The 55,290-nt window shown below is 60.8% G+C and carries 57 protein-coding genes, 1 tRNA gene and 2 pseudogenes (2 of these 60 cut by a window edge); 32 read left to right on the top strand and 28 right to left on the bottom strand.

All coding sequences use genetic code 11. The features are described 5' to 3' along the window. Together ACM530_RS02490 and ACM530_RS02485 are read left to right on the top strand one after the other, a co-directional pair. Positions 1-111, top strand: partial view of a MucB/RseB C-terminal domain-containing protein gene (locus ACM530_RS02490; protein ID WP_416364197.1) — the end only. Its footprint begins 852 nt before the window's first position; the window shows 111 of its 963 coding nt (coding positions 853-963); its start codon lies beyond the left edge, outside the window; the stop codon is at positions 109-111. A 234-nt stretch (positions 112-345) separates the two neighbouring features. Beyond that, positions 346-1,785, top strand: coding sequence for a DegQ family serine endoprotease (locus ACM530_RS02485; protein ID WP_145162895.1), 1,440 nt, complete (start codon positions 346-348; stop codon positions 1,783-1,785). A gap of 55 nt (positions 1,786-1,840) precedes the next feature. Here the strand turns inward: ACM530_RS02485 and ACM530_RS02480 are convergent, their stop codons facing one another. After that, positions 1,841-3,274, bottom strand: coding sequence for a M48 family metalloprotease (locus tag ACM530_RS02480; protein WP_200623290.1), 1,434 nt, complete (start codon positions 3,272-3,274; stop codon positions 1,841-1,843). 95 nt (positions 3,275-3,369) lie between these two features. Between ACM530_RS02480 and ACM530_RS02475 the strand changes: the two genes are divergently transcribed. Beyond that, complete coding sequence (locus ACM530_RS02475) at positions 3,370-3,609, top strand: sulfurtransferase TusA family protein (protein ID WP_010212198.1); 240 nt, start codon at positions 3,370-3,372, stop codon at positions 3,607-3,609. 31 nt (positions 3,610-3,640) lie between these two features. Continuing rightward, positions 3,641-4,711 carry an AI-2E family transporter gene (locus tag ACM530_RS02470; protein ID WP_242194081.1) on the top strand — a complete coding sequence of 357 codons (1,071 nt, stop codon included), beginning with the start codon at positions 3,641-3,643 and terminating at the stop codon, positions 4,709-4,711. Positions 4,712-4,747: 36 nt separating this feature from the next. Here ACM530_RS02470 and ACM530_RS02465 read toward each other — a convergent pair whose 3' ends face one another. Both ACM530_RS02465 and ACM530_RS02460 read right to left on the bottom strand, forming a co-directional pair. Continuing rightward, the gene (locus ACM530_RS02465; protein ID WP_145162901.1) at positions 4,748-5,221 is read right to left on the bottom strand and encodes a peroxiredoxin; all 474 of its coding nucleotides are present in this window, start codon (positions 5,219-5,221) and stop codon (positions 4,748-4,750) included. Between the two features lie 14 nt (positions 5,222-5,235). Beyond that, positions 5,236-5,796, bottom strand: a complete 561-nt coding sequence (locus ACM530_RS02460) for a glycine cleavage system protein R (RefSeq protein ID WP_003172487.1) — start codon at positions 5,794-5,796, stop codon at positions 5,236-5,238. Positions 5,797-6,069: 273 nt separating this feature from the next. Here ACM530_RS02460 and dapA point away from each other — a divergent pair, with 273 nt between their 5' ends. From dapA to ACM530_RS02435, 5 genes are all read left to right on the top strand, one after another. Then, the gene (gene dapA / locus ACM530_RS02455) at positions 6,070-6,948 is read left to right on the top strand and encodes a 4-hydroxy-tetrahydrodipicolinate synthase (RefSeq protein ID WP_106577012.1); all 879 of its coding nucleotides are present in this window, start codon (positions 6,070-6,072) and stop codon (positions 6,946-6,948) included. 17 nt (positions 6,949-6,965) lie between these two features. Beyond that, positions 6,966-8,081 (top strand): outer membrane protein assembly factor BamC, encoded by a 1,116-nt coding sequence (gene bamC, locus ACM530_RS02450; RefSeq protein WP_106577011.1) that lies wholly within the window; start codon positions 6,966-6,968, stop codon positions 8,079-8,081. A gap of 4 nt (positions 8,082-8,085) precedes the next feature. Next, positions 8,086-8,844: an MBL fold metallo-hydrolase gene (locus ACM530_RS02445; RefSeq protein ID WP_119738968.1), complete on the top strand. Its 759-nt coding sequence runs from the start codon at positions 8,086-8,088 to the stop codon at positions 8,842-8,844. 27 nt (positions 8,845-8,871) lie between these two features. Next, the gene (purC, locus tag ACM530_RS02440; protein ID WP_016971341.1) at positions 8,872-9,585 is read left to right on the top strand and encodes a phosphoribosylaminoimidazolesuccinocarboxamide synthase; all 714 of its coding nucleotides are present in this window, start codon (positions 8,872-8,874) and stop codon (positions 9,583-9,585) included. A gap of 83 nt (positions 9,586-9,668) precedes the next feature. After that, positions 9,669-9,758: transfer RNA gene (locus ACM530_RS02435), tRNA-Ser, on the top strand. Positions 9,759-9,832: 74 nt separating this feature from the next. On the opposite strand, the pseudogene ACM530_RS02430 reads toward ACM530_RS02435, so the two are convergent. Next, positions 9,833-10,073, bottom strand: a pseudogene (locus tag ACM530_RS02430) (type II toxin-antitoxin system RelE family toxin); the annotation flags it as partial. 266 nt (positions 10,074-10,339) lie between these two features. On the opposite strand from ACM530_RS02430, the gene ACM530_RS02425 reads away from it, so the two are divergent. Genes ACM530_RS02425 through ACM530_RS02415 form a run of 3 tightly spaced genes read left to right on the top strand, consistent with a single transcriptional unit; the run spans position 10,340 to position 11,851 of the window. Beyond that, positions 10,340-10,825 carry an Hcp family type VI secretion system effector gene (locus ACM530_RS02425; protein ID WP_416364196.1) on the top strand — a complete coding sequence of 162 codons (486 nt, stop codon included), beginning with the start codon at positions 10,340-10,342 and terminating at the stop codon, positions 10,823-10,825. Then, complete coding sequence (locus ACM530_RS02420; RefSeq protein WP_416364195.1) at positions 10,822-11,553, top strand: DUF4225 domain-containing protein; 732 nt, start codon at positions 10,822-10,824, stop codon at positions 11,551-11,553. The genes ACM530_RS02425 and ACM530_RS02420 overlap by 4 nt, the downstream gene beginning before the upstream one ends. After that, a complete protein-coding gene (locus tag ACM530_RS02415) occupies positions 11,543-11,851 on the top strand; it encodes a hypothetical protein (protein WP_369300688.1) in 309 nt (102 codons plus the stop codon). Before ACM530_RS02420 ends, ACM530_RS02415 begins: the two co-directional genes overlap by 11 nt. A 287-nt stretch (positions 11,852-12,138) precedes the next feature. Here ACM530_RS02415 and ACM530_RS02410 read toward each other — a convergent pair whose 3' ends face one another. Beyond that, positions 12,139-13,365 (bottom strand): MFS transporter, encoded by a 1,227-nt coding sequence (locus tag ACM530_RS02410; protein ID WP_416364194.1) that lies wholly within the window; start codon positions 13,363-13,365, stop codon positions 12,139-12,141. 274 nt (positions 13,366-13,639) lie between these two features. Here ACM530_RS02410 and ACM530_RS02405 point away from each other — a divergent pair, with 274 nt between their 5' ends. Further along, entirely contained in the window at positions 13,640-13,894 is a 255-nt protein-coding gene (locus ACM530_RS02405; protein ID WP_242194070.1) for a hypothetical protein, read from the top strand. 93 nt (positions 13,895-13,987) lie between these two features. Here ACM530_RS02405 and ACM530_RS02400 read toward each other — a convergent pair whose 3' ends face one another. The 4 genes and pseudogenes from ACM530_RS02400 to ACM530_RS02385 form a co-directional block, all read right to left on the bottom strand. Further along, the gene (locus ACM530_RS02400; protein ID WP_410017206.1) at positions 13,988-14,851 is read right to left on the bottom strand and encodes a methyl-accepting chemotaxis protein; all 864 of its coding nucleotides are present in this window, start codon (positions 14,849-14,851) and stop codon (positions 13,988-13,990) included. Then, positions 14,843-15,598: pseudogene (locus ACM530_RS02395) on the bottom strand (MCP four helix bundle domain-containing protein); the annotation flags it as partial. The gene ACM530_RS02400 and the pseudogene ACM530_RS02395, both read right to left, overlap by 9 nt. A gap of 159 nt (positions 15,599-15,757) precedes the next feature. Further along, positions 15,758-16,963: an EAL domain-containing protein gene (locus tag ACM530_RS02390; protein WP_416364193.1), complete on the bottom strand. Its 1,206-nt coding sequence runs from the start codon at positions 16,961-16,963 to the stop codon at positions 15,758-15,760. A 108-nt stretch (positions 16,964-17,071) separates the two neighbouring features. After that, on the bottom strand, positions 17,072-20,683 hold the full coding sequence (locus tag ACM530_RS02385; RefSeq protein ID WP_416364192.1) for a transporter substrate-binding domain-containing protein: 3,612 nt from the start codon (positions 20,681-20,683) through the stop codon (positions 17,072-17,074). A 176-nt stretch (positions 20,684-20,859) separates the two neighbouring features. On the opposite strand from ACM530_RS02385, the gene ACM530_RS02380 reads away from it, so the two are divergent. From ACM530_RS02380 to ACM530_RS02360, 5 genes are all read left to right on the top strand, one after another. After that, positions 20,860-21,486 (top strand): response regulator transcription factor, encoded by a 627-nt coding sequence (locus ACM530_RS02380; protein WP_145162913.1) that lies wholly within the window; start codon positions 20,860-20,862, stop codon positions 21,484-21,486. A 173-nt stretch (positions 21,487-21,659) separates the two neighbouring features. Beyond that, the gene (locus ACM530_RS02375) at positions 21,660-22,217 is read left to right on the top strand and encodes a cytochrome b (protein ID WP_404487333.1); all 558 of its coding nucleotides are present in this window, start codon (positions 21,660-21,662) and stop codon (positions 22,215-22,217) included. A gap of 34 nt (positions 22,218-22,251) precedes the next feature. Further along, on the top strand, positions 22,252-22,803 hold the full coding sequence (locus ACM530_RS02370; protein WP_416364191.1) for a tetratricopeptide repeat protein: 552 nt from the start codon (positions 22,252-22,254) through the stop codon (positions 22,801-22,803). Positions 22,804-22,875: 72 nt separating this feature from the next. Beyond that, positions 22,876-23,361, top strand: coding sequence for an RNA polymerase sigma factor (locus ACM530_RS02365; RefSeq protein ID WP_242195037.1), 486 nt, complete (start codon positions 22,876-22,878; stop codon positions 23,359-23,361). Continuing rightward, complete coding sequence (locus tag ACM530_RS02360; protein WP_416364190.1) at positions 23,358-24,125, top strand: anti-sigma factor family protein; 768 nt, start codon at positions 23,358-23,360, stop codon at positions 24,123-24,125. Before ACM530_RS02365 ends, ACM530_RS02360 begins: the two co-directional genes overlap by 4 nt. A 2-nt stretch (positions 24,126-24,127) precedes the next feature. Here ACM530_RS02360 and ACM530_RS02355 read toward each other — a convergent pair whose 3' ends face one another. After that, on the bottom strand, positions 24,128-25,087 hold the full coding sequence (locus ACM530_RS02355; protein WP_416364189.1) for a LysR family transcriptional regulator: 960 nt from the start codon (positions 25,085-25,087) through the stop codon (positions 24,128-24,130). Between the two features lie 157 nt (positions 25,088-25,244). Here ACM530_RS02355 and ACM530_RS02350 point away from each other — a divergent pair, with 157 nt between their 5' ends. The 4 genes from ACM530_RS02350 (at position 25,245) to ACM530_RS02335 (ending at position 29,166) form a co-directional block, all read left to right on the top strand. Continuing rightward, positions 25,245-26,564 (top strand): MFS transporter, encoded by a 1,320-nt coding sequence (locus ACM530_RS02350; protein WP_262207419.1) that lies wholly within the window; start codon positions 25,245-25,247, stop codon positions 26,562-26,564. Positions 26,565-26,577: 13 nt separating this feature from the next. Beyond that, on the top strand, positions 26,578-27,807 hold the full coding sequence (locus ACM530_RS02345) for a Zn-dependent hydrolase (protein ID WP_416364188.1): 1,230 nt from the start codon (positions 26,578-26,580) through the stop codon (positions 27,805-27,807). A 130-nt stretch (positions 27,808-27,937) separates the two neighbouring features. Then, on the top strand, positions 27,938-28,960 hold the full coding sequence (locus tag ACM530_RS02340; protein ID WP_145162925.1) for a histone deacetylase family protein: 1,023 nt from the start codon (positions 27,938-27,940) through the stop codon (positions 28,958-28,960). 74 nt (positions 28,961-29,034) lie between these two features. Further along, positions 29,035-29,166, top strand: coding sequence for a hypothetical protein (locus ACM530_RS02335; RefSeq protein ID WP_256586935.1), 132 nt, complete (start codon positions 29,035-29,037; stop codon positions 29,164-29,166). 34 nt (positions 29,167-29,200) lie between these two features. Here the strand turns inward: ACM530_RS02335 and ACM530_RS02330 are convergent, their stop codons facing one another. The 7 genes from ACM530_RS02330 to ACM530_RS02300 form a co-directional block, all read right to left on the bottom strand. Further along, on the bottom strand, positions 29,201-30,088 hold the full coding sequence (locus ACM530_RS02330; RefSeq protein ID WP_416364187.1) for a hypothetical protein: 888 nt from the start codon (positions 30,086-30,088) through the stop codon (positions 29,201-29,203). A gap of 98 nt (positions 30,089-30,186) precedes the next feature. Next, on the bottom strand, positions 30,187-32,121 hold the full coding sequence (locus tag ACM530_RS02325) for a response regulator (protein ID WP_416364186.1): 1,935 nt from the start codon (positions 32,119-32,121) through the stop codon (positions 30,187-30,189). Beyond that, positions 32,111-32,974, bottom strand: a complete 864-nt coding sequence (locus ACM530_RS02320; protein WP_262207425.1) for a sensor histidine kinase — start codon at positions 32,972-32,974, stop codon at positions 32,111-32,113. Before ACM530_RS02320 ends, ACM530_RS02325 begins: the two co-directional genes overlap by 11 nt. After that, entirely contained in the window at positions 32,967-33,974 is a 1,008-nt protein-coding gene (locus ACM530_RS02315; protein ID WP_145162931.1) for an ATP-binding protein, read from the bottom strand. The genes ACM530_RS02320 and ACM530_RS02315 overlap by 8 nt, the downstream gene beginning before the upstream one ends. Continuing rightward, positions 33,965-34,369: an ATP-binding protein gene (locus ACM530_RS02310; RefSeq protein WP_145162933.1), complete on the bottom strand. Its 405-nt coding sequence runs from the start codon at positions 34,367-34,369 to the stop codon at positions 33,965-33,967. Before ACM530_RS02310 ends, ACM530_RS02315 begins: the two co-directional genes overlap by 10 nt. Next, the gene (locus ACM530_RS02305) at positions 34,366-34,728 is read right to left on the bottom strand and encodes an STAS domain-containing protein (RefSeq protein WP_106576990.1); all 363 of its coding nucleotides are present in this window, start codon (positions 34,726-34,728) and stop codon (positions 34,366-34,368) included. The genes ACM530_RS02310 and ACM530_RS02305 overlap by 4 nt, the downstream gene beginning before the upstream one ends. A 2-nt stretch (positions 34,729-34,730) precedes the next feature. Continuing rightward, entirely contained in the window at positions 34,731-35,582 is an 852-nt protein-coding gene (locus tag ACM530_RS02300; RefSeq protein WP_369300670.1) for an STAS domain-containing protein, read from the bottom strand. Between the two features lie 336 nt (positions 35,583-35,918). On the opposite strand from ACM530_RS02300, the gene ACM530_RS02295 reads away from it, so the two are divergent. After that, positions 35,919-36,821: a LysR family transcriptional regulator gene (locus tag ACM530_RS02295; RefSeq protein ID WP_106577295.1), complete on the top strand. Its 903-nt coding sequence runs from the start codon at positions 35,919-35,921 to the stop codon at positions 36,819-36,821. Here the strand turns inward: ACM530_RS02295 and ACM530_RS02290 are convergent. Next, complete coding sequence (locus tag ACM530_RS02290) at positions 36,813-37,571, bottom strand: substrate-binding domain-containing protein (RefSeq protein WP_145163244.1); 759 nt, start codon at positions 37,569-37,571, stop codon at positions 36,813-36,815. The two genes, ACM530_RS02295 and ACM530_RS02290, sit on opposite strands and share 9 nt — an antisense overlap. Further along, positions 37,571-38,875, bottom strand: coding sequence for an MFS transporter (locus ACM530_RS02285; RefSeq protein WP_242194038.1), 1,305 nt, complete (start codon positions 38,873-38,875; stop codon positions 37,571-37,573). Before ACM530_RS02285 ends, ACM530_RS02290 begins: the two co-directional genes overlap by 1 nt. A 198-nt stretch (positions 38,876-39,073) precedes the next feature. Between ACM530_RS02285 and ACM530_RS02280 the strand changes: the two genes are divergently transcribed. Continuing rightward, positions 39,074-39,220, top strand: a complete 147-nt coding sequence (locus ACM530_RS02280) for a hypothetical protein (protein ID WP_164487912.1) — start codon at positions 39,074-39,076, stop codon at positions 39,218-39,220. A 125-nt stretch (positions 39,221-39,345) separates the two neighbouring features. On the opposite strand, the gene ACM530_RS02275 is transcribed toward ACM530_RS02280, so the two are convergent. Both ACM530_RS02275 and ACM530_RS02270 read right to left on the bottom strand, forming a co-directional pair. After that, entirely contained in the window at positions 39,346-39,738 is a 393-nt protein-coding gene (locus tag ACM530_RS02275) for a VOC family protein (RefSeq protein ID WP_145162941.1), read from the bottom strand. Positions 39,739-39,778: 40 nt separating this feature from the next. Further along, positions 39,779-39,958: a hypothetical protein gene (locus ACM530_RS02270; RefSeq protein WP_106576985.1), complete on the bottom strand. Its 180-nt coding sequence runs from the start codon at positions 39,956-39,958 to the stop codon at positions 39,779-39,781. Positions 39,959-40,087: 129 nt separating this feature from the next. Here ACM530_RS02270 and ACM530_RS02265 point away from each other — a divergent pair, with 129 nt between their 5' ends. The 3 genes from ACM530_RS02265 (at position 40,088) to ACM530_RS02255 (ending at position 42,671) form a co-directional block, all read left to right on the top strand. Next, positions 40,088-41,023, top strand: a complete 936-nt coding sequence (locus ACM530_RS02265; protein ID WP_106576984.1) for a LysR substrate-binding domain-containing protein — start codon at positions 40,088-40,090, stop codon at positions 41,021-41,023. A 26-nt stretch (positions 41,024-41,049) separates the two neighbouring features. Further along, on the top strand, positions 41,050-42,237 hold the full coding sequence (locus ACM530_RS02260) for a low temperature requirement protein A (RefSeq protein WP_416364185.1): 1,188 nt from the start codon (positions 41,050-41,052) through the stop codon (positions 42,235-42,237). A gap of 71 nt (positions 42,238-42,308) precedes the next feature. After that, entirely contained in the window at positions 42,309-42,671 is a 363-nt protein-coding gene (locus tag ACM530_RS02255) for a 5-carboxymethyl-2-hydroxymuconate Delta-isomerase (RefSeq protein WP_145162947.1), read from the top strand. Positions 42,672-42,674: 3 nt separating this feature from the next. Here the strand turns inward: ACM530_RS02255 and ACM530_RS02250 are convergent, their stop codons facing one another. The 4 genes from ACM530_RS02250 to ACM530_RS02235 all read right to left on the bottom strand — a co-directional run bounded on the left by ACM530_RS02250 (position 42,675) and on the right by ACM530_RS02235 (position 48,219). Beyond that, positions 42,675-43,610, bottom strand: a complete 936-nt coding sequence (locus ACM530_RS02250) for a LysR family transcriptional regulator (protein ID WP_416364184.1) — start codon at positions 43,608-43,610, stop codon at positions 42,675-42,677. 137 nt (positions 43,611-43,747) lie between these two features. Continuing rightward, a complete protein-coding gene (locus ACM530_RS02245) occupies positions 43,748-44,935 on the bottom strand; it encodes a cyanate transporter (RefSeq protein ID WP_369300666.1) in 1,188 nt (395 codons plus the stop codon). A gap of 219 nt (positions 44,936-45,154) precedes the next feature. Then, entirely contained in the window at positions 45,155-46,597 is a 1,443-nt protein-coding gene (locus ACM530_RS02240; RefSeq protein WP_416364183.1) for an aldehyde dehydrogenase family protein, read from the bottom strand. Further along, the gene (locus ACM530_RS02235; RefSeq protein ID WP_416364182.1) at positions 46,594-48,219 is read right to left on the bottom strand and encodes a 5-guanidino-2-oxopentanoate decarboxylase; all 1,626 of its coding nucleotides are present in this window, start codon (positions 48,217-48,219) and stop codon (positions 46,594-46,596) included. The genes ACM530_RS02240 and ACM530_RS02235 overlap by 4 nt, the downstream gene beginning before the upstream one ends. 110 nt (positions 48,220-48,329) lie before the next feature. On the opposite strand from ACM530_RS02235, the gene ACM530_RS02230 reads away from it, so the two are divergent. Then, positions 48,330-49,202, top strand: coding sequence for a LysR substrate-binding domain-containing protein (locus tag ACM530_RS02230; protein ID WP_416364181.1), 873 nt, complete (start codon positions 48,330-48,332; stop codon positions 49,200-49,202). Between the two features lie 121 nt (positions 49,203-49,323). Here the strand turns inward: ACM530_RS02230 and ACM530_RS02225 are convergent, their stop codons facing one another. Both ACM530_RS02225 and ACM530_RS02220 read right to left on the bottom strand, forming a co-directional pair. Further along, entirely contained in the window at positions 49,324-49,938 is a 615-nt protein-coding gene (locus ACM530_RS02225) for an NAD(P)-dependent oxidoreductase (RefSeq protein ID WP_416364180.1), read from the bottom strand. Positions 49,939-49,971: 33 nt separating this feature from the next. Further along, positions 49,972-50,838, bottom strand: coding sequence for an MBL fold metallo-hydrolase (locus tag ACM530_RS02220; protein WP_416364179.1), 867 nt, complete (start codon positions 50,836-50,838; stop codon positions 49,972-49,974). Positions 50,839-50,942: 104 nt separating this feature from the next. Here ACM530_RS02220 and ACM530_RS02215 point away from each other — a divergent pair, with 104 nt between their 5' ends. Both ACM530_RS02215 and ACM530_RS02210 read left to right on the top strand, forming a co-directional pair. After that, positions 50,943-51,848, top strand: a complete 906-nt coding sequence (locus ACM530_RS02215) for a LysR family transcriptional regulator (protein WP_416364178.1) — start codon at positions 50,943-50,945, stop codon at positions 51,846-51,848. A 99-nt stretch (positions 51,849-51,947) separates the two neighbouring features. Then, positions 51,948-52,124, top strand: coding sequence for a hypothetical protein (locus ACM530_RS02210; RefSeq protein ID WP_164487913.1), 177 nt, complete (start codon positions 51,948-51,950; stop codon positions 52,122-52,124). On the opposite strand, the gene ACM530_RS02205 is transcribed toward ACM530_RS02210, so the two are convergent. Further along, positions 52,117-53,001, bottom strand: a complete 885-nt coding sequence (locus ACM530_RS02205; RefSeq protein ID WP_145162965.1) for a helix-turn-helix domain-containing protein — start codon at positions 52,999-53,001, stop codon at positions 52,117-52,119. The genes ACM530_RS02210 and ACM530_RS02205 overlap by 8 nt on opposite strands. Before the next feature lie 180 nt (positions 53,002-53,181). Between ACM530_RS02205 and pobA the strand changes: the two genes are divergently transcribed. Then, positions 53,182-54,375: a 4-hydroxybenzoate 3-monooxygenase gene (pobA, locus tag ACM530_RS02200; protein ID WP_416364177.1), complete on the top strand. Its 1,194-nt coding sequence runs from the start codon at positions 53,182-53,184 to the stop codon at positions 54,373-54,375. A gap of 66 nt (positions 54,376-54,441) precedes the next feature. Continuing rightward, positions 54,442-55,290: the 5' portion of an MDR family MFS transporter gene (locus ACM530_RS02195; RefSeq protein WP_416364176.1), read on the top strand. It continues 669 nt past the right edge of the window; the window shows 849 of its 1,518 coding nt (coding positions 1-849); its start codon is at positions 54,442-54,444; its stop codon lies beyond the right edge, outside the window.

Below are 55,290 nucleotides of genomic sequence, written 5' to 3'. Positions count from 1 at the left end.
ACGGTAGAGGGTGAAGTGATGGTGACCGTTGTGGGCGAAATCCCCATCGGCACTGCCGAACGCATCGCGCTGTCGGTGCGCGGTGAAAAAACCGCTGCCGCAAAGCCGTGAGTCGTTAATCCTATGTTCATCCTGACCTTTCAATGTGAGCCTGTGCTTGGTTGGAGGCTGGAAGCATGAAACTTCAGGATCAGTATTTTCACTTGCAAAAAATCCCCATGTTTTTTATAGGTCAGGGCTTGTCGGCCCTGGCCTTGTTTTGTTCGCGGAACAAAGATGTCGGTCGCACTTTTCGGCGTTTCTTGAACCCTGTCGCTCAACCCTGCTCGTCGTAACGGGAGCTGTATGTCGATACCACGTTTGAAGTCTTACCTATCCATAGTCGCCACGGTGCTGGTGCTGGGTCAGGCCGTGTCCGCGCAAGCGGCCGAATTGCCTGACTTCACCCAACTGGTGGAGCAGGCCTCGCCTGCCGTGGTGAACATCAGTACCACGCAAAAACTGCCGGATCGCAAAGTCTCGAACCAGCAGATGCCCGATCTGGAAGGCCTGCCGCCAATGCTGCGCGAGTTCTTCGAGCGTGGCATGCCGCAACAGCGTTCCCCGCGTGGCGGCGGCGGTGGCCAGCGTGAGGCACAGTCCTTGGGCTCGGGCTTCATCATCTCGCCTGACGGCTACATCCTCACCAACAACCACGTGATTGCCGACGCCGACGAGATTCTTGTGCGCCTGGCTGATCGCAGTGAGTTGAAAGCCAAGCTGATCGGCACCGACCCACGTTCCGACGTGGCCTTGCTGAAAATCGACGGCAAAGATTTGCCGGTACTGAAACTGGGTAAATCCCAGGACCTGAAAGCCGGCCAGTGGGTAGTAGCGATCGGTTCACCGTTCGGCTTTGACCATACCGTCACCCAGGGCATCGTCAGTGCCATTGGCCGCAGCTTGCCAAATGAAAACTACGTGCCATTCATCCAGACCGACGTGCCGATCAACCCGGGTAACTCCGGCGGTCCGCTGTTCAACCTGGCGGGCGAAGTGGTCGGGATCAACTCGCAGATTTATACCCGCTCCGGTGGCTTCATGGGGGTGTCCTTTGCTATTCCGATTGACGTGGCCATGGACGTTTCCAACCAGCTCAAGAGCGGTGGCAAGGTCAGCCGTGGCTGGTTGGGCGTAGTGATCCAGGAAGTGAACAAGGACCTGGCTGAGTCGTTCGGTCTCGATAAGCCGGCCGGTGCCCTGGTCGCCCAGATCCAGGACGACGGCCCGGCTGCCAAAGGTGGCCTGCAAGTCGGTGACGTGATCCTGAGCATGAATGGCCAACCGATCATCATGTCGGCAGACCTGCCGCACTTGGTCGGTGCACTCAAGGCCGGCAGCAAAGCCAAGCTGGAAGTGATTCGTGATGGCAAGCGCCAGACCGTTGAGCTGACCGTTGGTGCGATCCCGGAAGAGGGCGCCACCCTGGACGCTCTGGGCAACGCCAAACCGGGTGCCGAGCGCAGCAGCAATCGCCTGGGCATTGCCGTGGCTGAGCTGACTGATGAGCAGAAGAAAAGCTTCGACCTTAAAAGCGGCGTAGTGATCAAGGAAGTGCAGGACGGCCCTGCCTCTCTGATTGGCCTGCAGCCAGGTGATGTGATCACTCACCTGAACAATCAGGCCATCGACTCCACCAAGCAGTTCACCGACATCGCCAAGGCGCTGCCGAAGAACCGTTCGGTGTCGATGCGTGTCTTGCGTCAAGGGCGTGCGAGCTTCATTACCTTCAAGCTGGCCGAGTAACTTCCAGGCCAATAAAAAGCCCCGCGAAAGCGGGGCTTTTTATTGGGCGATGTATTTAGCTCATCATCCCTTTTACCAAGCGTTCCTGCTCGATCAGCTCACGCTGGCGCGCGTCGATACGAGAGGACAGCGGGAAGTTGTTGCCGGCCCGGCGCTTGGCAAAATCCAGTTGCTGAATGGCCTGCTGGAAGTCGCCTACCAATGCAAAGTACTCGGCTCGGGCTTGATGCAAGCCAATGATGTTGCCGGACAGTCCGCGTGTCTCGGCGACCTGGTACCAGACGTCGGGGTCATCGGGGCGGGATTTGAGCAACGCATCCAACGCTTTCTCCGCATCGGCGGTTCGGTTCTGCTTAAGCAACAAGTCCACGCGCACCTGGTTGAGCGGGTAGTTGCCGGGGTACTGGGTGAGCATCCGGTCAGTGCGTTGCTGGGCATCCGGCAAGCGGTTGTTGGTGATGTCCAGCTCGATTTGCGCCAGGTTGTACGTGATGTCATTGGGCGCCTTGGCCAGCAGCGGTGCCAGGGTTTCCCGCGCTTCCTTGAGTTGAGTGCCCTTGATCTGGGCGATGGCCAGGCCATAGCGAGCCACATCGTTTTTAGGGTTCTCGTCCAACTGCGCCTGGAAGCGTTTGGCCGCAAGACCGGGCGTATCCTCGTATTGCAACTGCACGCGCGCGCGAATCAGTTGATAGCGCAGGCTGTCTTCCTTGCCGCCGGGTTTGGCTTGCTCGGCGCGGTTACGGGTGTCGGCGATCCGTGATTCGGTAACCGGGTGAGTCAGCAGGAACTCCGGTGGCTTGGCGTCGAAGCGATATTGACGCATCAGTCGTTCGAACATGGTCGGCATGGAGCGCGGGTCGTAACCGGCTTTTTCCAGGTTAAGAATGCCGATACGATCAGCCTCCTGTTCGTTCTGACGGGAGAACCGGCGTTGCTCCTGGATGGCTGCCGCCTGGCTGCCGGCAATCGCGGCAATGCCGGCATCACCCGCACCCGCTGCCGCAGCGATGATGCCGCCGAGCAAAGCGGCCATCATCGGGATCTGCATGCGCGACTGCGCTTCCACACCGCGGGCGAAGTGGCGCTGGGACAAGTGAGCCAATTCGTGGGCGAGTACCGAAGCATATTCGCCTTCGGTTTGCGCGTTGAGGAACAAACCGCCGTTGACCCCGACAATCCCACCGGGGGCGGCAAAGGCGTTGAGTTGTGGGCTGTTGATCAGGATGAACTCCAGGCGCCGGTCATTGACCTGACTGGTCTCCACCAGCTTGTACACGCTGGTTTCCACGTAATCCTTGAGTTGTGGGTCATTGAGTTGCGAGACCTGGCCGCGCAGGTAGGCAAGCCAAGCACGGCCCAACTGGTATTCCTGTTGTGGCGAGACAATGGCAGAACTGGCGTCGCCAAGTGACGGCAGGTCGTCAGCGAAGCCCGGAGAGGCCAGCAGGCAGGCCAGCGTCAGCAGGGTAGGGCGCAAAAAAGTCATGCACAGAGCCTTTCGACAAAGAGCTTACTGTAGCCGGACACTGAGCTTCGGACCAGATATTCTAAGCACCCCAAACGCGTGCCCGGAGTAAAACCATGACCGACGCTGTAGCCTTTGATGCCGAACTCGATGCCAGCGGCCTCAATTGCCCGTTGCCGTTGCTTAAGGCCAAGCTGGAACTCAATCGATTGGCCAGCGGCGCAGTGCTCAAGGTGATCGCCACGGACGCAGGCTCCCAGCGTGATTTCCGCACGTTTGCCAAGTTGGCTGGCCACACCCTGTTGCATGAAGAAGATGCCGCCGGTGTATACCGCTATTGGTTGCGCAAGGCCTGAACCGTTTGCCCCTACCGCCCGAGGTTGATTGATGTTCAAAGTGTTACGAGACTGGATTCAGCGCTACTTCTCCGATGAAGAAGCCGTGGTGCTGGCGGTCCTGCTGTTCCTGGCCTTCACCGCCGTACTCACCTTGGGCGGCATGTTGGCACCGGTGCTGGCCGGGATGGTGTTGGCTTACCTGATGCAAGGCCTGGTCACCACGCTGGAGCGTATGCGTTTGCCGGGCGGGGTCGCGGTAGGGTTGGTGTTTGCGTTGTTCATGGGGCTGTTGGTGGTGTTCATCGTGGTGGTGCTGCCGTTGCTGTGGCATCAACTGATCACGTTATTCAACGAGTTGCCGGGCATGCTCGCCAAGTGGCAATCGCTGTTGCTGCTGTTGCCGGAACGCTATCCGCACCTGGTGTCGGACGAGCAGGTGCTGCAGGCCATCGAAGTGGCGCGCGGCGAGATCGGAAAGTTCGGGCAATGGGCGCTGACCTTTTCCCTGTCGAGCCTGCCGTTGCTGGTCAACATCATGATCTATCTGGTGCTGGTGCCGATCCTGGTGTTCTTCTTTCTCAAGGACCGCGCGATGATCGGCCGCTGGGTAAGCGGTTACCTGCCGCGTGAGCGAGCGTTGATTACCCGGGTGGCGGAGGAAATGAACCGGCAGATTGCCAATTACATCCGCGGCAAGGTCATTGAGATCGTCATCTGTGGGGGCGTCACCTACATCGCTTTCGTCGCACTCGGCCTGAACTACGCGGCATTGCTGGCGTTGCTGGTGGGTGTGTCGGTGGTGGTGCCCTACGTCGGCGCGGTGGTGGTAACGGTGCCGGTGATGTTGATTGCGCTGTTCCAGTGGGGCTGGAGTGATCAGTTCATCTACCTGATGGCGGTGTACGGCATTATCCAGACCCTGGACGGAAACGTACTGGTGCCGTTGCTGTTCTCGGAGGCTGTCAACCTGCACCCGGTGGCGATCATCTGTGCGGTGTTGTTATTTGGCGGGCTGTGGGGGTTTTGGGGTGTGTTCTTTGCGATTCCCCTGGCGACACTGTTCAAGGCCGTACTGGATGCGTGGCCGCGGCAAGAACCGGCGGTGGCGCCTTTGTTGTAACGAGGGGGGCGAACACCCGGTGTTCGCCCCAACGATTCAAGCCTTGCTCAGCGCCTGCGCCGCCGCCAAAACAGCGTCCACATGCCCTGGCACTTTCACGCCACGCCATTCCTGACGCAGCACGCCGTCCTTGTCGATCAAAAAGGTGCTGCGATCAACGCCCAGGTATTCCTTGCCGTAAAGCTTCTTCAGTTTGATCACATCAAACAACTGGCAAACCGCCTCGTCCTTGTCGCTGATCAGCTCGAAGGGAAATTCCTGCTTGGCCTTGAAGTTTTCGTGGGACTTCACGCTGTCGCGCGACACGCCAAACACCTCGGTGTTGGCGGCCTTGAACGCTGCGTACTGGTCCCGAAAGCCCTGGCCTTCGGTGGTGCAGCCCGGCGTGCTGTCTTTCGGATAGAAGTAGATCACCACTTGCTTGCCCTTGAGGGCTGCGAGGCTGAAAGTCTGGCCGCTGGTGGCCTGGGCTTCGAAATCGGCCACGGGTTTATCGATGACTACCGGCATGGATAGATACTTCCTTACATTGGGTTCTGTGGGCGCCATGGCTCGATCAAGGCGTCGAGATTCAGGGCATCGGCGAAATCCAGGAACTGGTCACGCAACCAACTGATCTGCACGCCCGCCGGCAAGGTCACGGTAAACGTGGCGTTGAGCATGGTGCCGCCGGTCTGTGGCGCCTGGTAGGTGTCGCAGGTCAGGTTCTCGAGCTCGACGTTGTGGTCGATAAAGAACTGGCACAGTTCGTTGACGATGTCCGAACGGTAAGCCGAGCTGACGTATGCCACATAAGGCAGAGCCTGCGGGCGGTTTTCCAGTGCGGCGCTGCGCACTACGTTGACGGTGAAGTCATGCTTCTTGGCCAGGCCCGGCAGGCCGGTTTCCAGACGCGCCAGGGCGTCCCAGGTGCCGGAAATCTGCAGCACCAGCGCGCTGCACTCGCCATGGCGCGTGAGGCGGGAGGTTACGACGGCGCAGCGGTTTTCATGGCTGGCGCGGCACAGGACGTTGGTCAGCTCCATGGGGTTGGCGCCGAGGGCACTGATAACAAGGAATTGTTCGCGAACTGTGGGGGTGGACATGCAGCCTTCCTAAAACGATGAGCGGTCGATACGGTCAGGGCTGTATCGATCAAAGGATGAAGGGTAGCGAAAACCGCCGCCAAGGGATAGGAGGTGGCGTTTTCATTGCGTGATCGGTCTGATTTCAGCGTGCTTCAAGGCACGCTTTGAGCCAATGATGGCATTGCCCATCGTTTAGTTGCCCCAGAACGCATCCTCAGGCGGTACTTCGCTTGTACAAGCATCTTGGCGCCAGTACCATTACGGCTCTCTTTTTCCGGCAGGAGCGGTTGCATGATTGCGGGCAGTATGGTGGCACTGGTCACACCCATGGATGCACAAGGTCATCTCGACTGGGATAGCCTGGGCAAACTGGTGGACTTCCACCTGCAAGAGGGCACCAACGCCATTGTGGCGGTCGGCACCACAGGTGAGTCGGCCACACTGGATGTGGAAGAACACATTCAGGTGATCGAATTCGTGGTCAAGCGCGTCGCGGGCCGTATCGCCGTGATCGCCGGTACGGGCGCCAACTCGACGCGTGAAGCGATCGAGCTGACCAAAAACGCCAAAAAAGCCGGCGCCGATGCCTGCCTGCTGGTGACCCCGTACTACAACAAGCCGACCCAGGAAGGCCTGTACCAGCACTTTCGCACCATTGCCGAAGCCGTTGATATCCCGCAAATCCTGTACAACGTACCCGGCCGCACTGCCTGCGACATGAAGGCCGAGACCGTGATCCGCCTGTCCACCGTGCCGAACATCATTGGTATCAAAGAAGCCACCGGTGACCTGCAGCGCGCCAAGGACATCCTGGCCGGCGTGAGCAGCGACTTCCTGGTGTATTCCGGTGACGACGCCACGGCTGTCGAGCTGATCCTGCTGGGGGGCAAAGGCAACATCTCGGTGACCGCCAATGTCGCCCCGCGCGCCATGAGCGAGCTGTGCGCCGCCGCCATCGCCGGTGATGCCGTGACCGCCCGCGCGATCCACGAGAAGCTGATGCCGCTCAACAAGACACTGTTTATTGAATCCAACCCTATTCCCGTGAAATGGGCGCTGTTTGAGATGGGCTTGATGCCGGACGGTATCCGTCTGCCGCTCACCCGGCTCAGCGAAGCCTGTCACGAACCGCTGCGACAGGCCCTGCGCCAGTCCGGCGTCCTGGTTTAATTGAGGAAGCACTACGCATGAAGCGATTGGCCGGACTTTCCGCACTTGCCTTGATTATCTCCAGCACCAGTGGCTGCGGTTGGATTTGGGGCCCGGATGGTTACTTCCGTGACCGCGGCAGCGATTACCTGGAAGCACAAGCAACCAAACCGATGCAACTGCCGCCGGACGTCAATGTCGCCAAGCGCCTTGACCCGTTGCTGCCTATCCCGCGCAACGTTGCCGACGACACCACCAAGGGTGAATACGTGGTGCCACGTCCACAGCCGATCTCGGCCGTGGCTGATGCCAGCGACTACAGCCTGCAGAAGAGCGGCGACAACCGCTGGATTATCGCCCAGCGCCCACCTGCCGAAGTTTGGCCAGTGGCGGTGCAGTTCTTCCAGGACAACGGTTTTCGCATTGACCAGCAACGCCCGCAGACCGGTGAATTCACCACTGCCTGGCAGCGCAGCAGCGAACTGTCCGCCAACATGGCCCAGCGCCTGCAGGCCGGCGGTGTAGCCGCCGACAGCGAAGCCCGTGTGCGTGTGCGCATCGAGCCAGGCGTGCAGCGCAACACCAGTGAAGTCTACGTGGTCAGCGCCGAGCGTCCTGCCGGCAGCACCGCCGCTGTCGATTTCACCCCACGTTCGGTCAACATGGGCGTGGACGCCGCGCTGGTCGACGAGATGCTGGCCAGCATGAGCCGTATCTCCGAGAAGGGCGGTTCGGTGTCGCTTCTCGCTGCGCGTGATTACGACACGCCTAACCGCGTCAGCCTCACCGAGGACGGCAGCGGCAACGTGGTGCTGAACCTGGGTGAAGACCTCGACCGCGCCTGGGCCAGTGTCGGCCGCGCGTTGGAGAAAGGCCCATGGCGCGTTGAAGACATCAACCGTAGCTTGGGTCTGTACTACATCAACGTGGCTGAAAAAGCCGAGAAGAAAGACGACGAGCCAGGTTTCTTCGGCAAACTGTTCGGCAGCAAGCCGACCAAGGAAGAAGTCGAAACCCGCGCCGAGCGCTACCAGATTCGTTTGAGCAAAGTGGGCGAAAGCGTGCAAGTCACCGTCGAGAAAAACATCAACACCGTTGCGCCGGCTGAAACAGCGCGCAAAGTGTTGGGCGTGATTCAGGACAACCTGGGCTGATCCAATGCGTTTTGCCGTTCTCGGCAGCGGTAGCCAAGGGAACGGCACGCTGGTCGCCCACGACGACACGTACGTGCTGGTGGATTGTGGTTTCTCGTTAAAAGAAACCGAGCGGCGCCTGCTGCGGCTGGGGGTTCACCCCGCGCAGCTGAGCGCGATTCTAGTGACCCACGAACATGCCGACCACGTGCATGGCGTGGGTTTACTGTCTCGGCGCTACAATCTTCCGGTGTACCTGAGTCGCGGCACACAGCGCGGGATGCGCAAACCCATAGAACCTGCAGGTTTCCTGGCCGGTGGCGAACAGTTGCAGATTGGTGCGTTGAGCATCGATGTGATTGCCGTTGCGCATGACGCCCAGGAGCCCACGCAGTACGTATTCAGCGACGGGGAGCGACGTTTTGGCGTGCTCACCGACCTGGGTTCCTACTGTTCCAAGGTGCTGGACGGATACCGCAATCTCGATGCATTGATGATCGAGTCCAACCACTGCCGAGACTTGCTGGCGCGCGGTCATTATCCGTACTTCCTCAAGCAGCGGGTGGGCGGCGAGCTGGGACATTTGAATAACCATCAGGCGGCGTACCTGGTGTATGAGTTGGGCTGGCAAGACCTGCAGCACCTGGTCCTGGCCCACCTGAGCAGCAAGAACAACCTGCCGCAGCTGGCCCGGCAATGTTTTGTCGACACCCTCGGGTGCGACCCGGACTGGCTGCAACTGGCCGATCAAGATTCAGGGCTCGACTGGCGACACATCGCCTAGCCCACCATTTAGCAAGCGGAGCCCATCATGGAAAAACGTGAAGAACTCTACCGCGGCAAAGCCAAGTCGGTGTACAAGACCGACGACGCCAACCGCCTGATCCTGCTGTTTCGCAACGACACCTCGGCGTTCGACGGCAAGCGCATCGAACAGCTTGACCGCAAAGGCATGGTGAACAACAAGTTCAACGCCTTCATTATGCAGAAACTTGAAGCGGCCGGCATTCCGACCCAATTCGACAAGCTGCTGGGCGACAACGAATGCCTGGTCAAGAAGCTCGACATGATTCCGGTTGAATGCGTCGTGCGTAACTACGCCGCCGGCAGCCTGGTCAAGCGTCTGGGCGTGGAAGAGGGCCTCAAGCTCAACCCTTACACGTTTGAGCTGTTCCTGAAGGACGACGCCAAGGGCGACCCGTTCATCAACGAATCCCACGTCGTGGCATTCGGTTGGGGCACCGCTGAGCAACTGGCACGCATGAAAGAACTGTCGCTGAAGGTCAACGAGGTGTTGAGCAAACTGTTCGACGACGCTGGCCTGCTGCTGGTGGACTTCAAGCTGGAATTCGGCGTATTCCACGACGGCTCCATCGTCCTGGGCGACGAATTCAGCCCGGACGGCTGCCGTCTGTGGGACAAAGACACCAAGAAGAAGATGGACAAAGACCGCTTCCGCCAGGGCCTCGGTGACGTCATCGAAGCTTACGAAGAAGTCGCCAATCGTCTCGGCGTACCGCTTTAATCGACGCAAGCATCTGATAGCACGGAAAAAAATCGCTTTTGGGGTTTGCTTCCGCGAAACACACTGTTATGATGCGCGCCGTTGGAGAGATGCCAGAGTGGCCGAATGGGACGGATTCGAAATCCGTTGTACCTTCACCGGTACCTAGGGTTCGAATCCCTATCTCTCCGCCATCACATAGAAAAAGCCCCGTAGCTGAATAAGCTACGGGGCTTTTTTGCGTTGGCTTATAAATCGGCCGCAGGCTCAATCGCTCAGTTGCTTTCCGGTAAACCTGATCACGATCTGGTTTATCAACGGCCGCTCCAGCGACGGTGATTTTCTGATCAGCCACCTGAAAAATTAGCCTGGCTGCTGCGTCGCTTGAGCTGTAGCCATCAGGCATCCCATGTAGGCGATTAGCGTCAATCCGGAGATCTTCAGTACTTACGCGTGAGCGACTGACGAACGGTATCGCCAAGTTTTTGCCATTCCTTCAATGGCTTGATCTTCCTCGGTCATCAGAACACCCGAGGACAACTGCCAACCAATCCTGATTGAAAGCAGAGATAGGTAACTTCTTCATGGCGTGTAGTTACATCGTGAAAAGGCTAATCCCCGACCTACCGATGCGATCAACGCCATTTATGACGACGACAGTGCGCTGAAACCAGAAGTCTCAGATTTTTCTGAGAACCGGACGCGTCCTACACGTGCAGCCTTGATCGCTGTAATAGTCTACTCAGCCGAATGGTTGAGTACGAGAAGGTTACCCATGGCGAACACTGGTTATATGTCGATCACCGGTAAGGTTCAAGGATTGATTTCAGCGGGTTGTTCAAGTCAGGAATCGATAGGTAATAAGTGTCAGCCGGGCCATTTAGATGAAATCATGGTGCTCTCATACAGCCATAACATGGCGAATATTGGCAACGTGAACAAGCCGACGCATAGCCCAATTGTGCTAACAAAAAATGTTGATAAATCGTCACCCTTACTCGCTCAAGCGCTTTCAAGTAGAGAGGAGATTGAATGTACGATTAACTTTTATCGAATATCTTCCTTTGGACAGCAGCAAAAGTTTTACTCAACCTCCATTGAAGGCGGTGTTATCACAGACCTGACGCTGGATATGCCGCATGTCATTTTACAAAACGATGCCGAACCACAGGAACATTTAGCGATTCGTTATCGGAGCATCACGTGGGCTCACCACCTTGCTGGCACAACAGGCTATAGCGCTTGGGGAGGCGATGAGTGAAACCGTTAACTGACAGAACGGATGGCGATAGGTCCGGCACTTGTGATTTTTGGCAGGTCAGTCGTGCTGGGAGCATTCTGGCTAACCAGGCGTGTACCGTAAGCGCACGGCATATCAAAGATGGAGTTCTGCGACTGCAGTTCAACCGTGAGGTAGCGTTTTTCGCGAGAAGCATCGTCCGCGATGTGGAGCAGGGTAAAAAGTCCTCAGTGCAGGGTATGAGGGAGCTGGAAAGCGAACAAAAAAGCCTGCTTGAGCAAGCACGGGATGTCGCACAAAAAGGTGTCGGGGTGATTGCCGGTGCACTGCAGTTCGCGACAGGGGCAGGCATTTGCTACGTGTCCTTCGGCACGCTATGCCTGGTCGCTGGAGCGCCGCTGATCGCGCACGGAGCGAACAACGTCTATGAGGGGGGACGAAATTTGTGGGAGGGCCGCTCGGACACTCAAGGGCCGTTACGCAAGGGATACCATGAAGTTGCCAAAGCAATGGGCGGTGGTGAGTTTGAAGGAAATATGGCGTACGGAGGCGCAGATTTATTGATGTCAGCATATGGAGCAGGTCGATTGGTATTGAAGCCTGACTCCTGGCGTCTGTTTCGTTATGTTCGAGCCGATTACCAGCGTGGATACGTCGACACAAGTAAAGCCGCCTTGGTACTCGATGCTGCAGCTGATATAAGCACCATAAATGTCTTATATAAAGAGTATAAAGAAAATGGGCGCTGACCAGATTCTTGTCACTACCATTTATTTTTTTATTTCTTTTTTAGGATTTTTATTTTGGCGTTCAATCAGTAAGCATTATTCTGGTGATAACTTTACTGTTAAGTCGTTTTGGATATGCCTTGTTGGTGTTTTACTGTGGGGGGCGGCTCAGTCTAGTGTGGCGCGCCATGGCTCGTTATTATTTTTTTCTTCACCCTTGGAATTTCTGGAGCATAACGATTTGGTTCGATGGATTGCTTTCATTAGTTGGCTTCTTCAGGGGATATGTATTCCTAGCAAAACAATGCGCAACCCTTAGCTTGCATGCGTTCTGATCCGGCTTGTCTGAGCGACTGAGAAGGATTCGAGCCTATTGCCCGCAGCTATTCGCATCGAAACAACCCTTGCCAACAAGACCCGGACAACATCCACTCACCAGTGATCATGCACCTCGCTTAATTGAACGAGAACACCCAGGCGCTAGTGGAAGCTGTGTTGGAGCGCAATTCCCCGACAGGTACACCCACCCAATAATCCGCTACCTCAGAAACTAAAAAAGCCTGCTGAGCTCAACGCCCAGCAGGCTTTTCCGTCATTACTCCATGGTCAGCCGGGCTGGGCCACCAAGCTATTGCTCACATTGCGCCCCAGTACCAACACCGTCACAAACCCACAGCCGACCAACGCCGTCGCCAAACTCAACAACACCGAGCTGCCCATCTGATCGACGATCCGCCCGCCAAAGAATGAACCCAAGGCAATGATCACTTGGAACAAGGCAACAAACAGGGGCATGCCGCGTTCGACATCCTTGGGTGCCACCACAAACATCCAGATACTGGCGCAGGCCGGGAAGGCGCCGAAGGCGAAACCCCACAGCCCGATCAACATCGCGGCACCGGTCATGCCGGTGGCGAAGTAGGGGAACAGCGCGGTGCTGGTGCCGATCATCAGCGCGACCAGCAGCAAGGTGTAACGGACGCTGCGGTTGGCGGCGAAACCGGCAAAGACATTGCCCATCACCCCGGCCACACCATAAAGCAGCAGCAGTGAGCCAATCGTCGGGCCGTCAAAGCCGGAGCTGTTTTTGAAGAAGGGCGCCACATAGGTGTAAGCCGCAAAGTGCGCCAGCCCGATCAGCAAGACTGCGATCAACCCGACCCGTGCTTGTGGGTTGATGAACAAGGCCGGCAGGTCGCGGACCTCAATGGCTTTTTCCGGGGTAAGGCGTGGCAGCAGGAGGACCTGCGCCAGCAACACCGGCACGCCCACCAGCGCGGTCACCAGAAAGGTCATGCGCCAGCCCATCAGGCCACTGAGCCAGGTGCCAACGGGCACGCCAAGTACGGTGGCCAGCGTCACTCCCATCATGATGATCGACGTGGCCTTTGCTACGCCCACACCCTTGGGTGCCAGGCGTCCGCTGAGGGCGATTGCCGTCGCCCAGAAGCCGCCGATGCTGATGCCCAGCAGTACACGGCCGAACAACAGCACGCTGAAATCGCTGGCGTAGGCCACCACCGAGTTGGCGATGATCATGATCAGCGTCAGGCCGATCAGCAGGTAACGACGGTCCATGGCGCCAATGCTGACAGACAGCAACGGCGCGGCGAGGGCAGCCATGATGCCGGGCAGGGTCACCATCAGGCCGGCGTGGCCGGCGCTGATGCCGAGGTCGCTGGCAACGTCGTTGAGTACGCCCACCGGCAGAAACTCACTGGTCACCAGGGCGAAGGCGCCCACGGCGACTGAGAGAATCGCCAGCCACTGCTGTTTGACACTCTGTTGATTATGTTCGGGAAGGCCGCTGGGGGCCGGGCTGGCGCTTGGCATGGTGTTGGGTTCCATAGGGACATGTCGCCTGAAACAGGCGAAGGGAAGGGAGAGTGGAGGCGATTATAGGAAGCGGGTTGGGCAATCACACAGGCGAGCGTTTCGATAATAACCATCAGTGCAATCGATTAGACGCCTTACATCACGCTTGCGCCTTTCGTACCGGTTTCCCAAACGTTGCCTACAGGCAGCGCGTTGCGACCTGTTCTGCAACTCACTATCGTGGTCCAGCGATTTTCAGGTAGGAAATCCCACCCAGCAAAGGACCTGCATCATGAGCAAAAACACCAAGAAAACCTCCGGCAAGATGGCCACCTTGGCGGCGCAAACCCTCAATAATCCAATCGCCTCGGCCCTTGCCAAAAGCCTTGCCGCGTCGGCGTTGGCCCAGAGCGGTACAGACAAGCAGACGAGCGCCGAGATGGAGGAGAAAGCAGCGAAGGCGCTTCAGAGCGATAAATACAGCGACCAGACCAAATCCCTCGCTGCCTCGGTCCTCTCCCAGGCCAATAGAGAACGCGGAAGCTGAGTTAACAACGCCGCCAAGGCACAAGCCCTGTAGCTGAACACGCTACAGGGCTTTTTCGTTTCCGGCGTTTTGTCCCAGCAGCTTGAAGCGGGCTTAAACCACGAACTTCGCAATCATCGTGTTCAGGTCAACCGCCAGGCGCGAAAGCTCCTGACTGGCGGCGGTGGTCTGGTTGGCCCCGGCGGCCGTCTGGGCCGACAGATCGCGGATATTCGTCAGGTTGCGATCCACCTCCCGGGCCACTTGCGCCTGCTCTTCGGAAGCGCTGGCGATGATCAGGTTGCCTTCTGTGATGCGCGTGATTGCATGGGTGATGCGCTCCAGCGACTCGCCCGCACAGTGGGCCACGGTCAGTGTCGAGCGCGCGCGTTCATTGCTGCTGTGCATCACCGATACCGCCTGGGTCGAACCCTTCTGCACCCCGCTGACCATCTGCTCGATTTCCTGGGTCGACTGCTGGGTCCGATGTGCCAGGGCCCGGACTTCGTCGGCCACCACGGCAAAACCGCGTCCGGCTTCACCGGCGCGGGCGGCTTCGATGGCCGCGTTCAGCGCCAGCAAGTTGGTTTGTTCGGCAATGGCGCGGATCACGTCCAATACTTTGGTGATGTCTTGGACGCTGTCGGCCAGGCTCTGGATTTCTTCGGTCGCCGACGTCACTTCCTCGGCCAGCAAAGAAATCGATTCCACGGTGTCCATCACGTGGCTGCGACCGTTGCCTGCCATGGCATCACCGTCTCGGGAGGCGTCGGCAGTGCTGATGGCGTTGCGTGCGACCTCATCCACGGCTGCGGTCATCTGGTTGACCGCTGTGGCGGCCTGTTCGATTTCACCGTTCTGTTCGTGCAAGGCCCGTGTGGATTCCTCAGTGACCGCCGAGAGTTCTTCCGCCGCGGACGCCAGTTGATTGGACGAGTCGGTAATCTGGTGGATGGTTTCGCGAAGGTCCGACTGCATGGTTTCCAGCGCACGCAGCAACTGCCCAGGCTCGTCGTTGCCGTCCACCACAATCGACACAGTCAGGTCGCCCTTGGCCACTTGCTCGGCGATACGCACCGCCTGGTGCAAGGGCAGCACGATGCTGCGGGTAAACAGCGTGGCCAGCAGTGCGGTGAGGAATGTCGCCAGTGCCATGGCGATGAATACCCATTTCACTGCGCCGTGGTACGTGGCGTCGGAGCTCGTGGCCGCGTCGTCGGCTTCCTGAATATTGATCGACAGCAGGTTCGCCAGCTCGGTCCCAAGCTTGTCGCCCAAAGCGATCAGTTCGCCATTGAGCAGCGCGATAGCCTGTGGGTGTTCGCCGTTGGCGGCCAGAGCCAATACCTGTTGCTGGACCTGCAAGTATTGTTCCTGGGCCGACTTGAAACGTTCGAACGTGACTCGCTCGGCGTCCACTGTGAGCTTGCTCGCGTACTGCGCGTTGTCGGCCTGAATCTGTTCGCGCAGCTGCGAAAAAGCCCGTTGGCTGGCCTTTACCTGCTCGGCGCTGTCCACCAGCATCACCCGGTAGGTCGCGGCGCGGATCTCGGACACGGCGGTTTGCAGGTCGCCCAAGGCGAGGATGCTGGGCAGCCAGTTTTTGTCGACTTCATCCGACTGGCGAGCCATGTCACGCATCTGGCTCAAAGAGAACAGGCCCAGCAATACCGCGAGCAGCCCGACCAGGCCGAAGCCAAAGGCCGAACGCAACGCTATTTTCATCTTTCTTAAACTCATGAACTCCCCCGGTGATAGGAAAAAAGAGCGGTTTCAGCCTGCGGTTGTCCACGCGAAAGCGCAGGAGGCACCGGCTGCACCTCTCAGTTGGTTTGAATGTTTTCTAAGGCGCCAGTCAGCGGTGGTGACCGGCGTTGAGCGTCATCACAAGCGCTGCGTGATGGCGTTTCTGCCGATCAGCCATGGCAACAGGGTGTGTGCAGGCATTGGGCGAGCAAGCAGGTAGCCCTGGCCGGTTTCACAGCCGAGGGTTATCAGGATGTCGCGCTGTTCAACGGTTTCAATGCCTTCAATCACCACACCAATGTTCAGCTCGCGCGCCAGGGACAAGACGCTTGAGATCGCTGCACGGCTGCGCGGCTCCGAAGACAGGTCGCGAATAAATTCGGCCTGTATTTTTATTTCGTTGAACGGCAGGCTGCACAGGCGCTGCAATGACGAATAGCCGCCGCCGAAGTCGTCGATGGACAACCCGCAGCCCATCATGCGTAGGCGCACCATGTTTTCCAGGCTGATGGAGCCTGGGTCGAGCGTGCCGGTCTCGGTCATTTCAAACGACAGGCTGCAACCGGGCGCGTCGAAGCGCTTGAGCAGCAGGGCCACGTGCGCACTCATCTGCGGGTTGGCAAATTGGCTCGCGTTGACATTCACCGCGAAGGTGAGTGACACCTCAGAAGCCAGTGCTTCCTTGCGCAGCGTCAGGCATTGATCGATCTGGCGATACAGCAAACTGTCCATCAGGCCGTGGCGTTCCAGTACCGGAATAAATGACGCGGGCGCCAAGACGCCCTGCTCAGGATGATTCCAGCGTGCAAGCGCCTCCACGGAGGTGACCTGCAATGTCCTGATGTCGAATTTCGGTTGATAGAAGACCTCCAGCTCGCTGTTCTCCAGTGCGCTGAGCACCTGGTGTTCGTTGGTCTCACCGGCAACATGCAGCGGGCAGGCTGGGTGCGAGTCGTCGTCCAGGTACTTGCCTGCCAGTCTTTTCAACTCGTGCTCGTGCAGCGGTTTGCACAACTGGCCGAGTACCCGCAGACCGAGCAGTGTCGCCATATGACTGATGGCCTGGCGCAAGTCCAACGCGATACTGCTGGTGATAACCACCGACTTCAGCGCGTGCCGTTGGCTTGCGCGGCGCAGGAAGGTAATGCCGTCCATGCCCTCCATGCAGATATCGCAGAACGCGATGTCTACCGGCCCGTTGCTTTCCAGCAACTGCAGCGCCTCCCAGCCGCCAGAGGCTTCAAGAATGCGGGTACAGCCCAGATGAGCGAGGAGCATCACGGCGTAACGGCGCTGTACTGGCTGGTCCTCCAGGATCAGGACGCGAAGGGTGGACAGTGGCATCTGAATAGCTCATCGAAATTCTCAGACGCTAGATTGCCAAAAGGGAGTGGCCTTTTAATGGCGAAACCCCTTACGTCTTTGCAAGAAATTTCTTAAGCGGGTTGGCGCTTACGCCTGCGCAGAGTCCTCCTGCAGCAGCGCCAGCAGTTGCCGCATGCACGTTTGCACGGCGGCGGTCGAGGCAATCAGGTCGGCTCGCTCTGCGCCATTCGCACAGTGGGCCTCAAGGTTTTCGCAGGTGAGGATCAGCTGTTCGTAGCGGATAAGCCTTGCCCCACCTTTGACCCGATGAGCCACGTGAGCCAAATGCTGTCGGTCGTCGCACGCCAGCAGCTCGGTGAGCTGTTGCAGGTCGGCGCGGGTGCTCGACAGCAGTTCTTCACGCACGGTTTGCAGCGCCGATAACTTGCCCGGAACCAGCGTTTTCAAATGGGCATCGAGTGAGGCGATGGTCAGCTCCGTGCTCGCCTCGCTGTCGAAGTATTCGGTTTGCAGTGGCTGCAGCCGTGCACTCAGTTGCTCCAGGCTGATGGGCTTGAACAGGCAGTCGTCCATGCCGGCCTCCAGGCAGCGCTGTTTTTCTTCGGCGACGGCGTTGGCGGTGAACCCCAGCAACAAGCAACCGGGTTCGCCTCTGGAGTGCTCCGCCTGGCGAATCGCCTGGGCCAATTGATAGCCGTTCATGCCTGGCATGTCGCAGTCTGTCACCACCACATCGAACGGCTGCGCGTTCCACAAGGCCAAGGCCTGAACACCGTCGCTGGCTTGCTGAACGTCGTGGCCCAAATAGGACAGTTGTTGTGACAGCACCAGGCGATTGGCGGCGTAGTCATCCACGATCAATACGCTCAGCGCCAGGCCCGGCGTCATCTCCAGCGCCACGTCGGCCGGCGGCGAAGGAAGGTCTGCGGCAGGCAGAGCGAGCTTGACCGTAACCTGCGTGCCTTTGCCGGGGGCGCTGGTTAACACCAGGCTGCCGCCCATCATTTCGATCAACGACCGGCTGATGACCAGCCCCAGGCCGGAGCCTTGCTGCTGATTGCCGGCCTGGCTGAACGGCGCGAACAACTGCTGCTGATCGGCTGCGCAGATGCCCACGCCGGTGTCCACGATACTCACCGATAACTGCATCGGTTGGTTGGCGTCAGCCGGTTGCGCGTGGGCGCTGATGCGCACTTCACCCACGGCGGTGAACTTGATCGCATTGCTCAACAGGTTGGCAATAATTTGTTTGAAGCGCAGGGCATCCATCAGCACATTGCGGTTGACGGCCGGATCAATCTCCAACGTCAGCGTGATGGCCTTTTCACGTGCCAGGCCGTCGAACACACGCGTCACCGCGTTCAACAACAGGTGCGGGTTTGCGCCCTCGAGCGTCAGGCTTTGCCGGCCGGATTCGATGCGGGCAATGTCCAGTACGTCGCCGATCAGCGCCAGTAATTCCTTGGCAGCGCCCGACGCTACATCGATGGCGGCGCGGTCGAAAATGCCGTGTTCAGACTTGCGCGCAGCCATTTCCAGCATGCCGAGCACGGCGTTCATCGGGGTGCGGATCTCGTGGCTGATGGTCGCCAGAAACGTGGTTTTGGCCCGGTTGGCGTTATCGGCTTCCTGCTTGGCGGCGTGCAGTTGTTCGACCAGGCGCTGGCGGTCACTGACGTCGACCCAGCCACCGATCAGGCCGTCGACACGGCCTTCGCTGCCGCGAAAAGGCAGGATCCAGTGATAGATGGTGAGTACTTCGCCGCTGCGCAAGACGATCTGCCGGTCACGCAGCAAGGGTTCGTCGGCGTCCATGACAGCGAGGTAGTCGCGGTGATATTCCAGGGCCTGCTCCTGGCTGGAGAGCAGGCTTTGCATCACGGTGGTGCCGAGCAACTGTCGCTCGTCCTCAACGCCAAAAACCTCGCGATAAGCCTTGTTGCACATCAGCAACCGTGCCTGGCGATCCCTTACATAAGTAGGGTGGGGCATGCCGTTGATCAGCACTCGATCGAATTCAAGCCTGGCACTGAGTGCCCGCTCGGCAAGCTTGCGGCGCAGCACTTGGCGGCGCAGCAACACAATCCATACACACGCACTCAGCAGCAGCACGGCCGCCAGCGCGAAGCCCTGCAGGATTGCTGCCCGGTGTTTGCTCCAATAGCTGTCGTCGAGCACCACCGGGCTGCGCCAGCGATTGGTCAGTTCGTCCATTTCCTCAGGCGAGATGCTCAGCAGCGACTTGTTGAGGATCGAGAGCAATATCGGCGAGGAGTGATCCACCGCAAACGCCAACTGCGCAGCACGGGCGCCGACGGTTGCGCTGATCTTCAATTGGTCGGGGTAGTTTCGGGCAATCAGATAACGTGCGCTGACCAGGGTGCTGACACAGGCCTCGACACTGCCTTTGGCGAGCATTGAAAACGCATCGGCGAGGCTTTGCGCTTCGACAATCCGCACCTGCGGAAACTGCCGTTCAATCAGCTCCCGGCTGGCGTTGCCCTTGATGATCGCCAGGCGTTTGCCCGACAAATCCTGCAAGTTGTTCGAGCTGTCGGCGTGGTTGCGCGTGACCAGCACAAACGGGGTGGACAGGTACGGCCGGCTGAAACTGACGCGTTGTTCGCGATCAAGGCTTGGGGTCAATGCCGCCAGCATGTCAGCCTCCCCGTGGTTGACACGGGTGATCATCGCGTCCACCGAGCCGCCTTTTTGCGGGTCGAATTTCAACCCGGTCCTGAGGCTGATTTTGGCCATCACGTCGGCACTCAGGCCGCGGAAACGGTCGTGCTCATCAAAAAAGGTGAAGGGCAAAAAGTCTTCATTGACCACCACTTTCAGGCGCGGATGGTGCGCCAGCCAGCGTTGCTCCTCGACGCTGAATTGCACTTGATGAGTGCCCGAGATGCTCACGCCACCGGCGTTCCAACGGCGCGCAATGGCCATCTGTTCACTGGCGGGGATGGCTTGCAGCGCCGCATTGATCAGGTGCAGGAGTTCACTGTTCTGGCGAGTGGCGGCGAACGAGAAGTTATTGACTTCCATGCGCGAGAAATCCACCAACTGCACGTTATTCAAGTAACTCTTGTTGATCAGGTAACTGGCGCTGACCGAGTCCCCCAGGTAAACGTCAGCCTTGGAAAAAGCCACTGCGCCTACCGCGTTGAGGATCGAGGGATACAGCTTGAACGTCGCGTGCGGATAGAACGCCTGAACCGTACTCAGCGGCAAATAGTGTTCGACCATGGCCACTGTTTTACCCGCCAGGGTGGGATCGACCAACGGCGAATCATGGGTGCGCGCCACCAGTGTCGGCTGGTCCAGGGTGTAGGGTTCGGACAGGCGAAGGTCCGGGTCTGCGCGTTCAAAATCGTTGGCTGACGCCAGCAGGTCGATCTCACCGCGTTTGAGCGCCTGGATAACCGCGCCGCGGTTGGGGTAGCGCTGCACCTGGATTTGTACCGACAGCAGTTGGCCGATAAGCGCCAGGTAGTCCGCACTGATGCCCTCGAATTCGTTGCTGTGGTTGTTGATATCAAAGGGCGGATAGTCGGGCTCGGACGTGCCGACACGCAGCTGTTTTTGCGTACTCAGCCACGTCAGATCGGCGCGGCTCAAATGCGCTTGGCCCTCCTGCACGCTGGACCGGCCCAACACGGTTAACGTGACGGGCGAATCGGCCGCCCATGCCATGTGAGCACTCGCCCATAACACCAGCAGGGCTGCGAACAACTTCAAATCAAAGGTCCTTAATGCGTAAAAGAGAGGGCGCAACGGCGGCGCTTTATGCGCGCAGCGCCATTGTCCACCCACTGAGTAGCCTGTCCGGAATTGGGTAGTGGCACTAAAGCACTATGGTACATTGTCGGCATTATTGCCGACAAAGCCCGACTAATTCCCGAGGAAAGCTGCAGATGTATAAAGTCCTGGTGGTCGATGACCACCCTTTTATCAGGACCGCGCTGCGTACGCTCGTGAGTGAGGAAGGTTATGAAGTTGTGGGCGAGACCGACAATGGCGTCGACGCCATCAGCCAGGTCCGTCAACTGACCCCGGACCTGGTGTTGCTGGACATCACCATGCCGCGCCTGGACGGCATTGCGGTGATCGAAAGAATCCGCGCGCTTGAGTTGAACACCCGGATCATCGTCCTCACCTCGCTTTCCTCGGAGCACTACGCCACGCGTTGCATCAGCGCCGGGGCCTCGGGGTTCATCAGCAAGACCGATGAACTGAGCGTACTGGCCCAGGCCATGAAAACCGTGATGAAGGGCTATGTCTATTACCCGGAAACGGTGGTGGCGTTTTCGCGCAAACGCGCATTGGCCGTGGATGAGGCGCAACTGATCGCCTCGCTGTCCAACCGTGAACTCTCGGTATTTCAGCAGTTGTCCCGAGGCATGAGTAACAAGGACATTGCCCAGAATATTTTGCTCAGCAGCAAGACGGTGAGTTGCTATAAAGCGCGTTTGCTGGCCAAGCTCAATGTGAAATCGGTGGTGGACCTGGCGGACATTGCCAGGCGCAATAATCTGATTTAGCCGGCGATGCTCGTCAGCGGTGACGGCTATGCACCCTGCAAAACGCTGGCGCCGCGTCGTACCTGTTCATAGCCAAAACCCGCGCCACGTCCTCTTCGAATAAATTTTTCGCGCCTCATCGAATAACCTGCGCCGCTGCGGTGTTCACCTCACAGACCACCCAGGGAACGCCCATGAACCGCCATGCCGACCGCTACGACCGCCTGACCCGCACTTTGCACTGGCTCACCGCCGCCGTGGTGATCTTCATGTTTGCCAGTGCGCACATCTGGGAAAACCTCGAAAAGGGCACACCGCTGCGCAAGGGCCTGCAATCGGTACATATCTCGCTCGGCATCGCCATGGCCCTGTTGATCGTCGTGCGGATTGTATGGCGTGTGTTCGGCGGCAATCGCCCGAAGGCCGACAGTCACCCAACGCTTAACCTGTTCGCAAAAATGGCGCATGGTTGCCTGTACCTGTTGTTGCTCGCGCAGATTGCCCTGGGCTTTGTGTTTCGCTGGGCTCAAGGCGAACCCTTCAACTTTTTCGGACTGTTCGCGGTTCCTGCGCCTTTCGTGATCGATCACGAATGGCGCGGCACCCTTGGCGGCCTGCATAACAATGTGGCCTGGGCGATCATCCTGCTGGCGGGCCTGCATGCCGTGGCTGCGCTCTGGCATCACTATGTACTGGGCGACGGCACGCTGCGCCGCATGCTGCCGGGTTCACGCAATGTGTTTCAAAAGTGATGTTTCCTCCCTATCGCTACGGAGCATGACCGCCATGAAAAACCGTCACCTACACCCCGTCAGTTACCGCACCGCGCTGTTCTGCGGCGCGTGCCTGGCTGCCGCGTTACTCGCGGGCCAGGCCCATGCCTCCGGTGACGAGTCGGCACCGCCCAAGCCCAATTGCCCCAAAGGCCAGGTCTGGGACACCAAGACCGCAAAATGCGTGCTGCAAACCAGCAAAGCCACCTCGGATGCCGACCGCACCGATTACGCCTACCGCCTGGCCAAGGATGGGCGCTACGACGAGGCCCTGGCCTTGCTCGACACCCTGCAAAACCCGAACACCGCCAAGGCCCTCAACTACCGCGGTTACGCCACGCGCAAGCTTGGGCGTACCGATGAAGGCATCGGTTATTACCTTAAGTCGGTCGCGCTCGATCCCAACTACGCTCAGGTTCGCGAATACTTGGGTGAGGCTTACGTGATCAAGGGGCGCGTCGACCTGGCGCAGGAGCAGTTGGTGAAAATCAAAGCCCTGTGCAGCACCACCTGCGAAGAATACGAAGACCTGGCCGAAGCGATTGCCGCTGCGCCACAGGCTTGAATCCACTGAGTGCGCGAGCAGGGGGCAGCCATCACCCACGAGGCCGATTTTCGCCGCGAGTTAGGCCTGCTGTTGCCGCGTTTGTGGCGATACGGGTGGGTGCTGTCGCGCCAAAAGCACCTGGCCGAAGATCTCGTGCAGGCTACCTGTGTCCGCGCGCTGGAGCGTGCCGGCCAGTTCGCGGCCGGCACGCGGCTTGACCGTTGGCTGCTGGCGATCATGCATTCCATCTGGCTCAACGAGGTGCGCTCGCAGCGGGTGCGTCAGGGCCAGGGTTTTGTTGATGCGGAGCAGGCGTTGTCATTCGATGGCGAACGCCAGGCGCAGGAGCAGGTATTGGCCGCGCAGGTGATCAAACGCGTCAACGGCTTGCCCGAGGCGCAGCGCGAAACGGTGTTTCTGGCGTATGTCGAAGGGCTTTCCTACAAGGAAATTGCCGAGGTACTGCGTATTCCCGTGGGCACCGTAATGAGCCGGCTGGCGGCCGCGCGTTTGAAGCTGGCCGAGACCGCCCCTGCAAAAAACCGGCAGGATCAAGCCAGCGGAGAACGGCGATGACTCACACAACCCCAGTGTCCGATGAACTGTTGGTGGCTTACCTGGATGGCGAATTGGAGGCTGGGCAGCATCGGCTTATCGCCGATCAGGTCAGCACTGACCCGGCACTTGCCGCACGCCTTCAGGCCTTGCAGTGCGCCGATTTACCCTTCAAGGCCGCGTTCGACGCGGTGCTGGATCAAGCCCCCAGCGAACGCCTGCAGGCCATGCTCAACGCGCTGCCCCCGGTACAGGCGCCCACCTTGAGTCGCCGGCGTTTGCTGGCTGTGGCGGCGGGGTTTGCCGTGGCCGGTGTGGTCGCCGACCGCGTGTTCATGAGCTGGCCACGGGCGGAGTCCGGCCAAGGCTGGCGCGCCTCGGTTGCCGAGTACATGGCCTTGTACACGCCGCAGACCCTGGAAAACCTCAGCGCCGACCCCGCGTTGCAGGCCGCCCAACTGCGTTCCGTGGGCGCACAACTGGGCCTGCCGTTAACCGCTCGCGCGGTAGACCTGCCCGGCGCCGAGTTTCGGCGTGCGCAGATCCTCGATTATGACGGCGTTCTGATCGGTCAACTGACCTACCTGGACCCGCGCCACGGGCCATTGGCCTTGTGCATAACGATTAGCAAAAAAGGCGCGCAGCCCGTCGCGACCGAGCAGCGCCGAGGCCTGAATGTGGTGTATTGGGCCAACCTGTCCCATGGGTTCATGCTGATCGGTAGAAACCCTGTCGACGATTTGCAGGCCATGGCTGGCAGCGTCGAGCGGGCGTTGGCGGGTTGAAGTCAGTGACTGGCATCCTCAGCAGCACCCGCCAGCCGAGCCGAAAGACGCTCGATAAACACCGTCTCCGCCCGGCTCATCTTCTGCTCGCGATTCCACAGCAGGTGAATGTCCACATCGGCGATCCCGTCATCCGGCGGTAGCCGCCACAGCAGCCCGTGCTTTACATCGTCGGCCACCACATGAATCGGCAAACAGCCCAAGCCAAAACCGGCAATCACCAGGCGCCGCACCTCTTCCAGGCTTGACGACGACGCCACGATGCGCCCGCTGAACCCTTGCTGGTCACGAAAGATCGTCAGCGGCGACAACATGCCGCCAATCTGGTCGCTGGTAAAACTGACAAAATTCTCCGACTGCAAATCGCCTTCCGCCAAGCCGCTGCGCCCAAACAGCGGATGGTGACGCCCGCAAAAAAACGCATAGCGCTGGCGCAGGAACAGGTGCTGTTCCAGGCGTGGCTGTGGCCGGCGATTAAGGCTCAGGCCCAGGGTTGCGGTTTTTTCCAGCAGGGCGGCGACGATGTCCGAGCTGCGCATCACTTCAACCTCCAGGTCTACGCGCGGATGCTCACGGTGAAAGGCGGCGAGGAAGTCGTCAAAGGTCTCCGAGTTGATCCGGCTGATCATCAGCAAACGTACTTTGCCGAGCACTTCATCGCCGGGTTTTTGCAGCGCATTGCTCATCTGCGACACCTGGCCATACATCTCGCCGGCGATGGTGAAGATCTCTTCACCCGCTTCGGTGAGCGCGAAGCGCGGGCCACGGCGGGCGATGAGTTGGCAGCCCAGCTGTTCCTCCAGGCGCTTGAGCGCCTGACTGATGGCCGGCTGGGTCAGGTGCAGGCGCGCAGCGGCGCGGCTGATGCTCAGTTCCTGGCCGATGACACGGAAGGTGCGCAGCAGGTTCCAGTCCAGTCGATCGTTGAGCAGAGGGTGACTGTCGCGGCGAAATTCGGGCATGGCGCAGCTCGATAATAAGCAGGATTTATAATCGGAATAATAAATAGAAAATTGACTAATCATAGCCCCGCGACGATAAATCACCCTTACCAAGCGCCATCAGAGCGCGTGCGTTCGACATTCTCCTGCCAAAAAAATAACCAAAGGAGCCAGCCCCATGAAGCCTTCCGCTTCGCCGCAGCCGCGCCGTGCTGCGGCCGCCGCTTTTATCGGCACCATGATCGAGTGGTACGACTTTTACATCTACGCCACCGCCGCCGCGCTGGTGTTCGGCCAACTGTTTTTTCCTTCCGACGACAAACTGTTCAGCACCATGGCGGCGTTCGGCACGTTCGCCGTGGGCTTCTTCGCGCGGCCGTTGGGCGGCATTGTGTTCGGGCATATCGGTGACCGCATCGGCCGCAAGAAATCCCTGGTGATCACTTTGGTGATGATGGGCGTGGTCACCGTGTGCATCGGCCTGTTGCCGACCTACGCTCAAATTGGCGTTGCGGCGCCGGTATTGCTGGTGCTGCTGCGCGTGGTGCAAGGCATCGCCGTGGGCGGTGAGTGGGGCGGTGCGGTGTTGATGGCCGGCGAACATGCGCCGAAAGGTCGTCGAAACTTCTTTGCGTCTTTCGCTCAACTGGGCAGCCCGGCGGGTTTGATCCTGTCGCTGCTGGCGTTCAGCGCGGTCACCCGGTTGCCGGAAGAGGACCTGCTCAGTTGGGGTTGGCGCCTGCCGTTTCTGGCCAGCGCCTTGCTGTTGATCGTCGGCCTGGCGATTCGCCTGGGGGTCAACGAGTCACCGGAATTCCTTGAAGACAAGGCCATTGCCGAGAAAGCGCGGGCGATCCAGAAAGACCAGGCGCCCGTGATCGAAGTGCTGAAAACCGCCTGGCGCCCGTTGCTGTTGTGCATCGGCGCCAACACCCTGGGCATTGCCGGCGTGTATTTCACCAACACCTTCATGATTGCCTACAGCACTCAGCAACTGGGCCTGCCGCGTTCGCTGATTCTGGAATGCCTGTTTGTCGTCGCCATCATCCAGTTCTGCATCCAGCCACTGGCTGCCTGGGTGGCCGAGAAGGTCGGGGCCACGCGTTTTCTGTGCGCCATGACCGTGCTGGCGATGGCCTCGCCTTATCCGATGTTCGTGCTGGTCAGCAGCGGGCAGGCGCCGTTGATCATCTTCGGCATCGCCCTGGCCGTGGTGTGCATGGCCTCGTTCTACGCGGTGATCGCCGGGTTTGTCAGCGGCTTGTTTGAAACCCGCGTGCGCTACACCGCGATCTCCCTGGCCTACCAGGTGTGCGGCGCGCTGGCCGGTGGCCTGACGCCGTTGATCGGTACGTGGCTGGCCCACGAATACCAGGGCCAATGGTGGCCCATGGCAGTGTTTTACAGCCTGATCGCTGCGGTCTCGCTGGTGTGCGTACTGGCATTGTCGCGCCGCCACGCCACCGCCCACCGTCTTGAAATGGCCCACAGCGTCTAATGGAGCGTGCGTAATGTTGAAGATTAATGGCCAACGCCTGTGGGCGAGCCTAATGGCCATGGCCGAGATCGGCGCCACGGCGCGTGGCGGCAGTTGCCGTCTGGCCCTGAGTGCCGAGGACCAGGCGGGTCGTGAACTGTTCAGCCATTGGTGCAACGCCGCCGGGCTGACATTGAGCGTGGATGCGATCGGCAACCTGTTCGCCCGCCGCGCCGGTACCGACAAAGACGCCGCCCCGGTGATGATGGGCAGCCACCTCGACACGCAGCCGGAAGGCGGGCGGTTCGACGGGGTTTACGGCGTGCTGGCCGGCCTGGAAGTGCTCCGCAGCCTTGACGATCACGGCATTCGAACCCGTAAGCCGCTGGAAATCGCGGTGTGGACGAATGAGGAGGGCGCCCGTTTTACCCCGGCCATGCTCGGTTCGGCGGTGTTCACCGGCAGCCTGGCACTCGACCAGGCGTTGGCCACCACCGATGGGGCCGACATCAGCGTCGCCGAGGCGTTGCGCAGCACCGGCTACAACGGCGAACGGCCCTTGGGTGGCGCGGTGGACGCGTATTTTGAAGCCCATATCGAGCAGGGCCCGATCCTCGAGGACAACGCCAAGAGCATCGGCGTGGTGACCGGTGGCCAGGCGATCCGCTGGCTCGACGTGCGGGTCGAAGGCATGGCCGCGCATGCCGGCACCACGCCAATGCCCCTGCGCAAGGACGCGCTGTATGGCGCGGCCAACATGATCCAGGCGCTGGAAAACCTCGCCGCCGATTTCGCCCCCGAAGGCCTGACCACGGTCGGCGAGTTGAGCATCAGCAAGTCGTCGCGCAACACCATTCCCGGCTTGCTGACCTTCACTGTCGACCTGCGTCATCACTGCGACGTCGACATTGAAGCCATGGAGCAACGGGTGCGCGCGCGCCTGCAGGCTATCGCCGAGAAGCGCGGCCTGACGGTCAGCATCAGTGCGCACTGGATCAGCCCGGCAACGCCGTTCGATGCCGATTGTGTGGCGTGCGTGCAGGCGTCGGTGGATGCCTTGGGTTACAGCCAGCAGCGCATCGTCAGCGGCGCCGGCCACGATGCGATTCACCTGGCACGGTACTGCCCGACGGCGATGATCTTCATCCCGTGTGTCGGTGGGCTCAGCCATAACGAAGCTGAAGACGTACTGCCCGAGGATGTGCGCCAAGGCACCGATGTATTGCTCAACGCTGTGCTCATGCGCGCCGGCCAGACCCAATAACAACTCAACTCTAAAGCCTGCCCGGATTCAACTGTGGGAGCTGGCTTGCCTGCGATAGCGGTACTTCAGACAGACCGCCATCGCAGGCAAGCCAGCTCCCACAGGTTCGGTGTTTACCCAGGAGCCTCACATGCGTACGTTTTTCCACCCCGAACAACTCTTGCACCACCCGCGCAGCTACTACTCCCGCGGCCAGATGCGCACGCCGCAGGAAGTCCCCGAGCGTGCGCGCAACTTGCTGGTGGCCGCACAGACCTTGGGCTTCGATATCCAGCCGCCTGCTGACTACGGCCTTGACCCATTGCTTGGCGTGCACGGCGCGCCTTATCTGACGTTTTTGCAGGAAGCCCATTCACGCTGGAAGGAGATCCCCGAAGACTGGGGCGACGAAGTCATGTCGAATATCTTCGTGCGCGAACCCAACGCCCTGCGCGGCATCCTTGCCCAAGCTGCGCGTTACCTGGCAGATGGCAGTTGCCCGGTGGGCGAGTTGACCTGGCGTTCGGCGTATTGGTCGGCGCAAAGTGCTGTCGCCGCCGCCAAGCACATCCTTGACGGCGCGCCGGCGGCCTACGCGCTGTGTCGCCCGCCGGGGCACCATGCTCGTTACGATGCGGCGGGTGGTTTCTGCTACATCAACAATGCGGCGGTGGCCGCCCAGGTTCTGCGCGAAGGCTTTGCGCGCGTGGCCGTGCTGGATACCGACATGCACCACGGCCAAGGCATCCAGGAGATTTTCTACGACCGCGACGACGTGCTGTATGTGTCGATCCACGGCGACCCGACCAACTTCTACCCGGGCGTTGCAGGCTTTGCCGACGAGCGCGGCGTGGCTGGCGGTGCAGGCTTTAACCTCAACCTGCCCATGGCCCATGGCGCCAGCGAAGCGGTGTTCTTCGAAAAACTCGAGTTGGCCTTGGCGGCGGTGAAGCAGTTCTCGGCGGATGTGCTGGTGTTGTCCTTGGGGTTCGATATCTACGAACTCGACCCACAAAGCAAAGTGGCGGTGACCCGTGAAGGGTTTGCGCGCTTGGGCGAATGCATCCGGCAGTTGGGCTTACCCTGCGTGATTGTGCAGGAGGGTGGCTATCACCTGGAAACACTGGACAGCAATGCGCAGGCGTTTTTCAGCGGCCCCAAGGCGTGGGTGTAATGAGCAGGCGATAACTTCCGTGGATGCGTGATATCTTTGTGCCATCACGCGTCGTGATCGTTACGGAGGGTCGCATGAAAAAGCTTTCGTTGGTTGGGTTGCTGGTGGTTTTGATGGTCACCCCGATGTTCGCGGCGGCGTGCCCCAAGGGCACGCATCCGGTGGGCGGCACGGGCTCGCACCACAAAGGCGGCACTTGCCAGTAGGCGTTGTTCGGTCTGTCGCGGGGCGGCGTCAGGGCTACTTGCCGTCGCTGGTCGCCGCCAGCGCGTCGTTCACCAGTTTGAGTACCCGGTTGCGCCCACCTTCGGCCACCAGGTAAGTGCCGTCTGCGGTTCGCACAATCGATTGCGGCGCTTTCAGAAACGAAAGGATCGTGTGCTGGCGTCCCTGTTTGTCGATCAGCAACAAGCGTGCGCGGTGGGTGGAATCTTCATTGACCCACAGGCCCCGCTCATCGCACATCAAAAAGGTCGGCTGGTTAAGCTTGGCCAGTACCACCGGGTCAACGCCGTCGGCGCTCAGCTCACGCACCCTGCCTTCTTTCTTTTTGGTGTAGAGCATGCGGCCATCCGTGCAGCGGATGATCGACTCCGCCTGGTCCAGGCCCTCGCGTATTACGCTTATGCTCTGGTCACTCCAGCGATAGCGCAGCAGGCGTCCTGCATGGCTGCGGTCTTCAATGGCATAGAGGTAGTCGCCGTCATCCCACAGGCCTTGCACGTTTTCGCCTTTGAACAATTCGGTGACCGCGCCGTCCTTGAGAAAGCTGACGGGGGCGTTGCCGGTTTCCTGGCTGAACACCCAGCCGCCCCGCGTGGCCAACATTCCGTCGGGTTTGGACAGGTTGCCGAGCACGACGTCGCGGGTTCCATCCAGCCGGATGTGCACGATGCTGCCCAGCCCGTCCTTGAGTTCCTGGGTGACCATCAACGAGCCGTCAGCCATGGGCATCAACGACGCGGCCTTGGCCACATCGGTGTGCAAAACCTGATAACTCCACGAATCGGCGGCGCGCACCGGGTAAAAACTTTGCCAGGCAAAAAAGCCCAGGGTGGCGGTGCACAGCAGGCCGAGCGCCCACGATGCGAGGCGCAGGGGCCGATAGTTGTTATTGGGTTGAGTCATTGTTCGGTGCCGGTAGCCGATTGCAAGGCCGGTCACGGTACCAAGCCTGTCACCGCACAGCATCCTGCAATTTAGCCTCGGCGGCCTGCGTGTCCCCCTTACTGGGTGCCTGGCAGGCCGTCCAGCCCGCGGCGGATCTTCTCCAGCAACTCATCGATATGGAACGGTTTGGAGATCAGGTCCATGCCTTCCCCCAGGAAGCTTTGGCGATTCGCCGCGTTTTCCGCATACCCGGTCATGAACAGAATCGGCAGCGTAGGACGCAAGCCTCGGGCGACATCGGCCAATTCCCGCCCGGTCATGTAAGGCAGGCCCACGTCGGTAAGCAACAGGTCGATGCTGGTGTCCTGGTGAAGGGTGGCGATCGCCTCATCACCGTCGGCCGCCAGGCTGCAGCGGTAACCGGCGTCGACCAGCACCTCGGCGACGAAGCTGCGCACCGAGGGCATGTCATCGACGATCAACACGTGTTCGCCGCTGCTGAGCCCGGGCGCCGCAACGGGCTTGGTGGTTACGCTCGCCGGGCCCGAGGCAGCGGGCAGCATGATGGTGACCTCGGTGCCCTGGCGGGTGACGCTGCGGATCTGTGCGTCGCCGCCGGACTGGCGCGCAAAGCCGTAGATGGTCGACAGCCCAAGCCCCGTGCCCTGGCCCAGCGGCTTGGTGGTGAAGAAAGGGTCGAACACTTTGTCGATCACAGTGTGTTCGATGCCCACGCCGTTATCGCGCACGGAGAGCGCGATGTAGGCGCCGTTTTCCAGTTTCAGGTTGCCGTTGGAGTAGGCAGGGTAGGTGGTCACCCAGATATTGCCGCCCTTGGGCAGCGCATCGCGGGCATTGATGACCAGGTTCAGCACAGCGCTTTCCAGTTGGATCGGATCAACCAGCGCCACGGCCGGGTGGGTCGTCAGCTCGAGTTTGAGCGCGATATGTTCGCCGATCGTGCGCACCAGCAGCTCTTCCAGTGAGCGGATGTGCGCGTTGATATCCACCGGGCGCGTGTCCAGAGGCTGCTGGCGGGCAAACGCGAGCAGGCGGTTGGTCAGGCCGGCGGCGCTCAGGGCCGAGCTCAATGCGGCGTCGGCATAAGCCTTGACCTTCTCGGTATGCTGAGTGTCGAGGCGTTTTTTGATCAGCTCAAGGCTGGTAATAATCCCGGTCAGCAGGTTGTTGAAGTCGTGGGCGATGCCGCCGGTGAGTTTGCCCAGCGCGTCCATCTTCTGTGCCTGCAGCAACTGCGCCTCGGTGCGCGCCAGTTGCGTGGTGGCGTTGGTCAGCTCGGCCAGCTGATGGCGCTCGCGATGGCGATGCTCGGTGACGTCTTCGACAAACACCAGGCTCAGTTCGGCCCGGCGATAAGGCGAGATTTGCCACTCGGTTTCGCGCACCTGGCCGTCGACTTGCATTTGCAAGGTGCCTTTCCAGCGCTCTCCCGCGGCGAGACGCAGGCACAACTCCTGGATGACGGCGCGCTGATCGCTGGCGAAGCATTCGAGCAAGGCGTCAGGGTTCAGGTTGTCCTGGATCAGTTGGGCGAACGCGTGGTTGCATTCATGCACCTTCAACTGCGGGTCCATGACGGCTATCGGCGCGCTGATGTTGAAGAAGATTTCGCGAAAGCGCGCCTCGCTCTCGCGCAAGGCGTATTCGGTGTCACGCACGCGCAGCAAGGTGCGCAGGGTCGCCAGCAGCACGTCCGGGTCCACCGGGTGGATCAGGTAGGCATCGGCGCCGGCGTCCAGGCCGGTGATGATGTCGCCCGTCTCGATGGACGCAGCCGAGACATGCACCACCGGTAGCAGGGCGGTCGCCGGGTCGGCGCGCAGCGCGCGTACGATGTCGAAGCCACTCATGTCCGGCAGATTGACGTCGAGGATGAGCCCGTCGATCTTTTTGCTCGCGATCAGGTCCAGGCCCTCTTGGCCGGTGCCGGCTTCGAGCACGCGGTAATGATGGCTTTCCAGGCGCCGGCGCAGGGCATAGCGGGTGGCGGCGTTGTCGTCGACGATCAGCAGCTGGATGTCACGATTCATCGGCAGGCCCGCCCGCGATAGACAGAGGAATGATCACAAAAAACATCGACCCAACGCCTGGGGCGCTTTGCACCCCGACCCGGCCACCGAGCAACTCGGCAAAGCGCTTGCACAGCGAGAGCCCCAGGCCGGTGCCGCGCAGGCGCTTTTGCAGCGGTGAGTCGATCTGGGAAAAGTCTTCGAACAGGTTGTTGTGCAGCTCGGCAGGAATGCCCAGGCCAGTGTCCTGCACCGCAAAGCGGATCTCGTGCGCGCTTTCCATGCGTGCCGACACGCGCACCTCACCTTGCAAGGTGAACTTCAGGGCATTGGAGATAAAGTTGCGCAGGATCTGCGCCAGCTTCTTGTCATCGGTGTAGAGCTTGGGCAAGCCCGAGGGCTCTTCAAAGATGAGGTCCACCGACGAGGCGTCGACGATCGGGCGGAACATCCCGCGCAATGCCGAGAACAGGTCGAACATGTCAAACCAGGCAGGCGAGATGGTAATGCGCCCGGCCTCGATCTTCGCCAGGTCGAGCAGGTCGTCCACCATCTCCCGCAGCTCGCGCGCCGAGCTGCGGATAAAGCCTACCTGGGTCTGCTGCTCGGGGCTCAAAGGGCCGTCGAGTTCATCGGCAAGCAAGCTGGTGATGCTCAGGATCGAGCCCAGGGGCGTGCGAAATTCATGACTCATGTACGACAGGAAGCGGCTTTTCAGGTCTGATGCCTGACGCAACTGATCGGCCTGCATATCCAGTTCGGCATACAGTGCCAGCACACCCTGGTTGGTCTCATCCAACTCGGTACGCAAGGCGTCGGCTTCCTGGTGCAGGCGTTGCACTTGCTCAGTGAGCGAAGCAATGGTGTCAGCCATCAATGGCCTCCAGGGCAATCACGAAGACGGTAACGTCATCCCGGCCGCGACAGAAATCACGGTGAAGGATGGCGGCAATCAGGGCGGGGTGGCGGTGGCAAAGCCCGGGATAATCCGCAAGGTTCCAGCGTGACTGCAGCCCGTCGCTGTAAAGGATCAGCAGTTGGCCGCTGACCTGAGCGTAGTCGAAGGGTTGCGCCTTGCGAAACTGCACGCCGACGATGCCCGGGTGGGAAGCCAGCCCGCGCGACTTGCCGAAGCCAATCAGGCTGGCGCCGATATTGCCCACGCCGGTAAAACGCAGCCGGTCGGCCACGGCGTCGTATTGCGCCACGGCCACTGCGCCGCCCCGGGTGCCATTCATGCCGATATGCATGTCGTTGAACAGTGTGGTCGAGTCCTGGAAGGGGTCTTGGGCGAACATCTCTTCACCCGCGCGCGCCGCGCGCTCGGCTTCGCTGCCATGGCCCAGGCCGTCGGCAACCATCACGCTGAACTGGCCCGCTTCGATTGCCAGGTGCCAGGCGTCGCCACACGCCGGATCGTTGTGCAAGGAATGCTGGCTGACGCCATAGCGGATATCCCGCGCGTTCGAGGTGCGTGGGTAGAGCCGCGCCAACATCGCGGTGCCCCGATGATCGGCATGCACATCGAAGACCTGGGCCACGCGTGAGATGGCGCCCATGCCGATGCCTTGCGTGCCGCCCGTGGAGAACCCATCCACCAGGCAGCTTTCCAGGTCGAAGCCCTGGCCACGGTCGACGGCGATCATTTCGACACCCTGGTTGCCCGTGGCGCGCAGGTGCAGCTCGCCATGGGTGGCATGCTTGAGGATGTTGCTGGCAAGTTCGGTCGCTACCAGGGCCACGCGCCCGGCGTCGGTTTCATCAAAACCCAGCAGCTCGGCAAGCTGCTGGGCGCTGCGCCGGGCATAGCCGATTTGGCTGACATCTTCGATCAAAAGCACTTGGGTCAAAGCGCTGGGAATATTCAGGTCCATCGGGTGATCGTCACGCGTGTGCCCTTGCCAGGTGCGGTGTCCAGTTCAAACTCGTCCACCAGGCGCCTGGCGCCGGTCAGGCCCAGGCCCAGGCCGCTGCCGGAGGTCCAGCCGTCGGTCAGGGCCAGCTTGAGGTCGGGGATGCCGGGGCCTTCATCGCGAAAGGTCAGGCGCAGGCCGGGGCGATGGTCTCTTTCGACGACGCTCCAATCCATGTACCCGCCACCGCCGTAGACCACGGTGTTGCGCGCCAGCTCACTGACGGCCGTGACCAGCTTGGTCAGGTCGATCAGGCGCATGCCGCAGTCCTGGGCCAGCCTGCGTACTAATTGTCTGGCCAGCACAACGTCCTGTTCGATCAGCACGGGATGCGTGCCGCTGCTGGCTTGGCTCATAAGTGTTCTACCCGGTCACGCAGCAGTTTCATGCCGCGCTCGACGTTCAATGCGGTCGCCACGCCGGGCAGGGTCATGCCCAGTTCCACCAGGGTAATGGCCACCGCCGGTTGCATGCCCACCAGCACGGTCTGCGCGTCCATGATGCGTGACAGGCCGGAAATGGTGCCGATCATGCGCCCGATAAACGAGTCCACCATGTCCAGCGCCGAAATGTCGATCAGCACGCCGCGCGCCGAGGTGCGGCTGATGCGTTCGGACAGGTCGTCCTGCAGCGTCATGGCCAGCTGGTCGTGCATGTCGACCTGAATGGTCACGAGCAAAAACTCGCCCATCTGCAAAATAGGGATGCGTTCCATGCTTAGACAGCCTTGCTGATGGTGACGCCCAGGCGTTTGAGCGCCAGCGCCAGGGCATCCGCCAGGTTGGCTTTGGTCACCACGCCTTGCAGGTCCAGACCCAGGTGCACGATGGTCTGGGCAATTTGTGGGCGTACGCCGCTGATGATGCAGTCGGCACCCATCAGGCGGATGGCGGTGACGGTTTTCAGCAAGTGCTGGGCCACCAGGGTGTCGACGGTCGGCACGCCGGTGATGTCGATAATGGCGATTTCCGAGCCGGTGTCGACGATGCGTTGCAGCAGCGACTCCATGACCACCTGAGTGCGTTGCGAGTCCAGGGTGCCAATCATCGGCAGGGCCAGCACGCCGTCCCACAGCTTCACCACGGGGGTGGACAACTCCAGCAATTCTTCCTGCTGGCGTTTGATGACCGACTCACGGGACTTCTGGAAGGTGCGGATGGTGTGCATGCCCAGCGAATCGAGCAGTTCGGACACTTCCCAGAGTTGCTCGGCCAGTTGCGCCGGTTGTTCGGCGTACTCACGTTGCAGCAAGGTGAACACTGGGCCTTTAAGGGCGAAAATGAAGCTGGCGGTTTGTTGCGAGTCCTGGCCGATCAAGGCGCGGCTGTGCGACAGCTTTTCCAGGAAAACCCGGGTCTCAGCCCAGTTTTCATGGCTTATCTGCTGTGAGCCGCCTTGCAGGAGCGCGTCGATCAGCAGATTAAGAAAGTCGCCAGCTTGCTGTTTGACGTCATCACCCTTGACGTTTCGCGTGGCTCCCGAAGCCTCGAGGCTCGTAATCCATTCGGTCAGCAGGGCAGGGCGTTGGGTTTGCAGCGCCTGGATTGTATGAGCTTGAAGAGTTGCCACGAGAGTCTCCTTGAACGGCTTTGGTTGTTCGCGTGCAATTTATACTAAGTTGGGTTGTTTTAAATTGTTTCGTGGATTTTTCGTGTTGAAACCCCACTGTATTGCTAACGTTCGGCGTTGGTATCCAAGCCAATCAGTTGCCGTCCTGGCGTAAACGCGCGGCGTCATACGCGGTTACGGTAGCAGGTCGCCGCGGTGCGGGCGCACATGGCGCGCTTATATCACTGGCTTGATCGTTGTAGCCGGGTTATCAATTCAAACCCGTGCAGGCATACATGGCGCGTCACCACAGCCCATACGATAATGCCCCCCAAATCGACCACACTGGCCCATCCCGTGATCATCAACTTCGACCTCAACGACCTCCAGGCTTTCCGCGCCGTGGTAGACAAGGGCAGTTTTCGCGGCGCCGCCGAGGCCATCCGCATCTCGCAGCCGGCGCTGAGCCGGCGCATCGAAAAGCTTGAGTCCGCCCTCGAGGTGAAGTTGTTCGAACGCACCACGCGGCGGGTCAGCCTGACCATGGTCGGGCGGGCATTCTTGCCGCAAGTGGAGCGCATGCTCGACGACCTTGATGTCGCCTTGATGGGCATCAGTAACGTCGCGTCCACACGCATGGGCAACGTGACCATTGCCTGTGTGCCGTCCACCGCTTACTACTTCATGCCTCACGTGATCTCCGAATTCCATAAGCTGTACCCCAAGATTCGCCTGCGCGTGCTGGACGCCAGCGCCGGCGAGGTGTGCAACGCGGTGGAAAGTGGCGAGGCGGATTTTGGCGTGAGTTTCAGTGGCAGCCTGGCCGACGAAGTGGAATTTGAACTGTTATTGCAGGAGCGCTACGTACTGGCCTGTCGGCGTGATCATCCGTTGGCCGAGCGCGAGAGCGTGACCTGGGCCGAGGCCTACGAGCACGATTACATCACCGTGGACAAAACCTCCGGCAACCGCTTCCTGCTGGACCAGGCGCTGCGTGGCGTGCGGGTGAAAAAACCGAGTATTTGCGAGACCCACCACGTGACCACGATGATCGGGTTGGTGGAGGCGGGGTTGGGCGTGGCGATGGTGCCGTCGATTGCGATGCCGGCGGGCACGCACCCGATTCTGGTAAGCGTGCCGCTGGTAGAGCCGCAGGTGATGCGCAATGTGGGCTTGATCAAGCGCCGCGGGCGGACGTTGCCACCGGCGGCGCTGGAATTGGAACGGTTGGTGCGGGAGATGCCGTTTCGGTCAGTGTGATACCGAGTCCAACCCGGTGGATTGCACCAGCGGTTGCGCCTCGGGCGAGGCCAGGTACTGCAACAGTGCCTTGGCCTGCGCCGGATGTTGAGCGTTGACCGGAATGCCCGCCGCAAAGCGCGTCACTGACTGCACGTCTTCCGGGATCTTGCCGACGTAAGTCACGCCCGGCACCGGCAGCAATTCCGCCACCTGCTGCAAGCCCACCTCGTATTCACCTTTGGCGACCACCGAAGCCACCGGGATGCGCTCGATCATCTTGCCCTTGGCGGGCATGCCGAGCTTCTTGAACAGCTCCTTCTCGACATACACACCGCTGGCGCTGTCCGAATACGCCACGGACTTGGCCTGGCTGAGCACCGCTTTCAACTCGGCATCGGTGCCGATCGCCGGCTTGGCGGCGCCTTGCTTGACCACCAGGCCGATGCGTGAGTCGGCCAGCTCCACCCGCGAGGCCTTGTCGACCTTGCCCTGCTTGATCAAGTCATCCAGGGCATAGCCCACCATGATCACCACGTCGGCGTGCTCGCCACGGGCCAGGCGGTTGGGAATCGCTTCCGGCGCCTTGCCCATGGACGGGCCGAGGATGGTGTCGAGGGTGTCGCCGCTTTGCTGGGCGTACTGCGGGCCCAGCAGTTTATAGGCGGCGGTGAAGCCCCCGGAGGTCATTACCTTGAGCTCTTCGGCCTGGGCCGTCAGCGCCAAAGCGCCGAGGGCCAGGGCGGTCAGGGTTTTGCACAGCGCCTTCATCATGCGGCCCCCTGCATCATCTGCCCGCGGGTATTGGCGCGGCGGTACAACGCGAGGGTCGAGCACAGCGCGCACAAGGCGGCAAACATCATCCAGTAGGCCGGCGAGGCCTTGTCTTCGGTGATGTGAATGAACCAGGTGGAGATCGCCGGCGTGAAACCGCCAAAGATCGCTGTCGCCAGGCTATAGGCCAGCGAGAAGCCCGCCACGCGCACTTCCACCGGCATGATTTCGGTCAGCGCAGGGATCATCGCGCCGTTGTACATGCCGTACAGGAACGAGAACCACAGCAGGGTTTCCAGCATGTGGCCGAAGCTCGGTGCGTTGACCACAAACGACAGCGCCGGGTAGGCGGTGATCACGGTCAGCACGGTCATCGCCACCAGCACCGGCTTGCGGCCGAAACGGTCACTCAGGGTGCCGCCGATTGGCAGCCAGACAAAGTTCGACACGGCCACCAGCAAGGTCACCAACAGGGCGTCGGAGGTGCTCAGTTGCAGCACGGTCTTGCCGAAGGTCGGGGCGTACACGGTAATCAGGTAGAACGCGGTGGTGGTCATCGCCACCATCAGCATGCCGCCGATCACCACGGTCCAGTTCTTCACCAGGGTCGCCAGCACTTCGCGCATGGTCGGGCGATGCTTGCGGTTGGCGAACTCTTCGGTTTCCTGCAGGTTACGCCGCAGTACGAAGATGAACGGGATGATGATGCAACCGATGGCGAACGGAATGCGCCAGCCCCAATCGGCAACCACGGCCGGTTGCATCCACACGTTCAGGCCGTAACCCAACGCGGCGGCGACCACGATGGAGATCTGTTGGCTGCCCGACTGCCAGCTGGTGTAGAAACCTTTGCGGCCCGGGGTGGCCATTTCGGAAAGGTAAACCGACACACCGCCCAGTTCCGCACCGGCAGAGAAGCCTTGCAGCAAGCGGCCCAGCAGCACCAGCAATGGCGCCCACAGGCCGATGGTTTGATAACCCGGCACCAACACGATCAACAGCGTACCGCTGGCCATGATCGACAGGGTCACGATCAACCCTTTGCGGCGACCCACGTCATCGATATAGGCACCCAGGATGATCGCGCCCAACGGTCGCATCAGGAAGCCTGCACCGAACACGGCGAAGGTCATCATTAATGACGCAAACTCATTAGCGGCGGGGAAGAACGCGGCGGCGATATAGGTGGCGTAGAAGCCGAACAGAAAGAAGTCGAACTGTTCGAGGAAGTTGCCCGAAGTAACGCGGAATACCGCACCCACTTTCGAGCGGGCAGAGTCGGGCCGGGAAGGGCTAGTCATGGTTTTGTGTCTCCAGCGTTCTTTTTAAAGTGCTTGTTTCGCTTAAGACCGCGGATAGTGGCTGACACATTTAGAAATGATAAGTGAGTAATTTGGATACATTGATGCGTCATGGCTATCAATCGCTGTGCGCGTCCAAAATCTCGCCACTGTTCTATGCTTGAAGCGGTGACCAATTCTTACGGGTGGGAGGTGGCAATGGCTGACAAACACGAGCACCGGGATGAGCACGCGCATGAGCAACCTCGGCGGCAGCCCGAAGAGGAAAAGCCGCAGACCTGGAAGCATCCGGACGATGGTACGGAGCTTTCCGAGCGAGATCAGGAGCGGCCGCTCAAGCCCTGATTGAATGAGCGAACGCAGTCTAAAGGTGGGAGCGGGCTTGCTCGCGAGGGCAATGTGTCAGTAACCAATGGGCTCACTGATTCACCGCCTTCGCCAACAAGCCCGCTCCTACATTGGCGCCACGATCAGCCTACGATCGGCGTACACAATTCCACCAGCGTGCCATCCGGGCAACGCACATACGACACCACCTGGCCCCAAGGCTTGGTGGCGGGTGGCGCCAGCTCTATCGCGCCGTGGGCCAGTGCTTTGGCATGGGCGACGAACACGTCTTCGGTCACAAACCCGACCTCCATCCCCAGCGGCCTTTTAGAGGCATGCGCCTGGACATGGCCACCGTCGAAATTCAATTCGCCCAACTCATGCGCTGCAAACGAGAGCGTGGTGTCGCCGGTTTCAAGCTCGCCGTAGGTGCCCGATTCATGCAGGAAACGGCGACTGAAGCCGAAGGCTTTCTCGAAAAACATCAGAGAGGCGGCAACGTCGGGTACATAGATGATGGTGTAGGCAAATTTCACGATCAGGCGGTCCTTGCTGAGAGTGGATGAATGCAACGGCTCATGAAAGCAGCACGGAGACGGGAACCCCCCACGCCAACACCACAAACGCGATCACGGTTGCCAGGCACAGGCCGACAAACACCCGCGTCAGCGTCCTCACCGTGGGGTTGGCGATCCCCTTGACTACCCAGAGACAAAACCCGGCCACCACAATGGCCAGGGCAATAATGAACAGCACGATGGTGTTCCTGCGGCCTTCAAGCGCTGATTTATAATCCCAAAGCCGCCGGATGAACAGTGTTCACATAGACGCAGCCCCGCGGGCTTTCTAAACTGCGGCTTGTCTTGGGGAAAGGGGCAGGTGCCGATGAATCGCAATGAATTACGCAAGGCCGACATCAACCTGATGGTGGTCTTCGAAGCACTGATGCTCGAGCGCAATGTCACGCGGGTGGCGGAGAAGCTGTTTCTCGGTCAGCCGACCATCAGTTCGGCCCTCAACCGTTTGCGCACCTTGTTCAATGACCCGCTGTTTATTCGCGTCGGCCACCGTATGGAACCCACCGCGCGCGCCGAGGAGATCATTCAGCACCTGTCGCCGGCCCTGGATTCACTGTCGTCGGCCCTGAGCCTGACCCACGATTTCGACCCCACCCAGAGCACCATGACCTTTCGCATCGGTTTGTCCGATGACGTCGAGTTCGGCCTGCTGCCGCCCTTGCTGCGGGCGTTGCGCCAGGAAGCGCCGTTGGTGGTGTTCGTGGTGCAGCACGTTGATTACTGGCGCATTCCTGATCTGCTGGCGTCCGGCGATATCACCGTCGGCATCACCCAGACCCGCGGCCTGCCGGCGAACGCCAAACGTAAACTGCTGCGGCATATACGCCCCTGCCTGTTGCGCGCCGACGCCTCGGATAAACCGCTGACCCTCGACGAATATTGCGCACGCCCTCATGTGCTGGTGTCCCACACCGCCAACGTGTCCGGGTTTGCCGATGAATGGCTGGCCGAAATTGGCCGCAAGCGCCATGTGGTGCTGTCGGTGCCGCAATACAGTGCGCTGCCGGCGCTGCTCGCCGGCACTGACATGATCGCCAGCTTGCCGGACTACACCGCCCAGGCCATGGCCGCTGGCGGCAACCTGTTTTGCGAGCCCTTTCCGTTCGAAACGCCGACGCTGGACTTGTCCATGGTCTGGCTCAGCCACGTCGACACCGACCCGGCGGAACGCTGGATGCGCTCGCGGCTGGAGGCGTTCATGAGCGAGCGCGACATGCTGCCGGTGCTGGCGACAAAATCTTGAGATAACCCACTTCAGGAGTGCCACCGATGATTCCATCCCGTTCCTTGCTGCGTGGGCGCGGCAGTCATGACAGTGGCAAAGTCGGCATGGTCGAGCTGTTTTTCGACTTGGTGTTTGTGTTCGCCGTGACCCAATTGTCCCATTCGCTGCTGGCTCACCTGACCCTGGGCGGGGCGGTGCAGGTGGCGCTGATGATGGTCGCGGTGTGGTGGGTGTGGATCTTCACGTCGTGGATCACCAACTGGCTCGATCCGGAAAAAATCCCGATCCGCCTCGGCCTGTTCGGCTTGATGGTGGCCGGTCTGCTGCTGTCTTCCTCGATTCCCAAGGCTTTTACCGACCGAGGTGTACTGTTTGCCGGCGCCTACGTGTTCATGCAGGTAGGACGCACGCTGTTTGCGTTGTGGGCAGTGCGCGGCGAGTCGCTGAACATGATTCGCAATTTTCAGCGAATCCTGGCGTGGATGCTGTGTTCCGGCGTGTTCTGGATCACCGGCAGCCTGCTCGACGGTCAACAACGTCTGGCCTTCTGGGCGCTGGCGCTGTTGATCGAACTGATATCGCCGTCGGTGTATTTCTGGGTACCGGGCCTGGGGCGTTCGACCCTGGCGGACTGGAACGTCGAAGGCAACCACATGGCCGAACGCTGCGGCCTGTTTGTGATCATTGCCCTTGGCGAATCATTGCTGGTGACCGGCGCCACCTTTGCCCAATTGCCCTGGAGCGTGGAAGGCCTGGGCGCATTCCTGGTGGCGGTGGTGGGCAGCATTGCGCTGTGGTGGATCTATTTCGACAGCGGCGCCGAGCGCGCCCATCACCGCATTGCCAGCTCTGCCGACCCGGGCCGCCAGGCGCGAGTTGCCTATACCTACCTGCACGTGTTGATTGTCGCCGGCATCATTGTCAGCGCGGTGGCCGACGAACTGGTGCTGGTGCATCCGGGCCACGCCAGCCAGGCCGGCGTGGTGGCGATCATCGCCGGCCCATGGTTGTTTCTAGTGGGCAGCGCGTTGTTCAAGTGGGTCATGAGTGACCGGTCATTGCCACCGCTGTCGCACCTCGGCGGGTTGCTGATGTTGCTGGTGGTGTTGCCGCTTGGGTTGCAGCAGGTGTTTTCGGCCTTGGTGCTGGGCGCGCTGACCACGGCGGTGCTGGTGATCGTAGCCGTTTGGGAAAACCGTGCGCTGCGCAGCCTGATCGAAGTTTCACACTGAAAGCGTTCTGATTCGGTTCGGCTGCGTGCTATATGTATCGCTCTTTTTCCTACAACTATTCGGAGCTTTTCATGCCGCATCTGCACCTGGAATACACCGCCAATCTGACCGGCCTGGCCGTCGAGAAAACCCTGTTGCGGCTCAACAATGTGCTGATGGCGTCCGGGCAGTTCGGTTCCGAGTTCGATATCAAAAGCCGCGCCGTCAAGGTTGAGACGTTTCAGGTCGGCACCTCACTCAACCCGCGCGGGTTTATTGCGCTGAAGCTGTCACTGCTCAGCGGGCGCTCGCCGCAGGTCAAGAAGCAGTTGTCGGAAAGCCTGTTGGCGGCGTTGCAGGACCAGGGCGAATGGCCGGCGGATATTCAAGTTCAACTCAGCGTCTTGCTGGTGGATATGGATCGCGATTCCTACAGCAAGGTCGCGATTGGCTGAGGGCTACAACAACCCCTGATCGGCGCACACCCTCACCACTTGCTCACGAAACCAGGTATTGGCGCTGTCCTGGCCGCTGGTTTCGTTCCACTGCATGTCCAGGGTGAACCCCGGCAGCCCGTTGGGCGCCTCGCAATGGCCAAACACGCTGGCGGGCGCCAAGAGCTTTTGCACGCGGCGCGGCAGGGTGACGATGAAGTCGGTGCCGGTGATCATCTTCAACGCGGCGCTGTAACTGTTGGCCCTGGCGACCACTTGGCGCTTGTGGGCCTGGCGGGCCAGCCAGCCGTCGATCATGTTGGTGTGGGAGGTCCAGGGCGTGGGGAACACGTGGCGCCGCTCGACGAAGGATTGCAGGCTGAACGCCGGCTCGCGCGGGGTCGCGCGTTTATCGAACACACACACCAAATCATCTTCCAGCAGCATCTGGGCCTTGAAGTCTTTGTGGGCGCGGTGAAAGTTCGGGCCGAAACAAATCACCAGGTCGAGGCGACCTTCGCGCAAGTCCTCGGCGGGAATCTCGGTTTCCAGCTTTTGCACATTGACGATCACAGGCAGGTCGGCGCGGTCGAAGTTCTTCAACAGGCGCGGCAGGATCAGTTGCTCAAAGTACTCCGGCGCGCACACATTGAAGGTCACGGCCTTCTGCGTCGGGTCGAAGGCCTGGCCACCGGCGTGGCACAGGTTGATGCTCTCGAGGATCTTCTGCACATGCCCGTACATGGTCGTGGCTTTGTACGTAGGCCGCATGCCTGCCCGCGTGTTGATAAACAGCTCATCCTCGAAACTGGTGCGCAGTTTCTTCAGGCTGTAACTCACAGTGGACTGGCTGACGAACAGCGTTTCAGACACCTCGGTAACGCTGCTCTGGTCGTAGACGGCGATGAACACCATCAAGTCCTGCATATCGAGCTTTCTGAGCAAATTACTGTTTAGCATCCGTTCCATCCGGTAAGCCTTGGCACTGAGGCAGCGCGCGACAAGGGCAAAAGCTTAACGGAACGGTCGTGCCAATAGAAAGCTCTGTAGGGCGTTTCTATGTTTGGTGTGGGACAAAAAATGTTGGCAATACGACGTCAGCGGATATGTCGTGCGTAATGCTTTGGATTGAACCGCGTGACGATCAGCAGCATCACCCCTATCACGGCGGTCAGTGACCACCAGGCCCATTCGAAGCTGCCGAGTTGGTCGCGGATCATCCCGGCAATAAGTGGCGACAGGCCAGCAATCAGGTAGCCGATGCCTTGCACGAACGCGGTCAGCCCACCAGCGCGGCGCGGGTTGTCCAAGTGGTCGAGGGACAGGATCAGGCTCATCGGAAACAGACCGCCAATGCCCAGGCCCAGCAGGCAAGGCCACAGTAGGCTCAGGGATTGAGGGCTGAGAATAAGGCCGCAGAAACCGCAGATGATCAGCACCAGCAACACCGCGACTACCCCGCGCTTATCCTGGCGGCGGTTGGCGATGGCCGGGGTGACCAGGCCGGACACGACTTCCATGGCGGTCAAGAACCCCAGCAGCAAGCCGGCATGTTGTTCGCTCCAGCCTTGCTCCACGTAGTAGGGCGCCAGCCACGCCAGCACACAGGTGTAGGAGGCGGTGCCCAGGCCAAAGAAGATCGCCAGCAACCAAGCACGACGATTGCCGAAAAACGATTCTTGCGCGCCGGCAGCGGCCTGGGGCAGTGGCGGCATTGCCGAACGCTGGGCGTACCAGAACACCAGCGCCAATAGCGCGAGCGCCGCCCAGATGGCCAGGCCGATACGCCAGCTGCCGGTCTGCATCTGCACGAGCGGCGCGAACGAAGCGGCCAGTGCCGCGCCCCCCATGATGGCGGTGACGTACAGGCCCATGAACAGCGAGACGTTGGCGCTGAAGCGTGTCTTGATCAGCGCCGGCATCAACGCCTGGATCATCGCGATACCGACGCCGGCAGCGATGGCGCTGACGATCAACCCTGGCGCCGAATCCAGAAACAGTCGCGACAGCGTGGCCAAGCCAATCACCAGCAGCGACAGCACAATGCTGCGGTGCTCGCCAACGCGTTTACCCAGGCCCATGCCAAAGAACATCGCCAGGCCCATGGCCATGACCGGCAGCATGGTCAGCAGGGCGGCGCTGCTGAAACTCAACGGCACATCGCCGCGAATCGATGACAACAGCGGACCGACGGCAGCCATCGACGGGCGCAGGTTCAGGGCGACCAGTACGACGCTGATCATCAGCCAGACGGCGGTGGTGGGCGTTGCGCGAACGTTTTCCATGGGCGGGCCTTGAAGAGACAAGGGCGAATCAGGCCACGCAGGGGGGAGGGGAGCAAATCAGAAAATCGTTGGGGCTATCTAAAAATTGCAGGTGACTGGCACACAGCGATTCAAAATGTGGGAGCGGGCTTGCTCGCGAATGCGGTGTGTCATTCGCAGATTCATTGCCTGATGCGCCGCTTTCGCGAGCAAGCCCGCTCCCACAAAGGATCCCAGTCGCTAGAGGGCGCGGATCACATGCTTGATCTCCTGAAACGCCGCCAAGCCCCAAGGCCCCAACTCGCGGCCGATGCTGCTCTGCTTGTAACCACCCCATGCCGTTTGCGGGAAGATCACCTGCGGGGCGTTGATCCACACAAGCCCGGCCTGCAAGGCATTGGCCACGCGTTCGGCGGTGTCGACATCGGCGCTCACCACACTGGCGACCAGGCCGAAATCGCTGTCATTGGCCAGGGCAATGGCTTCCTCGGCAGTGGTAAAACGTCGTACACACAGCACCGGGCCGAAGATCTCTTCGTTCCACAACGCGCTGTTCAACGGCACATCGGTAAACACGGTCGGGCGAATGAAATAGCCCTTTGCCAGTTCGGCCGGTCGTTCACCGCCGCACAGCAAACGCGCGCCGTCTGCGATGCCACGCTGAATATGCCCCAGCACCCGCTGATACTGCGCACGGTTGATCAACGCGCCCATTTCCACCTCATCGGCAAATGGGTCTGCCACGCGAATCCCTTCGGCCCGCGTCTGCAAACGCTGCAGGAACGCGTCCGCCAAGCTGTCAGCCACCAGCACGCGGCTGGTGGCCGAACACATCTGCCCGGCGTTGAAAAAACCACCACCACAGGCCAGCTCCACCGCCAGGTCGAGGTCGGCATCCGCGAGCACCAGCAACGAGGATTTACCACCCAGCTCAAGGCTTACACCCTTGATGGTTTCTGCCGCGCGTTGCATCACTTGCACGCCGACGGCGTTACTGCCGGTGAAGGACATCTTCGCCACGCGGCGGTCTGCGGCCAGCGGTGCGCCAACCGCCAGGCCCGTGCCGCAGACCAGGTTGAACACACCCGCCGGCAGCCCTGCCTGGGCAATAATCTTCGCCAGTTGCAACTCGGCCAACGGCGTGACTTCCGATGGCTTGAGCACCACGCAACATCCGGCCGCCAGGGCCGGGGCGAGTTTCCAGGCGGTGGTCACCATCGGGAAATTCCACGGCACAATCAGCCCGACCACACCACAGGGCTCACGGCGCAGGCGTGCGCTGAAGTCCTCGCCGGGCAGTGCCACCGGGCGGTCTTGCGCGGCGTCCATGTCGTCGCACATGCCGGCGTAGTAGTCGAAGGTGGCGATCACATCGTCCACATCAATGCCGGCCTCAAACAGCGGCTTGCCATTGTTGCTCGACTGCAACTGCATCAGCTGCTCGCGCTGGGCGCTCACGCCCTGGGCGATCTTGCGCAGCACGGCGGCGCGGTCACGGCCGGTGCTTTTCGACCAGTCGATGAACGCCGCGCTGGCCGCCTCCACCGCTTGGGCCACGGTGCTCGCATCGCCCACGCTGACGTGGGCCAGGGTGGCTTCGGTGGCGGGGTTAATCACCTCGATGACGTCATGGCCTGCACGCCATTCGCCCGCAATAAACACACCGTTCAATACTGCGCTCATACCGCGACCTCCTGCATCCACAGCCTCTGGTCGATTTCTATCAGCGTCGGCCCCTGGCGATCAGCGGCGGCGCGCAATGCCGTGCGCAGCTGCGCGATACCCTGAATGCTCTCGGCGGCGCAGCCCAAGGCTTTGGCCACACCGATAAAGTCCGGGGTGTAGATGTCCACACCAACCGGCTCGATGGCGCGGTTGAGCATGTACTTCTTGATCTCCTCGTAACCCTGGTTATTCCACAGCAGCACGATGACCGGCACGCGCGCCTCGACCGCGCTGGCCAGTTCCGGCAGGCTGAATTGCAGGCCGCCGTCGCCGATCAGGCACACCACCGGTTGCCCGTCGCCGCGTCCCAGCCAGGCGCCAATCGCTGCGGGCAGGGCGTAGCCCAAGGTGCCGTAGCCGGTGGAGGAATTGAACCAGCGGCGTGGGTGGTCGAGGTTCAGCGTCAGGTTGCCGCTGTACACCGGTTGGGTGGAGTCGCCCACCAGCACGGCGCCGGGCAGTTCCGCCAGCACGGTGTTGAGAAACAGGGTTTGCGCGCGGGTGGCGGCGTCCCAGGTGGGCGTCAACTCAGCCCACAGGCGCGCGACGCGTGGGCTGCCCCAGTCGGGGTCGCGCTCGCCCAATACCTGGCTGTCCAGCGCGGCCAACAACGCTTCGGCTGCGATCTGCGCATCGGCCACCAGTGCGACCTGAGGCGGGTAATTGCGCACGGTCTGGTCTGGGTCGATGTCGATGCGCAGCAGCGCGCCGGGAATCTCGAACCCCCCGGCGAAGGTCACGTCGTAATCGGTTTCCGCCAGTTCGGTGCCGATGGCCAGCACCACATCGGCTTCGGCGACCAGGGCGCGGGTGGCGACCAGCGTCTGGGTCGAGCCGATCAGCAACGGGTGCGCGGCCGGCAGCATGCCTTTGGCGTTGATGGTCAGGGCCACCGGTGCGCCAAGCCGTTCGGCCAGGCGGGTCAATTCGGTGGCCGCCTCGATGGCGCCGCCGCCGGCGAGGATCAGCGGGCGTTTTGCTGCCGCCAGCCACTGGCTCATCTGCTTCACCGCCGCCGGCGCGGCACCGGCGCGCGCCACGCTGACCGGCTCGCTGCCGAGCAGGGCATCGGCGTTTTCGACCAGCACATCCAGCGGAATCTCGATGTGCACCGGGCGCGGTCGCCCGGCCTGGAACAGCGCAAACGCGCGGGCCAGCACGCCAGGCAACTCCGCCGACGACATCAAGGTGTGCGAGAACGCCGCCACGCCCGCGATCATCGCGCTCTGGTTCGGCAGCTCATGCAGCTTGCCGCGCCCGCCACCCAATTGGCTGCGCGATTGCACACTGGAAATCACCAGCATCGGGATCGAGTCGGCATAGGCCTGGCCCATGGCGGTGGTGATGTTGGTCATGCCGGGGCCGGTGATGATGAAACACACACCAGGTTTACCGCGGGTGCGCGCATAGCCGTCGGCCATGAAGCCTGCGCCCTGTTCGTGGCGCGGGGTGACGTGACGGATGCTCGAGCGCGCCAGGCCACGGTACAACTCGACGGTGTGCACGCCGGGAATGCCGAACACCTGGTCTACGCCGTAGCGTTCCAGGAGGTTGACCAATACTTCGCCGCAGGTCGCCATACATGTCGCTCTTGTTGTTGATTCGAGGCGCTATTGGAGCGGCAGGCCGGTAGCGCCAACAATCGATAAAAAGTCATACTAGCCATGTCCCCACGTCATGGCTGCGCCCAATGAAACGCTTGCCACCGCTACCCGCGCTGCACACCTTCTGGGTCACGGCCCAGTGCTGCAACTTCACCCGCGCCGCCGAGCAACTGCACATCACCCAAGGTGCGGTGAGCCGGCAGATTGCCGGGCTCGAAAGCCATTTGGGCTATGCCTTGTTCCAGCGCCAGGCGCGGGGCTTGAGCCTGACCGAAGAGGGCCGCGAGTGGTCGCTGCGGGCGCAGCAGGTGTTTGGCTTGATCGGCGACGCGGTGGAGCAGATCGGCAGCCGCCGCCAGACCCTGCAACTCAAGGCCTCCACGTGTGTGATGCGCTGGCTGCTGCCGCGCCTGATGCAGTGGCAAAAGGAACGCCCGGACGTGCCGGTGGAACTCACCACCACCGTGGCCTACACCGTGGACTTTCGCCGCGAGCAATTCGACGCGGCGGTGATCTATGCGCCCATCGCCGAGCAGTCGGCGCAGGCGCGGCATTTGTTCGATGAACAACTCACCCCGGTCTGCGCGCCGGCGTTGCTCGCCAGCCTGCACACACCGGCTGATTTGCAGCGCCAGGTGCTGCTGCACCCCACGCGGGACGAGCGCGATTGGGCGTTGTGGCTGAAGGCTGCGAACACGCGCTTGAGCAACCTGGCCCAGGGGCATCATTTTGAAACGCTGGACCTGGCAATGACGGTGGCGTCCCAGGGCTCGGGAGTGGCGATTGGCGACAGTGCGTTGATTGGCGAGGATGTGAAAGCGGGGCGGCTGGCGACGCCGTTTGAACTGCGCGTGCCGACCGGGATGGGGTATTACCTGGTGTACCCGCCGGGCACTGAGCCTTCGGCCGGGCTTGAAGCGCTGATGGCGTGGCTGGTGAGCCAAGCCCAACCGTCGTAATACCGCAGACCCAAAAGTGGCAGCGGGCTTGTGTGGGAGCTGGCTTGCCTGCGATGCAGGCACCTCGGTGTGTCAGCCATACCGCGGTGATGCTATCGCAGGCAAGCCAGCTCCTACAGGGTCAGTAGCCTACGGTGAATCGTTGGCGCGAGTGCTTCGGCGACTCAACCTCGTCGATCAACGCAATCGCGTAGTCCGCAAAGCTGATCCAGCTACGCCCTTCAGCGCTCACCAGCAAGTCATCCTGGCCGACACGGAATTTGCCGGTGCGCTCAGTCTCAACGAACTCCGCCGACGGCGACAGGAAGGTCCAGTCCAGCTCTTTTTCCTGGCGCAACGCATCAAGAAATTCAGCGCCGGCGCTGGCCTCGGCCTTGTACTCCGCCGGGAAGCCAGGGCTGTCGATGACTCGGCTGCCATCCGGCAACAACAACGAACCTGCACCGCCGACCACCAGCAGGCGTTTCACCCCGGCGTTCTTCACCGGGCCGATCACCGCACTGGCCGGCAGTGTGGCGAAGTGCGCCGCACTGATCACCACGTCGTTGCCGCTGACCGCCTGTTGCAAGGCGTTGGCATCCAGGGCGTCGACCTGTTTGACGGTGACGCCCGGGCGTGCGGTCAGCGTACCGGTATTACGCGCAAGGGCGGTGACGGTATGCCCACGACGCAGCGCTTCTTCCAACAGTTGGCTACCGGCGCGGCCGGTGGCACCAATGATTGCGATCTTGCTCATGACGCTCTCCAGTACGTTAAGGTTTAAAACCATTCACCACTTCATTTCGCCCTTGGCGACTTTGGCACCGAGTTCCAGGCTGCTCTCATCTTCAAGTTTCGGGTAACGCTTTTTCATGGCCGCGATCAGCGCAGTGGAGTCCTTGGCCTTGGCGGTTTCCTCATCGAACGCTTTGATATAGCCCGCGGTGAATGCCACGGACTGCACAGTGGGTGTACCCAGGTAGTGACCCGGAATCACGGTGCGCGGTTTCAGGTCTTCGATACGTTGCAAGGTTGCCAGCCAGTCAGCGTGGGACTGGGCGGTTTGTGTATCGGCCATCCACACGTGGGTGTTCTCGAACACCACAACGCCGCCCACCACGGCCTTGATCGATGGAATCCACACGAACGTGCGGTCCGGCTGCGGGCCGTCCAGGCCGACCACTTCCAGCGTCTTGCCTTCCAGGGTCAGGCTATGGCCTTGGAGCACCTGCGGGATGATGGCTTTGGCCGGTTTGTCGGCACCCAGCTTAGGGCCCCAGAACGCGAGTTTCTGCTCGGCGGTGGCCTTGATATGGTCGACCACCGGCTGGGTGGCTACCACCTTGGCGGCGGGGAACGCCTTCGTCAGCACTTCAAGGCCGAAGTAGTAATCCGGGTCGCCGTCGCTGACATAGATGGTGGTCAGGCGCTTGCCGCTGGCGCGAATCTTTGTCACCAGTTGCTCGGCTTGGGCATTGCCGAATTGCGCGTTCACGAGGATGACGTCGTGCTCGCCGCTGACCAGTACCGAACTGACGGGCATCATCGCCGAGGTACCAGGGTTATAAGCATCCAGCGTCAGATCGGCTGCCGCGGCATGGGCGGCGAATGCCAGGGCGGCCATGGCCGTGGCCAATCGTTTAAGCGTCGAGATCATGTGCAGCTCCAGCAGCAGGTTAGTGATGCACAGAGCTTAGTTGCACTAAACGTCACAAAAAATGCCATGCTTGAACATAGTTTGTTTCTGAAAGCGTGCAAATCATGGATCGTCTTCAAGCAATGCGGGTGTTTGTCACGGTCGTTGACCTGGGTAGCCAGTCGGCGGCGGCGGATCAGCTGGACCTGTCGCGGCCGGTCGTTTCACGTTATCTGGCAGAGCTTGAGGATTGGATGGGCGCGCGGCTGATGCATCGCACCACGCGCAAGCTCAGCCTCACCGCGGCGGGTAGCGAAATGCTGCCCCGAGCGCAGCAGTTGCTGGAGTTGTGCAGCGACATGCAGGCCGCCGTCAGCGAGCCGGACGAAGCGCCGCGCGGCCAGCTACGGCTGAGTGTCAGCAGCTCATTCGGCCAGGCGCAATTGGCGGACGCCGTGGCCGAGTTCGTCAAGCGCAACCCGTTGGTCAGTATCGATCTGCAGATGCTCGACCGTACGGTGAACCTGGTGGATGAGCGTATCGACCTGGCGATTCGCACCAGTTTTGAGCTGGACCCCAACCTGATCGCTCGCAAGCTGACCCTCTGCCGCTCGGTCATTTGCGCGTCCCCGGCCTACCTGCTGGAGCACCCGCGTCCGCAGCACGTGCACGACCTGGCGAAGCACAACTGCCTGACGCACACTTACTTCGGCAAAAGCCTGTGGCACTTCACCGAAAACGCTGAACCGGTGTCGGTGGCGGTGCAGGGCAATATCAGCGCTAACGAAGCGACCGCCCTGTTACGGGTGACATTGGCGGGGGCAGGGGTGGCGCGGCTCCCCAGTTATCAGGCGGGGGATTACATCCGCAGCGGCGAACTGATCCGTTTGCTGCCCGAGGCAGAGCCCCAGCAAATGAATGTCTACGCGGTGTACGCCTCGCGCAAGCACATGCCGTTGGCGCTGCGCAGCCTGCTGGATTTTCTGGTGCTGCGCTTTCCTGAGGAACCGGTGTGGGATGTCGGCCTTTGAATCCGACATAAAGATCTTGAATGGCGTCCAATAATGGCAACTCTTGCTGGCTGACCTATGCTTTAAACAGCACCGAGTCGATCAGTTCAGAGGTGTGCCATGACTCTAAAAATCAGAAAGTACCTGATGATTTTCATCCTGTGCGCCCTGGCTACCGCGCTGTACGGCACTGCCGCGTACCGGGTTGAACAGACCCGCATGCAGCCGACCTTTGCGGTCAGTTGCCATCAGGACATGTGCCTGCCGCGTACCGGCAGTTTCAGCGCGCTCAGGTAGGCTGTTCGGCCTTCAACTGCTCGCGGAACGCTTTGGGCGAGAACCCGACCCGGCGACGAAACAGTCGCGAGAAGTTGGTCGGGTCGGAAAACCCCAGCACCTCCGACATCTCATTGATGGTCATGCTGGTGTAGGTCAGCAGGCGCTTGGCTTCCAGCAACTGGCGGTCATGCATGATCTGCAGCGCAGGTTGCCCACCCAATTCCCGACACGTGCCGTTCAGGTGTGAAACCGAGATGCCCAGCTTGTGCGCCAGGTCTTCGATCTTGGGGTGCTCGCGGTAATGCTGTTCGACCAGTTGGGTAAACCGCCGGAAATATTCACGCCCTCGCGGTGCGCGCGCGTGGCGGCGCTGGATCGCCTGGCGGCTGATCCACACCAGCAGCACGCTGACCAAGGCGTGCATCATCATGTCGCGCGCCGGTTGCTCATCGGCGTATTCGTCCTGCAGGCGCGCAAACAGGCTGTTGAGGTAGTCGCTGTCCTTGCCCGCCGGGTAGTTGCCCAGGGCTTGCAAGCCGTCCACCGTCGAGCCCAGCTGCGTCTGCAAATGGCTGACCAGCGGCGCTGACAGCGTGACGATGAACCCTTCGACATCTTCGGCAAACCGAAACCCATGCACACACAAGGGCGGCAGCACCTGCAAGGTCGCCTCGTCGAGCGTGGTGCGCTGGCCTTCGATTTCCAGTTGCGCCTGGCCTTTATGCACGTACAGCAACTGGCACAGGTCCGCGTGCCGGTGGGGCTGGATTTCCCACTGGTATTCCCGACTGCGCCGGGAAATGGTTTCACAGTGCAACAAATCGGGCGTCGGCCATTGCTGGCTTTCCCCGTAAAGCTTGAAGACCGGAATCGCGGTACTGGCAGTTTTGGTCATGGTTTCAATCCGATACTCAGGATAGTGGTTCGGTAATCGCCCCGATTGGCAAAAAGCGCAGGCTTTGTCTCAGTTTTCACCTTCTTATGGCGGTCACTCAAGTGAAAAATGTCAGCAACAAGATCAATGACAACTCTTTCACCTCATCCGTTCGGGTGAGCCTTGCGGACCCTAAAAATAATGAAAACGCTGAAAACCCAAGTCGCCATTATCGGCGCCGGTCCCTCCGGACTGTTGCTCGGTCAACTGCTGCACAACGCGGGTATCCAGACCCTGGTGCTAGAGCGCCAGCGGGCCGATTACGTGCAAGGCCGCATCCGTGCCGGGGTGCTGGAGCAAGGCATGGTCGACCTGCTGCGCGAAGCCGGTGTCAGCCAGCGCATGGACGCCGAAGGCCTGGTGCATGACGGTTTCGAGCTGGCGCTCAATGGCCAGCTCAGCCATATCGACCTCAAGGGCTTGACCGGTGGCCGGTCGGTGATGATCTACGGCCAGACCGAAGTGACCCGCGACCTGATGCAAGCGCGTGAAGCCGCCGGCGCCCTCACGCTGTACGAAGCGCACAACGTGCAGCCCCATGACCTTAAAAGTGATCGACCGTGGCTGACCTTCGAGCATCAGGGCGAAGCCTTTCGTGTGGAGTGCGACTACATTGCCGGCTGTGATGGTTTCCATGGCGTGGCGCGCCAATCCATTCCGGCTGATTCGTTAAAGGTTTTCGAGCGCGTCTACCCCTTTGGTTGGCTGGGCGTCCTTGCCGACACGCCACCGGTGCATGCCGAACTGGTCTACGCCAAGCACCCGCGCGGCTTTGCGCTGTGCAGCATGCGTTCGCCGACCCGCAGCCGTTATTACCTGCAAGTGCCGGCTGAAACGGCGCTGGATGAATGGTCGGATGAGCGTTTCTGGGAGGAGCTGAAAACCCGCCTGCCCAGCGCCCTGGCCACACAGTTGGTGACCGGGCCGTCGATCGAAAAAAGCATCGCGCCGCTGCGCAGCTTTGTGGTGGAACCGATGCAATACGGGCGCCTGTTCCTGCTCGGGGATGCGGCGCATATCGTGCCGCCGACCGGGGCCAAGGGGTTGAACCTGGCGGCCAGTGACGTGAATACGCTGTTTCGCATCCTGCTCAAGGTGTATCGCGAGGGGCGCGTGGACTTATTGCCGCAGTACTCGGCAATCTGCCTGCGCCGGGTGTGGAAGGCCGAGCGGTTTTCATGGTGGATGACCTCCATGCTGCACCAGTTTGCGGACGCGGATGGCTTCAGCCAGCGCATCGCCGAGAGTGAGCTGGCGTATTTCGTCGATTCGCAGGCCGGGCGCACAACCATTGCAGAAAATTACGTCGGGCTTGCTTACGAAGCTATCGAGTAGCCTGCTATCGTACCGAGCATTCCCGCGGGCCCTTTCTGCCCGTGGGCCTTGCTCGAAGGTTCTGCCGTGACCAACCTCAACCAGCCCACCCAACCCGTTCCCGCCGTGCGCAGTGTGCTTGCCGCCTTGATGATGGCGATCTTCCTCGGCGCACTGGACCAGACCATCGTCGCCGTGTCCATGCCGGCCATCTCCGCGCAGTTCCATGACGTCAACCTGCTGGCCTGGGTGATCTCCGGCTACATGGTGGCGATGACGGTGGCGGTGCCGATTTACGGCAAGCTCGGTGACTTGTACGGGCGTCGCCCGATGATGCTGATCGGCATGGGCGTGTTCACGCTGGCGTCGCTGTTTTGCGCCATGGCGCAAAACATGGAGCAACTGGTGCTGGCGCGCATTCTGCAGGGCATCGGCGCCGGCGGGATGATTTCGGTGAGCCAGGCGATCATTGGTGACATCATTCCACCGCGTGAGCGCGGGCGTTATCAGGGTTATTTCAGCAGCATGTACGCGGTGGCCAGCGTGGCCGGGCCGGTGCTGGGCGGGTACATGACCGAGTATCTGTCCTGGCGTTGGGTGTTTCTGATCAACCTGCCGCTGGGCGCCGGCGCCTGGTATGTGGCGCATCGCACCCTGGTCGGGTTGCCGGTGCCGCAGCGCAAGCCGATCATCGATTATGTCGGCACCTTGCTGATGATCATCGGCCTCACGGCCTTGCTGCTGGGCATCACCGAGATCGGCCAGGGCCATCATTGGCGCGACCAGCAAGTGCTCGGGCTGCTGGTGTGTGCGGGCGTGGCGCTCACGGTGTTTGTCTGGCATGAACGCCGCGCGCGCGAGCCTTTGCTGCCGATGCACCTGTTTGCCAATCGCAGCGCCGTGTTGTGCTGGTGCACGATTTTTTTCACCAGTTTT

Origin of the sequence: Pseudomonas sp. NFX183 (genome assembly GCF_047943075.1) — a bacterium.
GTDB lineage: Bacteria > Pseudomonadota > Gammaproteobacteria > Pseudomonadales > Pseudomonadaceae > Aquipseudomonas.
The sequence above is the reverse complement of the archived record's forward strand: the minus strand, read 5'-3'. Positions and strand labels throughout refer to the sequence as shown.

Bases quoted from the DNA above. Each gene is read 5' to 3' on its own strand.
- ACM530_RS02485 (WP_145162895.1), top strand. From the start codon at position 346: ATGTCGATACCACGTTTGAAGTCTTACCTATCCATAGTCGCCACGGTG.
- ACM530_RS02480 (WP_200623290.1), bottom strand. From the start codon at position 3,274: ATGACTTTTTTGCGCCCTACCCTGCTGACGCTGGCCTGCCTGCTGGCC.
- ACM530_RS02475 (WP_010212198.1), top strand. From the start codon at position 3,370: ATGACCGACGCTGTAGCCTTTGATGCCGAACTCGATGCCAGCGGCCTC.
- ACM530_RS02470 (WP_242194081.1), top strand. From the start codon at position 3,641: ATGTTCAAAGTGTTACGAGACTGGATTCAGCGCTACTTCTCCGATGAA.
- ACM530_RS02465 (WP_145162901.1), bottom strand. From the start codon at position 5,221: ATGCCGGTAGTCATCGATAAACCCGTGGCCGATTTCGAAGCCCAGGCC.
- ACM530_RS02460 (WP_003172487.1), bottom strand. From the start codon at position 5,796: ATGTCCACCCCCACAGTTCGCGAACAATTCCTTGTTATCAGTGCCCTC.
- dapA (WP_106577012.1), top strand. From the start codon at position 6,070: ATGATTGCGGGCAGTATGGTGGCACTGGTCACACCCATGGATGCACAA.
- bamC (WP_106577011.1), top strand. From the start codon at position 6,966: ATGAAGCGATTGGCCGGACTTTCCGCACTTGCCTTGATTATCTCCAGC.
- ACM530_RS02445 (WP_119738968.1), top strand. From the start codon at position 8,086: ATGCGTTTTGCCGTTCTCGGCAGCGGTAGCCAAGGGAACGGCACGCTG.
- purC (WP_016971341.1), top strand. From the start codon at position 8,872: ATGGAAAAACGTGAAGAACTCTACCGCGGCAAAGCCAAGTCGGTGTAC.
- ACM530_RS02425 (WP_416364196.1), top strand. From the start codon at position 10,340: ATGGCGAACACTGGTTATATGTCGATCACCGGTAAGGTTCAAGGATTG.
- ACM530_RS02415 (WP_369300688.1), top strand. From the start codon at position 11,543: ATGGGCGCTGACCAGATTCTTGTCACTACCATTTATTTTTTTATTTCT.
- ACM530_RS02410 (WP_416364194.1), bottom strand. From the start codon at position 13,365: ATGCCAAGCGCCAGCCCGGCCCCCAGCGGCCTTCCCGAACATAATCAA.
- ACM530_RS02405 (WP_242194070.1), top strand. From the start codon at position 13,640: ATGAGCAAAAACACCAAGAAAACCTCCGGCAAGATGGCCACCTTGGCG.
- ACM530_RS02400 (WP_410017206.1), bottom strand. From the start codon at position 14,851: ATGCAGTCGGACCTTCGCGAAACCATCCACCAGATTACCGACTCGTCC.
- ACM530_RS02390 (WP_416364193.1), bottom strand. From the start codon at position 16,963: ATGCCACTGTCCACCCTTCGCGTCCTGATCCTGGAGGACCAGCCAGTA.
- ACM530_RS02380 (WP_145162913.1), top strand. From the start codon at position 20,860: ATGTATAAAGTCCTGGTGGTCGATGACCACCCTTTTATCAGGACCGCG.
- ACM530_RS02375 (WP_404487333.1), top strand. From the start codon at position 21,660: ATGAACCGCCATGCCGACCGCTACGACCGCCTGACCCGCACTTTGCAC.
- ACM530_RS02370 (WP_416364191.1), top strand. From the start codon at position 22,252: ATGAAAAACCGTCACCTACACCCCGTCAGTTACCGCACCGCGCTGTTC.
- ACM530_RS02360 (WP_416364190.1), top strand. From the start codon at position 23,358: ATGACTCACACAACCCCAGTGTCCGATGAACTGTTGGTGGCTTACCTG.
- ACM530_RS02355 (WP_416364189.1), bottom strand. From the start codon at position 25,087: ATGCCCGAATTTCGCCGCGACAGTCACCCTCTGCTCAACGATCGACTG.
- ACM530_RS02350 (WP_262207419.1), top strand. From the start codon at position 25,245: ATGAAGCCTTCCGCTTCGCCGCAGCCGCGCCGTGCTGCGGCCGCCGCT.
- ACM530_RS02345 (WP_416364188.1), top strand. From the start codon at position 26,578: ATGTTGAAGATTAATGGCCAACGCCTGTGGGCGAGCCTAATGGCCATG.
- ACM530_RS02340 (WP_145162925.1), top strand. From the start codon at position 27,938: ATGCGTACGTTTTTCCACCCCGAACAACTCTTGCACCACCCGCGCAGC.
- ACM530_RS02335 (WP_256586935.1), top strand. From the start codon at position 29,035: ATGAAAAAGCTTTCGTTGGTTGGGTTGCTGGTGGTTTTGATGGTCACC.
- ACM530_RS02330 (WP_416364187.1), bottom strand. From the start codon at position 30,088: ATGACTCAACCCAATAACAACTATCGGCCCCTGCGCCTCGCATCGTGG.
- ACM530_RS02325 (WP_416364186.1), bottom strand. From the start codon at position 32,121: ATGAATCGTGACATCCAGCTGCTGATCGTCGACGACAACGCCGCCACC.
- ACM530_RS02320 (WP_262207425.1), bottom strand. From the start codon at position 32,974: ATGGCTGACACCATTGCTTCGCTCACTGAGCAAGTGCAACGCCTGCAC.
- ACM530_RS02315 (WP_145162931.1), bottom strand. From the start codon at position 33,974: ATGGACCTGAATATTCCCAGCGCTTTGACCCAAGTGCTTTTGATCGAA.
- ACM530_RS02310 (WP_145162933.1), bottom strand. From the start codon at position 34,369: ATGAGCCAAGCCAGCAGCGGCACGCATCCCGTGCTGATCGAACAGGAC.
- ACM530_RS02305 (WP_106576990.1), bottom strand. From the start codon at position 34,728: ATGGAACGCATCCCTATTTTGCAGATGGGCGAGTTTTTGCTCGTGACC.
- ACM530_RS02290 (WP_145163244.1), bottom strand. From the start codon at position 37,571: ATGAAGGCGCTGTGCAAAACCCTGACCGCCCTGGCCCTCGGCGCTTTG.
- ACM530_RS02285 (WP_242194038.1), bottom strand. From the start codon at position 38,875: ATGACTAGCCCTTCCCGGCCCGACTCTGCCCGCTCGAAAGTGGGTGCG.
- ACM530_RS02280 (WP_164487912.1), top strand. From the start codon at position 39,074: ATGGCTGACAAACACGAGCACCGGGATGAGCACGCGCATGAGCAACCT.
- ACM530_RS02265 (WP_106576984.1), top strand. From the start codon at position 40,088: ATGAATCGCAATGAATTACGCAAGGCCGACATCAACCTGATGGTGGTC.
- ACM530_RS02260 (WP_416364185.1), top strand. From the start codon at position 41,050: ATGATTCCATCCCGTTCCTTGCTGCGTGGGCGCGGCAGTCATGACAGT.
- ACM530_RS02255 (WP_145162947.1), top strand. From the start codon at position 42,309: ATGCCGCATCTGCACCTGGAATACACCGCCAATCTGACCGGCCTGGCC.
- ACM530_RS02250 (WP_416364184.1), bottom strand. From the start codon at position 43,610: ATGCTAAACAGTAATTTGCTCAGAAAGCTCGATATGCAGGACTTGATG.
- ACM530_RS02245 (WP_369300666.1), bottom strand. From the start codon at position 44,935: ATGGAAAACGTTCGCGCAACGCCCACCACCGCCGTCTGGCTGATGATC.
- ACM530_RS02240 (WP_416364183.1), bottom strand. From the start codon at position 46,597: ATGAGCGCAGTATTGAACGGTGTGTTTATTGCGGGCGAATGGCGTGCA.
- ACM530_RS02235 (WP_416364182.1), bottom strand. From the start codon at position 48,219: ATGGCGACCTGCGGCGAAGTATTGGTCAACCTCCTGGAACGCTACGGC.
- ACM530_RS02230 (WP_416364181.1), top strand. From the start codon at position 48,330: ATGAAACGCTTGCCACCGCTACCCGCGCTGCACACCTTCTGGGTCACG.
- ACM530_RS02225 (WP_416364180.1), bottom strand. From the start codon at position 49,938: ATGAGCAAGATCGCAATCATTGGTGCCACCGGCCGCGCCGGTAGCCAA.
- ACM530_RS02220 (WP_416364179.1), bottom strand. From the start codon at position 50,838: ATGATCTCGACGCTTAAACGATTGGCCACGGCCATGGCCGCCCTGGCA.
- ACM530_RS02215 (WP_416364178.1), top strand. From the start codon at position 50,943: ATGGATCGTCTTCAAGCAATGCGGGTGTTTGTCACGGTCGTTGACCTG.
- ACM530_RS02210 (WP_164487913.1), top strand. From the start codon at position 51,948: ATGACTCTAAAAATCAGAAAGTACCTGATGATTTTCATCCTGTGCGCC.
- ACM530_RS02205 (WP_145162965.1), bottom strand. From the start codon at position 53,001: ATGACCAAAACTGCCAGTACCGCGATTCCGGTCTTCAAGCTTTACGGG.
- pobA (WP_416364177.1), top strand. From the start codon at position 53,182: ATGAAAACGCTGAAAACCCAAGTCGCCATTATCGGCGCCGGTCCCTCC.